The sequence below is a fragment of the Exiguobacterium sp. s183 genome (assembly GCF_018617655.1).
GTDB classification, from domain to species: Bacteria; Bacillota; Bacilli; order Exiguobacteriales; family Exiguobacteriaceae; genus Exiguobacterium; species Exiguobacterium aestuarii_A.
On the sequence record NZ_JACSKN010000003.1, the window covers coordinates 1 to 56,537 of the forward strand.

Below are 56,537 nucleotides of genomic sequence, written 5' to 3' on the forward strand. Positions count from 1 at the left end.
GTGCTGGTTGTTCGTCGTGTAGGAGGCACGCGACCGTCGTCTCGATTTGAAGGCCGGGAAGCCGCCCGTCCCGGCGAAGAACTTCGCGAGACTGTCCGCCTCGGCGAGGAACGGGAACAGGGGCTTGTAGGATGCGGGTGTCGCCGGTTTCCGTCTCGTCACGATCCCCGCTTTCGCCTCATCGCGGATGGCGATGCGGTCCTCGAGCAGCTTGTTGTAGATGAATCGGGCGCAGCCGATCGTCTTGATGAGGAACTCGGCCTGTGCCGGCGTCGGGTGGAGCCTGTATGTGTAACCTTTCAGCATGTCCGTCCCTTCTCCCTCCAGAAGATCGTGATGTGTCCTCCTCATCCGATACCCGCGGAAGGGGAGGGAGAATCTGACGGAATCACGAACTTCTGTTCGTCACATCTGTCACAGGGAAAAAGAGTTTTGGACCGGGCGATTCATCCCCCACCTACGCCAGGATACACCCCGAGACGCTTAGAGGAGGGAGAATTCTCGCCTGATTTAGTTAAAAAAGAGACCTCTTGCGTCAAACCGCCGAGTTGGATCAATCGATTCAACGATCACGGTATCGCTCAAGAGGTCTTTTTTTATTTCGAACGTAACGTCCGTTCAAGTCTGTCTAAATCGGTATCTTTTCCGATGATAATCAAAATATCTTCTGATAAGATCATCTCATCCGCCTGCGGCGAAATGATGACATCATCATCACGACGAATGGCGACAATGTTGACCCCATACTTCGCACGGAAGTCCAAATCGATGAGCGATTTGTTCGATAACTTATCTGACGCTTTAATTTCAACAATCGAATGTTCATTTGATAATTCAAGATAATCTAAAATGCTCTGGCTCATCAAACCGTTTGCGATTCGAACACCCATGTCACGTTCTGGGTGGACGATATTATCTGCACCGATGCGACGGAGAACTTTTTCATGGTAATCGTTTGTCGCTTTGACAGTGATGATTTGGACGCCAAGTTCTTTTAAGATCAACGTCGTTAAAATCGAAGCTTGAATGTTTTCACCGATGGCAACGATGACGTGTTCAAAGTTACGAATCCCCAAACTCTTCAACACGTTTTCATCTGTCGTATCCGCGATCACGGCATGAGTGGCCAAACCCATGAACTCATTGACGCGTTCTTCATCTGAATCGATGGCGAGGACGTCATATCCGTTTGAAGACAACTCACGGACGATTGACCCACCAAACCGCCCTAATCCAATGACTGCAAATTCACCTGTCATGATATTACATCCCTTTCCTACACATGTTCTCTTCTTGATTCTTCGTTCAGTGTAACTGATTCCACTTGAAAACTCTATATAAAAAAACAAGATGGGATCTCCTCCGTATGAAGGAAATCCCATCTTTTCAATCACGCTTTTCCGCTCGAACGTTTCCCACGTACATAATCGTTGTCAAACAGGAACAAACGGAGCAACAAGTAGAGCGCCGGAACGAGAAGGAGCAACCCTAAGATGAATACGATGACGAGTGCCACCGCCATCGACTCGTTGACGACACTTCCATTGATATCGATATACGGATACAAGATATACGGTAAGTGTGAATATCCGTAGCCGAACCATGCCATGAAGAATTGTCCCATGACCATCAAGAAAGCAATCCCGTAATTTCGCTTCATATAAACGAATGAGACGGCAATCACGAAGAAGAGGAAGCTCATTGCGAACCACCACCAGTTTCCTCCTAAGATGCTCTCGTAGTGCCAAGCAGCTTGCGACTTCAAACCGAAGAAGACGAGCCCAGAAGCGATAATCGTCGGAACGCTCCAGAATAGCGCCCATTTTCTGACGAGTTCGACGGCATTTTGATCGCGTGCCTTGTCCGCATAGAACAAGAGGAACATCGCGCTAATATAGAGGACTGAAACAATCGCCAAGATGACGACTGTCCATGAATAAAAATTGGTGAACAACTTCGCGCCGTCAAAGAAGACGCCGTTTTCCGTCTCGGTGATGAATCCACCTTGACTGACCGTCAATACGGTCGACATCGAAGCTGGGATGAGTAATCCTGTGGCTCCGTATAGGAACATATACAGCGTGCTTTCTTTCGACCCATAGTTCGCGAATGCGTAAAAGCTACCGCGAATCGCGAGTAAAATCAACACGACGGATGCCGGAACGAGTAACGCCGTTCCATAGTAATAAGCTGTATCCGGAAAGAATCCGACAATCCCGACGAAGAAGAAGACGAAAAACACGTTCGTCACTTCCCACGTCGGTGACAAATACCGTTTAACGAGACGGTTCACCAAGTGATCCCGTTTTGTATAACGGCTATAGAATGCGAAGAAGCCAGCACCGAAGTCAATCGATGCGACGATGAGATAGCCGTATAGAAACGTCCATAAGACGGCAATCCCTAACTCTTGAATTTGCATGTCATACCCTCCGATCACACTTCATCCGCAAACATCGCTTCACCGCGATGTTCGGATTGATTTAGTTCTTTCCCTACTGGGTTCTCTTTGAACAGACGTGATAGAACGACCACCGTGACTGTCCCGAGTACCGCATAGAGGATCGCGAAAGCGACAAGCATCCAACCGACATTTGCCGACGTCGTAGCTGCTTCACTCGTACGCATCAACTCATAAAGTGCCCACGGTTGACGACCAAATTCAGCGAAGAACCAACCGAATTCAATCGCTGCCATCGCAAGCGGTCCACCGGCTGCGATCGCAAAGAGCATCGGTTTACTGAACTGGTTCAAACGTTTAATATAACGCCCTAATACGAATAGGAAAGAAATGAGCGCTAGAAGCATCCCGATTCCGACCATCGCATCAAACAAGTAGTGAACAAAGAGCGGTGGCTGGTCCTCTTTCGCAAATTCATTGAGACCTGTCACTTCATAATTCGGAACACCACCGGCAAGAATAGAAAGCGCGTAAGGAATCTTCAAGGCGCCTCGGACTTCATATCCGCCTTCACCGTCATCTTCTAACCAACCACCAAGAATCAACTCAGCCTCGGAGGAGGTTTCAAAGTGCCATTCCGCTGCTGCTAATTTATCCGGCTGATATTGTGCCAAATACTTACCTGAGAAGTCTCCGACAAGTGCTGTCGCAATCGCAAAAATCAAAGCGACTGTCATCGTCAAGCGAAGACCTTTTTTGTGATATTCGATTGACATCTTGTCGAGTTGATTACGACGTTGACGTAACAACTGTACAGCTGCAATCGCCGCTAGGATGAACGCAGACGTTAGAATCGCAGACGTCAATACGTGTGCCATCTTCGTCGGCATAGCTGGACTGAACATCGCCTCAAGCGGACTGACGTTTGCCAAACGACCGTCAACGATATCAAATCCTACCGGTTGGTTCATAAAGCTGTTTACCGTTGTAATAAAGAACCCTGAGAACAATGCACCGACTGCGACTGGAATCCCGAGAAGCATATGATGCCACGGATTTTTAAACCGATCCCACGTGTACAAGTAAATTCCGAGGAAAATCGCTTCAAAGAAGAAAGCGAACGTCTCCATGAATAGTGGAAGTGCAATCGTTTGACCCGCAACGCGCATCAAGTTCGGCCATAATAGCGAAAGCTGAAGACCGATTGCTGTACCCGTTACAACCCCAACTGCTACAGTCACGACATAACCGCGTGACCACCGGCGAGCCATGAGGGTATATTTCGGGTCTTTTTTACGAATTCCTAAAAATTCTGCCAATAAGATTAAAAGTGGAACCCCGACGCCGAGTGTGGCAAAAATCACATGAAAACCTAAAGTGAGTGCCGTTAATGCTCGGCTCATCAGGACAGGATCTTGAAACATCTATTGATTACCTCCTATCTCTCTCTATCGCTTCGAACCCATGTATGAAACGACAATCACAGATGAATACCCTTCGATACTTCCATCATAATGATTTTATATTGCGCTGTAATGTCTCAATGCTCGAGTTTGCAAAATGTTCACATTTGAGCAATCGCCACAGAATTGTCGCTTTACATTCATATTTGATTCCCTCTTTGCTCACACTTCACTCTTTTTTGGGCACACTAAAAGCGGTCTCAACAAAGACCGCTTCGTGTTATTGAATCATGACCGTTCGGAAATAGTGGTCAAACAATTCGATGGCTACTTCAATCGCTCGTTCGTCTGGATTGAGCGTCGATTGATGGAGACCTGACCCCATATCGTTCACACCTAGCCAAACCATGAATCCAGGAACTTGTTTCAGCATATATCCGAAGTCTTCCCCTGTCATGGCGGGAACACATGTCTTATACGAATATCCTACCTCTTCGACCGCTTCTTCGAACTGATAAAGATAGCGCTCATCGTTGACGACTTCGTGATAGCGATTGCCGAATTCAAGGTCGATTTGAACGTTGTACGTCATTTCAACACCGGCGATGATTTGACGAATCCGGCTTTCAAGTACAACCATCTCCTTGTCTGATAACGCGCGTACTGTCCCATCTAACTTGGCTGTATCAGCGATGATGTTCTCTTTTGTTCCCGCTGCGACTTTCCCGATGCTGACGACCGCACTTCCCATCGGATCAATGTTCCGTGACACGATGGTTTGCAGTTGCATGATGAGGGCGGCTTGGACGATAACGGCATCAATTCCTGCGTGAGGGAATGCGCCGTGCCCTCCCTTTCCATGAATCGTAATATGGAGTTCACGTGCGCTTGCGAATAATACACCTGGTCTAGAAGCTACCATCCCGACCGGATATTCAGGCGCGACATGTAATCCAAATAGCGCGTCCGGACGGAAGTGATAGAATAATTCGGATTTCGCCATCGGCTCCGCCCCGCCTGGCCCTTCTTCAGCTGGTTGGAAGAAGACGACAAGATGGTGGTTGAACGGGACTTCGACCGCCCGTTTAATCAATCCGAGTGCGATGGACATATGAACATCATGACCGCACGCATGCATCATACCTTCATGAATCGATGCAAACTCCAACCCAGTCTCCTCGGTAATCGGCAACCCATCCATGTCGGCTCGATACCCAATCGTCTTCTCCCCGACGAGACCATCCACACGTACGAAAAGACCCGTTCGCCAGTGCGTGATATGAACACGTGGAGAATCGAGCGAACGGATCAGTTGTTCGAGAGTCGCCTGTGTTTTGAATTCTTCATATCCAGCTTCCGGGATTAAATGCAGTTGTCTTCTTGCTTCGATTGCCCAATTCATGATTCAGTCTCCTTCGTAACTTCTTCAACAATGTTCCAAAATGCTTGTACTTGTGCCAATTCCAACATCGATTCTGTCGACAGCATCCACGTGTCCCGAACAAGCGGGACACCACTCGAGGACGTCAACGGAATCTTGTTCATTTCATTGACATCTTTAATGGTCGACTCCGGTAAAATGGCGAAGCCTATTCCATGTAACGCCATCTGTTTACACGTTTCAATCTGATCGACGACGAGTGTGGTGAGCGGCGGGCTCGAAAATCGTTCCTGCCACCATTCTAATATTTCCTGGTAATATGTCGAATCGCTCTTAAACTGAATAAATGAGCGTTCGTTATTTTTTAGTTGGGAGAGGTCTGTCATTTTTAAATCGACCAAGTGTAAGGAGTCAGAGAACAGCTTCATGCGCTCCCCGCGCCAATCCGGATTCCCTCGAATGATGCCGATATGAAAATTCTCCTCAAGCATGTAACGCATCATTTCACTCGACCATCCGGTGACTAACTTGACACGGACAGACGGATATCGCTCCACGAACGTCTTTAACACTTTCGGGAGCCAATACTGACCCATGATGGAAGCGACAGCAATCTTTAACGTTCCATATACTTCTCCCGGATTTGCCGTCAGCTCGCTTCGTAACTCTTGTTCTTCACTGTACATTTTCTTGGCGAACTCGATGATCTTCTCCCCGTCTGGCGTCAAGGCAAGACCACGTGTCGAACGGACAAAGATTTTTTTTCCCCATTGATGTTCAATCGTCACGAGCCGTTGACTGAGCGCCGGTTGGGAGACGAATAACCGCTCCGCCGCTTTGCGCATGTTCAATTCTTCTGCAAGGATAATCAACACTTCTACTTCCGATACTTGCATGACGTCACCTGTTTCTCTATCGTTTGAAAGATTGTATACTGAATAAGTATTTGTTTCAATGTATCATATCATGTTTATTCATCAATTTGATTGTTAGGAGGAAATCTGATGCAACGTCATCATTTCGCCTTTATCGTTGCGACCGTCGCGACGCTTGGCAGCCTTTACTTCTCTGAAGTCATGCTCTTTTTACCATGTAAACTGTGTTGGTTCCAACGTATTTTTATGTATCCACTCGCCATCTACTACTTGACGATCATGCTGACCGCCCGCGATGTGAATCGATTGTTCGTCGGAATCATGGCCGGCGCCGGCTGGTGTATCAGTCTTTATCACGTCATCCTAGAACGTATTCCGAACGGAGAAGCCTTCTGCACGAACGACTGTCTCATTCGCTGGGTGAATTACTTTGGTTTTGTTACCATCCCACTTCTCAGTTTTATCGCCTTTACATGTATTCTCATCATTCAATTTGTCCCGTTCAAAAAAGCGTAAGACATACAAAGGAGAAGCCGTCATCAAGACAGCTCCTCCTTTCCTTATTGCCACCACTCGTCGTATAGAGAAGCAGGCATGTGATGCTTATGACGTGAACGTTTGAAAATCGTCTCAATCCGCTCCGCAATCACCGGGTCGATGGATTTACCTTCTAAATAATCATCTAATTGGTCATATGTCATGCCGAGCGCCACTTCGTCAGGCAGGCCAGGACGACCGTCTTCGAGATCTGCTGTCGGCACTTTATAAATGACTCGTTCATGCGCCTCTAGTTCGTGAAGCAACGCTTTCCCTTGACGTTTGTTTAAACCAGTCAACGGTGTGAGGTCACACGCCCCGTCTCCGTGTTTCGTATAGAATCCCGTCACATATTCCGCTGCATGGTCCGTACCGACGACAAGTGCACCAAACGTTGCCGCGATGTCATATTGCGCCTTCATCCGTTCACGCGCTTTCGTGTTCCCTTTATGGAAGTCACTCAACTCAAGACCTGTCGCTTGTCGGAACGCTTCTACCGATGCGTCGACGGCAGGTTTGATATTGACGGTGAGTGACTTGTCCGGACGGATGAACTCGAGGGCGAGTTGGGCATCATCTTCATCATGTTGTTCGCCATACGGTAATCTTACCGCATAAAACGTGTAGTCCCCCGCATCTTCCGCTCGTAGTTCTTCCATGGCGAGCTGACACAGTTTCCCTGCCAAACTAGAGTCTTGTCCACCTGAAATTCCAAGGACAAGTCCTTTCGCACCGGCACGTTTCACATACGCTTTCAAGAAATCGATTCGTTGACGAATCTCCGCCTGCGGATCGATGGTCGGTTTGACATGTGTTGATTCGATAATATGTTGTTGCATGAATGACCCTCCCATAATTCTCTCATTTCGTTTTATTGTCTGATAATTCACAAACCCCGTCAACTAGCGACATACAAAAGAAAGACGGAAACAATCGTTTCCGTCTCATGATTATTGAATTTGGAATGACGTAACTTCTCCACCAATCGGTGTCAATTCGAGGAATAATTTTTGACCTTCCGCTGGTGCTTCATCGAGCAACACACCAAATGTGAAGCTTCCGCCTGTTACTTCTGCCGCACCTTGTGCATACAAGTTATGCCCGTCTGACACAGACCATTCAAACTCTACTTCTTCCGTGAAGCCACTGACTTGAATCATCGTATCATTCAAATCAATTTTTACGTCACGGAACGCACCGTCTGTTTGCGGTTCAGATGCAGGTGTTTCTTCTGGCGTTTCTGTTGTGTCCTCTTCTGGCTCTTCTGCTACTCGTTCAACAGTGAAAGACGTCTCATCCGTCACGGCGATCTCCGGTGCCCCATCGACTTGGCCGAGCCCGATCACTTCGACTGAGTATTCACCGGCTGCCAATTCTAACGGGAAGACTTCATCGAATACTTTTTGCGAGTCTGCTTCCCACGTCTCTTCGATAATTGATTCCGTGAACATATATTCGCTACCATAGTCAAACACGGTTTCGTCACCTTGTTTGATGATCAATTGGAAACGTTGTGATGAGTTGAACGTCACCTTCGCCGCCTCTTCATTCGGATTCGTCATCTTGACAGTTGCTGATAATGTATTAGCTGACGCGTCATATGCCATTTCCGTGTCAAGTGTTAATGGAGCTGGTGGTTCAGACGAATCGCTATTCACTTGACTCGGTTTCGCCTCTTCTTTTCCACATCCTGCTACGACTAGTATGATTGCCGTCACGACGGCGAGTAACCAAGTTTTTTTCATGGATCCCACTCTCCTCAACAAAATAAAAAACGTCTATAGCACTAGTGTATACAAAGTGCAGACGTTTGTAATGATTTTCCTTATATTATTTACCTTTTTTACGAAACTTTAGCTTGTTCCATGTACTGTTGCCAACCGGTCATGAACAACGAATCAGCGATATCGAGATCAGACCGGACTTGAGCCGAAATGGAGAACGTCTCACTATGCATCGATTCGAACGTGACGACCATCGTCTCTCCTACCACTTCTTTATAAGCTACAAGTTCAGGCGTTTCTGCAAACAACATCATAAGTATGGCTCCTTTGTTCATCTGTGATAAACCTAGTGTACCAATCTGAAACCAAGATGTAGGTCCTATCGTTCGACAGGGGAACAGTGACATTTTACCTATTGTCGAAACGCTTACATCAAATGTTAGTCAAATGGTGAATTGTGCATATAAGATATCGAAAAAGAGAGGGAATCCGCCTTGCGGACCCCTCTCTTTTCCTGAAAATGTAAATGAAATTGATTCATCTCATGTCGAACGAAACATCACTTCGTACGGTTTGAAATTTGTTGCCACACTGTACCGAGAGCCGTTTCTCCGCTTGTGATGCGTTCTTTCGCGAGTCGTGCCTGCAACGAAACTTCAAATTCGCGGTCTTGTTCAGCAACCGTCAAAGCCGGAACAGCGCGTTCGTCTCCACAATCAAACAAGAAACGAGCCGCACGCCAACGAACGAGTTTATTCTTGTCTTTCAGCGCTTCAATCATCGAAGGTTGAGATTGAGGTAACGCCCAATCTGAGACCGTATCCCCGGCCGTACGTCGCACGATCGGAGATGCATCTACGAGTGCTTGTTCAATATATGTGACATATTCCTCACGACGTTCTTCAAACATCCCGATCATGACGACAGCTTGTCGGCGAATCGCCATCACGGAATCTTCGAGTGCACGGCGGAAATACATCATATTCTCGTCTTGAATGTCCAATTCGTCTAAGAAAGCCATCCGGTCTTTCCAATTGTCAGATTGCAAGTGGTTCGCATTTGCTTCAAAGTCAGCCTCTCGCCCAAACGCTCGAGCCACGGTGCGCTCTACACGTTCTTGTGGATACGCAGCTTCTAACTCTTCTTGAGCGACGACACTGACCTCATCCAATTCACCGTAGCGTGGGGCTTGCTCCACCCAACGGCGGTCTTGAATGACATTCTTCACTTGTGCTTGAACTTCCATGGCCGCGTCGACGAATCGTTTCGACAGTCCGATCCGTTTTTCCTCGTCCCCTTTGACGAGTTTCAACTGCATCGGGACATCGAGCACGAACTGAACGGATACATGGACCGGTTCATAGTCTGTATCCATCTGTGCAGATTCGACTTCCTCGACTTGTTCCCCGAACGCCCGTCGGATTTCATTCATCACGTCATGCCAGTCATGTTTTGGATGACGCTCGACAGCGAGAAAATCAGATACCGCATATACGGATTTGACGCCTCGAAGACCAACGATTTCTTGAATAATCGTTGGGGCATCGGTACTCGCTTTGTCGTATGTGGTACCTCTCCCTTCAAATGGAGGGTCCACAATAATCTTCAAGTTATTCGGACTTGGTGTCGGTTCAATTGCTACTAGTTTCATCCTCATCACCTCACTCTCAATCGTGACGAAAATGACAAAAAAACGCAAGCGAGTCGCTTGCGTTCAAGTCACCCATCTATTCTATTTAGAACAACGCAATAAACTGTTGGAGTGAATACGTCGTACCATCCACAGTAAACGTGTCGTCCTCTGAAATCGGTTCAAGGAAGAAACGTTTTTCACCATTCTCTTTTACGTAACCAAAAATATGATTGGATTGATAGAACAATTCAACAATCGTCATCCGTCCAAACGTCATTCCATCGTTCATTACCGCCCGATCACCTAATTCGCCGCCATTGTACAGTTCGATGTAAGTTTCCATTTTGGTGTCGCTCCTCTTGTGTTTGTTTTCACAATTCCTTTCTATCAAACAAAAAGAACGACTTCAAGTTAATTTTTTGCGTTACGCTTCCAAAATTCAATCCATTTACGATACTCGGATAATGTTTTATTGATTTGATGAATCGATTTCTCATCATGCAATCCAGTGTCATCAATCTTCTCTTTACAATGTGTAATGAAAATTTCATTTCCCGGTAAAACATTTGCACGATTTGTGGCAAATACTTGTCGGAGATGAATTTGACATCTGGCCGTTCCGAGGATGCCTGGTGAGGCACCAGCAATCATGACCGGTTTATCTCGAAGTGGCGTCCCCGGCTCGAGCGATAACCAGTCGATTGCATTCTTTAAGACACCAGGGATGCTATGGTTATATTCAGGTGTAACAATCAATAATCCATCGGCTTCTCGAACGGCTTGCTTCAAAGCGGCCACAACTTCCGGTTCATCCGGATCAATCAAATCGTCGTTGAACAGCGGGAGCTCGATGGAGACGACTTCAATATCAAAATCATCTTTAGCCAGTTCAATAATCGAATGCAAAAGAGCGGTATTAAATGATTTCTTTCGAAGACTCCCTGACATGGCGACTAATTTATATTTTCCCATTCTCTACCTCCTGAATCCACTGATTCACGATTTCCGCTTCCTCTTCAGGACCTTCCATCATCCCCATGTGACTGTATGGGACAATCACTTTCGTATGACTATCAGCACCTAAAAATGCCCGTGTCTCGTCCATATTCGGATCTTTCTCCCCATAAATGAATAAACCAGGGAGTTTAGTCGCCTGAACAGTATCGACTTCGTCTTCACGGTCACGAATTGCTCGTTGTGCGTTTACAACCCCTTCAACCGACATCTCGTATCCAATCTCGATTGCTTGTTCGATGAGTGCAGGATTTGACTCCTTCGAAAAGACATTCGGGATCATCCCGTCGATAAACGGCTTCACCCCTTCTTCAATGACTTTATTGATTGCCCCGTTCCGTTTTTCTTTTGCTTCTTCTGAATCAGAGGCAGCGGTCGAATGCATCAACCCAAAGCCGGATAGTTCTTCAGGATATCGACGAACGAGGTTGGTCGTCACATATCCTCCAAACGAATGTCCGATAACGAGTGGTTGTTCAAGGTTTCGGAGTCGAATCTCTTCCATGACCCAATCTGCGAACTGGTCCATCGTTTCTGGTCCGACTTCCGTTCCTGCATGACCCGGAAGTGTGAATGCATGAACTTCGGCATTCAATAACGGTTCTAGCTGTTCAAAATATGTTGGCGAACCGCACAATCCATGTAACAATACGAGTGCTTTCATATCATTGAGTGCTCCTTTTCTTCCCATTCTGTTTTGAGTAGCCGATACATCGTCAAATCCATGAACCGACCATGGCTGTATGCATAATCATGTAAGAGACCTTCTTCTATAAATCCGAGTTTTTGAACGAGGCGATTCGACCCTTCATTTCCTGGTGCCACCAAGGCGGAGATTCGGTGAAACTTGAACTCTTCGAATCCATGTTGGATGACGGCAGTCGCCGCTTCAAAAGCCACCCCTTGTCTCCAATAATGAGGAGAAACTTCGAATCCGATTTCAGCCCGGTAATACTGGGGTGTCCAATTATGAAAACCGATTGTCCCGATCAACTCGTTTGTCAATCGATCGCAGATGGCCCAGCGAATCGCTTTGCCTTGTTGAAACTGGTCTTTAAAATAGGCGATGACATTTTTCGCCTCATAAACAGCAAGCAACGGGTCCGACCCATAATAACGCATCACTTCTTCAGTGGATAAGATGGTATAAAGTGCTCTAGCATCACGCGGTTCTAGCTCTCGCAGGATAAACCGGGGCGTAGCGAGCTCAGGAAAACTACGTTTCAATCCCCACATGTGGAACCCGCCTTTCCTTTTCGTTTCCTCAAGTATACTTCTATTTTCCCAAATGTATCGAACTCAACCCTCTTGAACCGTCTCAAGATAGCGGAAATCATGTGTTTTTGCTACTATGAACATAGTATGTCAAACTGAGGGGATAACATATGTCAAAACAACTCTTTTATTTAAAACAAGACCGAGATGTCCAGCGCTTTACGCTACATGGCGTGACATTGGCCGACATTACAGAGGCCCTTTCCGTCACGAGACCGATGATCATTTGTCGAACCGATATCAAAGGAATGAGGCAATCTTCTAGGTCGCGTTTCCGATATATCGAAGCGCATGAGCTCTCTTCATTCTCGTCTAAGTATTTAAATAACCAAACGACATTCACTGCAATTGATTTCCCAGACTACAATACGCTTGAGACGCTGTCGGATCACGAAATCGCAGAGATCTTGTTTTTAAGCCATATGGAGCGCGGGATTAAGAAGCCGTTTCTGGATTCACTTGATAACGAGATTGCGTTCTTCAATGAAGCGAACGACCGGCACAGTAGTCTCTACATCCGTGATTGGTCGACGATCAATCGTTTCGTTCAAAACATGTTGCAAAGCAAATTGGACCGAGACATCCGTAACATTAGCTTCGTCCCGATACCGCTCCCTGTCATCGATGAGTTGCTCGACTTGGCACCTCAAGGGCTCATCATCGATTTTGATCACACGAAACGAAGCCTGTTCAATCGTCAAATCGTGATTTCCTTCTATGTGGCCGGTCGCTACGAAGACATGTCCGTCCTCGAAGAAGACTTTGACGCCAAAAAAGAATCAATCGCGCTGAAAGGACAATTGTTGTATCGTCGTCGCACGTGGCACATTGAACGATTATAAGGTCATGGATGTAAGAAATGGAATCGAACCTCTGAAAACGAGGTTCTTTTTTGTTATTTTCAGACCGATTGTTTCAAGTCAATTCCCTTCATGAACGGGTATGAACGCTATTCTTAAAAATTGATAACAAATTGTCTTAATTTTTTGTTAAATTAACACTTTTCTTTTTCGGACGAGGCGTTATACTAGGAATAACCTTCTGGAGGAATGGAAGGCAATATAGAGAAAGCGAGGTGAAAATCTATTCATCACGCGGATGGATAGATACACGAAATGGAACAACTGAAAGTACAAGGAGTCTCTTCGTTCACCAAGTTTGCGACGAATGGAAAAATGCTGAAACTTAAAGATGCTCACGCAGGGGAACAACGCATTTCACTTCAGGATGCGACTGACATTCAAGTCTCTCTGCTCGACGAGGACCATTCGCGCTTCACTATATTTGGTCATGCCCACCCACTCGTGGAACTGACCCTTCCTCACAACTCTTGTGAAGTCCTCTATGCATGGTTACTCCACAAGATGAAACGACAAAAAATTAAACTCGCTTCGAACGCGTAAAAAAATGAGGTCTTGTCTCCAGATGGGAGAAAGACCTCATTTTTCATATTATGAGAACAATGAAACGAGCCAACTAACCAAAATACCGACGAGGGCAAAGTCTGAATCTCCAAATGTCGTACTTTCAAACCCGAGATTCCCCAAAAGCGGTAAGAGGAGAGCCGGTAAGAAACTGATTAATACCCCGTTGGCGATCGATCCAAGAATCGCTCCGCGACGTCCACCGGTAGCGTTCCCGAATACTCCTGCTGTCGCTCCTGTGAAGAAGTGTGGAACCAGTCCTGGTACAATGACAGCCAAACCGAATAAAGGTAGAAGGAACATCGAGAACAGTCCAGCTGCAAAGCTCGCTAAAAATCCGATGATAACCGCGTTCGGTGCAAATGGGAAGACGGTCGGGCAATCTAGCGCAGGTTTTGCGTTCGGTACCATCTTATCGGCAATCCCTTTGAAGGCCGGCACGATTTCTGCAATCAACATCCGTACACCGGCAAGAACGATATATACCCCTGCAGCGAATGTAATCGCTTGGATGATGGAGAAGACGATGTAGTTCGACCCACCTGATAATTCCGTTTCCACAAATGCTGGTCCCGCAAAGATGGCGACGACCACAAATAATAAAGTCATCGTCAACGAGACGGCGACGGATGTGTCTCGTAGAAAGCCAAGTTGCTTTGGTACTTGAATTTGTTCCGTCGAGTGCTCTTTGTTCCCGGCATATTTTCCGATCGTTCCAGAGATAAAGTAACCAAGTGAGCCAAAGTGTCCGACCGCAAAATCATCCGATCCCGTAATCTGTCGAACGAACGGTTGAAGAAGGGCTGGGAATAAGACCATACAAAGTCCAAGCAATACCGATCCAATGATGATCAAGAGTGTACCATCAAGACCAGATACGGAAAGAATGGCTGCAAGTAAGCTCGCCATGAATAACGTATGATGACCCGTCAAGAAAATGTATTTAAATGGCGTGATGCGAGCCAGCACGATATTCATGACCATCCCGAAGACCATGATCATAGCTGTTTCAACGCCAAATGCGTCTTGTGCAACTGCGACAATCGCTTCGTTGTTCGGGATGACTCCCCGAATACTGAACGCCTCGTCGAACATCTGTCCGAAAATATCGAGAGCCGCAATGATGACGCCGGCCCCCGCTCCGATAATCACGAACCCCATAATTGTCTTAAGCGTACCAGAGACGATGGAAGCAATGTCTTTCTTCTGTAAAACGAGCCCGATGAGTGCGAACAAACCGACCAGTATGGCTGGTGTCCCCAATATATCTCGCATAATCAAATCAAGCATAAGCGCTCCCCCTTTACGATGAATTCTTTAGTTATACTTTTCCTTCAAGTTTTGATTTAATTTCCTCAATGTTCATGACATTCTCAAGTGCAACGATTTCTTTCGCCCCATCATCGAGTGTGCCAATGATATCTTGTGCCCCAAGGTAAATGTCAGCAGGTTCAGTTCGCGCTGTCGCAATGTCTGTATGTGAAACATCCGCCTCTTTCCCCATTTGTTCAAGCGCTTTTTTCACGTTCAACTCCATAATGAAGCTTGACCCTAATCCGTTCCCACATACTACTAAAATCTTTTTCATTTTTCTTCCTCCTCTGAATATCGATCGAGTATCTCAACAATTTTCTCTACCGTGTCTGCTTCTAATACGAGGGACACGTCTTGTTCGTTTCCTAATAACTCTGTCAACTGTGCAAGTGCTTTTAAATGAGTAGTTTGATCAATGGCCGCGAGCACAAAGAATGCACGGACTGGTTTATCCCCTGGGAAGAAGACCGGTTCTGTTAGTTTTAGGACACTCATCCCCAGTTGATTCACACCATCCTCTGGTCGCGCATGCGGGATGGCAATCTGAGGCATGAGAACGATGTATGGACCATGTTCTACTACGTTCTCAATCATCGTTTCAACGTAACGTGTGTCGATCGATCCGTTTTGGACAAGTGGTTCGGCCGCGAGACGAATGGACTCCTGCCAATTCGACACATGATCGCGAATTTGAATTTCATCTTTTGTTACGAGTTGATTTAGCACGGGTTGTCCCCCTTTCCATTCATCTGTCGTCGTTTCATCTTGGATGAGATGATTTAATTCTTTTCTCAATTGCGATTCTTGATGGATCGTCGCATATTTTTTCACCACTTCGAGAATGTCAGACACATCTAATCGAGCGAGTCCCCCATTCGCAAGAAAGCGCTGATGAATTTGTCGCTTCAAAGCGAGTTGTTCGAGCCTTGTCGGAAGTGTCGGAACGAGTGTCACATGTGCCTGTTGTTGAACGGCCAACGGCAAGGGGACCGTTGTGAAAATCAAATCGACAAGTGGAGCAAATTCTGACACGTCACGTTGCGAGATTGGTGGTAAAAATACAAAGTCCGGAAATTGATTCTTCAAAATATGGTCGAGCATATGCGACACGCTAATCCCGCTCGGGCATACGACAATCGCTTTCATTTTCTCATCAAGATGTTGCCCTTGTTGATGAAGATGCGCTGCAAAATGCAACGTGAAATACATGACTTCCGTTTTCGGAAGTTCTGCCTGAATTTGTTTTCGGATTGGGTCGAGTGAACGATCGACAATCACATTCAATACCCGGTGCTCTTTCAATACATATCTTTCTAACTCTTCTGGCGGCATGACTTCCGTATGAACACGTTTAAGTGTCGCTTTGGCGTGAAGCACTAATTTCTCACATAATGCCTCCCGTTCAATGACACGTGTACAACTCAATCCCTCGAATCGCTCAATCACCTGAATCATCGTAGCAGCAAGATTTTGTTGAACCGTTTCATCCATCTCTTCCGACACTTTCGGACCACTTTGGATGAGCATCATCAACATATCCCACAGTTGTGGCACATCTTGAAAGTGCGTCCTTACAGACTGTTCAACTTTTTCCGGCAACCAAGAGTCCTCATCACGAACGAATGTATCCGGCGATAATCTCGAACCAATCAGAAGGAAATAGGCCATTTTTTCGCGATGACTTTCCACAAATTGAAACTGTTTGAGGGTTTCAAACTGCTCAATCTGACGGACTCGCTCTTTGAACTCCTCTTGCCAATCGTCAAAGCATAGGTCGAGCAATTGTGAGAACGTCGATTTATCGAGTAATTGTTCAATCGTCCGATACACATACAACGTGATCGTTTGGAAATGACCGTTAAACCGATAGCCTTCTTTTCTCGTATAAGAGAAATCGAGACCGAATTGTGCAGCCTTTTTCTTGATCGTATTTAAACTTTCTTGAACGGTATATTTGGACACATCTAACAAATGTTGAAAGTGAAAACTTGAGAGAAACTCTTCTTGTGTCATGGCATAGAGCGTGATGACAAGCTCACGTTCTTCTTCTGACCAAACTAATTCCGCACGCTCCACTTGCTCAATCAATGCTTCTGTCACTGTCAATTCAATTTTTGCCCCATCTACTTTCAGATTGGATAGACCAGAACCATCAAGCCATTCCTGAATACGCTCTAGTTCATATTCGATTGTCCGACGAGAATATGGGAGCATCATCGTTAACGTTTCGATGGTCATCTGCTTTTCATGCAGGATGACATTTAATATTCGTTTACTTTTTTCATTCAATTGCATGGTAGAGGCCTCCTACACCTGTAGTATAAAACGAATCGATCCTAAAAATGTAAGCGGTTACGACAGACTTTTCGGAGACACTCCCACAAACTTCTGTCTGTACATGAACACAAAGAAAAGAGATGAACGAATCGTTCATCTCTTTTTCGGTTAAGAAGTCGGTGCAACCGGATTGCGGCGATAAATTGTGATTCCGCCATGCTTGGCTTCACCTACAACTTGAAAGAGCCAGCCTTTCTCAATCAAAATCGTACGAGCGTTCAAAAAATCTTCTCGGGGCACTTGGACTTCGTCCACTTCTTGATCAAGCAATTGTTGGAACTTCATTTCCCAATCAGTCATGTCCATTCTCCTTACGTGCGTCTTCTTCTCGAATCCATTCGAACAAACGTGACCCAGAATTCAATCGATTTGTCGCATCCCATAACTCGGTTGGGACGACGTGACCGGCATTGATGGTCTCATCTCCTGCAAAGACGACACGTTCATTCGTCATCTTTTCAAGATAGTCGAGCGCAAACGATAAGATTGACGTCTCTGAGACGTGCCCACTTCCCTGCAAGGCAAAATCGTATGACTCGTCTCGTTGATTATTCACGAGTAACGTTCGTCCCCCGTCAAGTAACGCCATCGGAGGGACGGCATCAACGTGGAAAACTTCATACGAGCGATACGTTTCCTCATCATAAGCTAACAACGGAACGAATTGACGTTGACCCGTCCATTTTTTCAATTGAAATAAAATCTTCATGGAAGTGAACCACGTGGCCCCCTCCATTTTCTTCTCTACTAAAATCGTAGGGACCGACGCTTCATCCGCTTCTTTCTTTTGAACAAATAACCACTTCTCTACATCTACAACGACGATCAAACCGTTTTCCTCCTTATAACCCATTCAGATAAGGCGATCATAGTCAACGCGACGAGCCAGCCTCCAATCACATCACTAAAGTAATGGACGTTCAAGACGACTCGACTGAGCGACACCGCAAGGACGAGGCACACAAGTACAATGATGGCGAATGTTGACTGTCTCTTGCGATATAAGACATAAGCCATTAATCCATATAACGCCAGCGATCCTGATGCATGTCCACTCGGAAAGCTATATGTCGTCGCATCGAGGGACGCATCAATAAGCGGGCGATCAATTCCGTAAACGAGCTTTAGCACTTGTGTGAAAAGAAGCGTCCCAATCCCAACGAGCGCGAGTCTCCATGCCTCGACGCGGTTACCGCGCCACAACCAAAACAATAAACCTAGAATTGAGAGCCCGACTATGACTTGGGCGCTCCCTAATTCTGTGACGTATGCAAATACACGATCGGGTAACGGCTGTAACAACTCATACACGAACGTATTCATAGGGCCAACTGCTCCCAAAACGACAAACACCGACACAATCACATAAGCAATCGTCCCGGTGATGACTACCTGCATCGGTGTCAACTTCATCAATACAACCCTTTTCGTTCACGCATCTCTTCTTCACCGAAGTCGACCATGTCGCGAAGACGATGTGCCAATCGCCCAGACGCGTTCGCTGCAATCGCGCCGACGAGGTCGTCCATGAACGTATGCACTTGCCCGTCATCCATTTTCGTATCGAGCTGTTTGATAATGCCGATCTTAGCCTTGTCTAAGTACCCGAACGTCGTTACGGCAATCGAACCATATGTGTTCACGGCACCAATTGCGATCGTTTCATCCACTCCAAATAAGCCTTCGTCAGATGCAATGATGGATAAGAGTGGTTCAGATAGTTGTCCCTTCTCAGCCAACATATCGAGCTCCGATCCGACGAGAATGGCATGTTGCAATTCGCGTTTATCGAGAACCGCCTCGACGGAATCCATGCAATCTTTCAACGAAAGATGCGGCGAGTAAGGCGCCTGCATCTGATAAACGATTTCGGCAATCGATTCAATCGTGACGCCGCGCTCGAGCAGGCGAGCACGAGCTGCTTCACGGACATCTCGTGAGTGTGGTACGTGTTTCATAATAGGCGCAGGATTAAAATCCCGCTTCACATCCCTTCGTTCAGAGAGTCATCATCTCTCTAGTTAATATAACCATTATACTGAAAAATCGAAAAAAGACGAACCCCGCTTTGACTTCCCTCATTAAATCGGTCATCATAAACATGTAGGTTAAACGATTAAAGGGGGAAGAGGAATGAAGATTGGGGTAGTCTTATTTCCGTCTAAACAAGTGCAAGATTTTGCGAACTCTTATCGAAAACGGTATGACACAAAATATGCGTTGATTTCACCTCACGTGACCATCAAGGAACGGACGGAGGTGTCCGAAGAAGACTTGCCAAAAGTACTGGAGTACTTGCAACAAGTCGCGGATTCGACTAAACCGATTCAGTTGAAAGTCGATGGTGTCCGCTCTTTTGCGCCGACGAACAACGTGCTGTATTTGAAAGTGTTGCCGACACGTGAACTTTCTGCTCTGCAGCAGCGACTTCACGAAGACGTGCTCGGTCAGGCACCAAAATATGAATTCTTGCCACATATCACAATCGGTCAAGATTTGACCGATGCCGAACTGTTCGATGTCCTCGAACGGATGCGGATGGAGCAAGTTCATTTCGAAGAGACGATCACTCGGATGGCTGTCATGTACGAACTCGAAAATGAAACATGGAACGTCTATGAGACGTTCCGTTTCCGAGGCTAATCTTATATGCTCCGGTCGACAAAACGACCGGGGTTTTTTTCTTGCTCTTCTTCTAACCATTCTTCCCGCCGAGGTCGGATACGTTGAACGCGTTTGATGCGCGTCACTGGTTCGATGCTGGCTCGACCTGAAGGCTGGACTTGGCGGTTGACGTACTGAACGACAGTAAAATCAATCTGATAAGGACCCATGATCTGACCTCCTTCATAGGTACTTACCCCATTCAACCGCTAGATAATACAAAAATGGCGCATCACTGCGCCATTTCCCAAACTTATAAAATATGGTATCCGCTATCGACGTGAATGACTTCACCCGTGACGCCGCTTCCCATTCCAGAGAGAAGGAAGAGTCCTGTCGACGCTACTTCTTCTGCAGAGACGTTTCGACGTAACGGCGCTTTTTGTTCAAGCTCCGAGAGGATACTGTTAAAGTCGCCTACCCCTTTAGCCGACAAGGTACGAATCGGACCAGCCGAGATTGCATTGACGCGAACACCGTGCGGACCGTACTCGTTTGCCAAGTACTTGACACTTGAGTCAAGCGCCGCTTTTGCGACACCCATCAAGTTATAGTTCGGAACGACGCGCTCCCCACCGAGGTATGTCAACGTGATCACCGAGGCATCTGATGCAAAATATGGTTTCGCTGCTTTCACGACAGCCGTCAAACTGTACGCCGAGATGTCTAACGCCTGCGCGAATTGTCCACGTGTCATTTCCGAGAATTCGCCGCGAAGTGCTTCTTTATCTGCAAACGCGATTGAGTGGGCGATTCCTTGAATCTCCCCTGCTTGTTCATGGATTGAACGGAATGTCGTTTCAATCGCTTCGTCATTTGTTACGTCACACTCGAGCAAAATTGCTTCTTGTTTCAACTCGCTCGCAAGTGATTCAAGACTTGACTTGAAACGTTCAGCCGCGTACGTTAATACGAGCTTTGCTCCCGCTTCATCAAGCGTTTTAGCAATCGCCCATGCGATGGAACGCTTGTTGGCAATCCCCATGACGACATAAGTTTTATTCGTTAACGTTGGAAAAATTGACATCATAAACTCCCCTTTTTAGTACCTGGTGATAATATCTGTTCTCAGATTACAGAAAGGTTTCTGTTTTGTCAACCGGCTCGTTTCGTATTGCGATTTTTTTAAGTTGCGGTAAGATAAAATACGTATAGAAAGGGTGACTCGACTCCATTATGAACCGTATTCAATCATATTTTAAAAGTTTAGACACGACGCTATTGACCATCGTCTTCCTATTGATGATCATCAGCCTCGGTGCAATCTATACGGCACAACCGATGTTGCCGACCCGACTTCAACATATCAACTTCGCTCTCGAACAGGGTATTCGGTACGTCATCGGCTTTTTCGCGATGTTTGCCATCATGACAATCGAGTATGAACAGCTCCGAAAAATCCATTGGTACTTATATGCATTCGGTCTCCTTTTGCTCGTCGGACTCATCCCGCTCCGCGATACGACACTCGTTCCGAACATTAACGGAGCGTATGGATGGTATAACGTACCTGGATTCAGTTTCCAACCGGCAGAGTTCATGAAGTTGTTCCTTCTCATTTCAATGTCAACGATTGTATATGACCACAACAAGCGATACGGCTCGTCTCAACTCGACACGTGGCTGTTAGTCAAATTGGTGTTAGTCGCCATTCCACCGCTCGGTCTGATTGTGACGCAACCGGACTTAGGTACTGGACTCGTCTTGATGACGATGCTCGGCGCAATCATCATCGTCTCCGGTATCGGCTGGAAATGGTTACTCGGTCTGTTCAGCGCAGCCGCTTTGACCATCGGAACGTTCATGTATTTGTTCTTCTCTCATTTCGAAGTACTACAGGCGTTCGTACCAGGTCACGCCCTGAACCGATTCCAGGCATGGATCTATCCTTATGAGTATTCGGACGACTTGGCGTTCCAGCTGATCAAATCATTGCAGGCGATTGGATCCGGTCAAATGTTCGGAGCCGGATATGGACAAGGACTCGTCTATTTACCGGAATCACAGACGGACTTCATCTTCGCTGTCATCGCCGAGCATTACGGGTTCATCGGCGCAGCGCTCGTGATCATCGTCTTCTTCTTGTTCCTCTATCGCATGATTCATATCGCGCTTGAGTCAAGTAGTGCGTTCGGAAGTTACATCGTCACCGGCGTCATTGCGATGTTCACGTTCCAAGTCTTCCAAAACATCGGGATGACAATTGGTGTATTACCGATTACCGGACTCACCCTTCCGTTCGTCAGTTACGGAGGAACGGGGATCATCATGAACATGATTGCCATCGGTCTTGTGATGAACGTAGCCTCTAAATCAAAAACCTATATGTTTGATGACGATTGAAAAATCCCTTCAAGGCTATAATGACCTTGAAGGGATTTTGTTATAGATATTGAAAGTCTTCCGGGATTGGTGCTTCAATCATCACTTCTTTTCCTGTCAACGGATGAATAAAGCGCGCAGAGGCGCTGTGAAGGGCGTGACGTGACATTCGAGCCGCTCCCCCATACATCGAGTCCCCAATCAGCGGATGACCGATATGACGCAAATGAACGCGAATTTGATGGGTACGTCCCGTCTCGAGTCGAATCGTCAACAATGAGTCGCCACCAAACTGCTGACAATCGAGTATGTGTGTGACGGCTCGCTGTCCGTCTTCAGTAACGATTCGTTCCATGATGGAATTCTCGGCACGCCCAATTGGTGCATCAATCGTTTGGATGGGGACTTCTCCTTCTACAAGGGCTACATAAGAGCGCGTGAGCGCATTGGCTTTCTGGAGTTCGCTAAACCGATGGTGAATGAAGCCATACTTCGCAAACAAGACGACGCCGCTCGTATCGCGATCGAGTCGATTGATCACATGAATCGCAGAGGTCAGACCGATTTGTCGGTAATAACCGAGTACGGCGTTCGCGAGTGTGTCGGTCGGATGCAGTCGTGATGGAATCGTCGCGATTCCGGCTGGTTTATCGACTGCCAGCACCGTCTCATCTTCATACAAAATATGAATCGGTCTATCCGAGATGACCATATCTGTCGAAGGAGACTCGGGCGGGAATCGTACCACCACTTCATCTCCTTGCTCGAGAACGTGCCGAACCGTACGATGGATCCCGTTCACCTCGATTTCTCCTTCATGTTTTACGAGCGTGAGCATCTTCCGAGAAATCCCGAGGTCCTGCATTAAAAAGTCGCGCAGTGGAATAGCCTTCTCCACAACGCGACGAATCATAAATCCTTGCATTCGTTACTTTCCTTCCTCAATGAACGATTCGCGTACACGCCGCCAAAATGGGAACGGGCGGAAACGAGCGAACGTCACTTTTTCTTTTGCGACCGCGCAACGAATCGACACAACGTCTGACCAAGATAACGCTTCTTGATGGTCAAACGCCAATTCGAATTCCGTTTTCGTATGCGGTTTGATTTTCACTTGATGATGCTTCGGCAAGAGGAGCGGCGCCCCAATCGTTCGATAGACCAGATTATTGATAGAAGCCATTTCCGTCACTTGGATTGCTTCAATCGATGGATGAACGATTGCACCACCGAGCGCTTTGTTGTAGGCAGTCGAACCAGAAGGGGTCGAGATACACAGTCCATCACCACGGAACGTTTCAAAATAATCATCGCGGATCGACAAATCACAGACGAGCGTCCGCTTATAGTTTTTAATCGTACAATCGTTCATCGCCAATTGACGATCGGTCTTTCCGTTCTCGTAATCGATCAGTACTTCAACGAGCGGGTATGAGACCGGTTCGAACGACTCACTCGTGATCATTTCCGTCAGCTCATCCAATTCATCCGGTTGCCAATCCGCATAAAAACCGAGGTGTCCGGTATGGATGCCTACGAGAAGCGTTTCATCGAGACGGTCAATATACTTATGGAACGCTTGTAGCATCGTCCCATCCCCACCGACTGACACGACGATGCGTGGTTCTTCCGATAACGTATGCCCAGCGGCTTCAAGTTTTTCAGTCAGTTCCTGGGCGATTTCCGCTGATCGCGCATCTCCCCTCGATACAATCGCAAACTGCATATCGATTCCCCCTAGTCCTCGTCTGTTTTCACATTCATCTCTTTATCCCGAAACACTTGCTGCGCGTCTTGAATCTCGACACGGAGTTGACTCATCTCTGCATCAAGAAGAAATGCCGCCTCAGCTGCCCGTCTCAATCGTTCTTGTACTTCAAGAGGCATATCGCCATCATATTTATAATTTAAAGAATGCTCGATCGTTGCCCAAAAGTTCATCGCAAGGGTACGAATTTGCACTTCGACAAGTGTCGGAATCTCCCCATGAATCGTCTGGACCGGATATTCGATAATGACATGATACGACCGATAGCCCGAATCTTTCTGATGTGTAATATAATTGCGTTCTTCCACTATTTTAAAATCTGTCCGACGATGAAGCAAATCCAAGACGTGAACGATATCATCGACAAACTGGCACATGATTCGTAATCCAGCAATATCTTGCATGTCGGTCGCCAGCTCATGATCCGCAATATTTTTTCGCTTTGCTTTTTCAAGAATGCTCCCGACCGGCTTAACCCGACCTGTGACAAATTCAATCGGAGAATGGTCATTTTGCGACTTGAATTGCTTACGAACGGCTTTTAACTTTACTTTCAACTCGTCTACCGCGATTTGATACGGTACTAAAAACTGATCCCAGTTCACTGATTGCATACGCTGTCACCACTTTCGTTCTTTTCCGGAAAAAACGCGCCCTTTCCGTATGTATCCGTTTGTATGGTATCATAAACGAACAATTGTTCATAGAATGGAGCGATGATTTATGACCCAAGAAGTGGAAATTGAATTTAAATCGATGTTGACAAAAGATGAGTATGAAAAACTAATTCAAGCTTACAAACTAGAAGATCAAGTCCGCTGGCAAGCGAACGATTATTTCGACACGCCTACCTTCCAGCTAAAAAAACAAGGTGCTGCCCTTCGAATTCGTGAGAAGAAACATGGCCAGGTATTGACATTGAAACAACCGAACGAAGTCGGATTACTTGAAACGCATGCCGCAATCACTGAAGAAGAAGCGGAAGACTTATTCAAGTACGGAATCATTCATGATGATCAAATGAAGCAAGCACTCTCCCCGTTTCAACTGAATGCCGCACTCGAACACCTCGGACGCCTCGAGACGAATCGAGCCGAACATCAAACAGAAGATGGTCTTCTCGTTTTAGACGAAAGCCATTATTTGGAGACGACCGACTATGAAATAGAATTTGAAGTCACGAATGAAGAAGCAGGCAAACGTGCATTCGAACGACTGTTAGCAGAGCACGGTCTCCCGTACCGTCCCGCCAAAAATAAAATTGTTCGATTCATGGAATTAAAAATGAGTCGGTCTGAAGGTTGAGCAGATACATTGCCAACCTTTTTTTTTCGTTGCTACAATGAGTTTACAAAGTTAAATGAGTTTTTTGCCGAGAGGAGGCGACACAAATGGAACTTGAACAATGTAATGGGTCATCCTGTTCACTGGAAGAAACTCCTATTCAAGTAACGTATAAGCCATTGGAGTTATTCTATTTCATGGACATCTCGAGTCCTGAAAATTTTCACGTGATGACACTGATCAAAAAGTTAGAGATTGAATACGGACATGTGATTCGTTTCCGAATGGTCTCTACCGTTCCTAGCTGTGTTGGCGGATGTCAGGAAGAAGTTCGCCTTCTCACAATGATCAAAGCGCTAGAATTACAAGGGAAACGTCATGCGATGCGTTTTTTACGTCATTTGCATGTGAATGATTTATTCTCTGGTAAACAGTTAAGCTCAATTGATTTATGGGAAATCGCACGGTCTTTCGAAGAGTACGGTCTTGATTTGGATGAACTTGAAGCCGATCTTCAATCGAACCAGCTCTTGAATGCTTTAGCAGTCGATCATCAAGTGCTGAAAGATTGGGAGATTGAGTCATTGCCCGCTCTTACGTTCGTGACGCGCGATGAAGCATTGAAGATTGAAGGTGTCTATCCGTACGACGTGTATCAATCGGTCATGACCGAGTTGCTCGGTTACGCTCCGAGCCGTTCGACCGACTGGGATGTAGCTAAAGTGTTGGCTCGTTATGACGCGTCGACGATTACTGAACTATCGTATATTCTAGACTTAGATAAAACTGTGATTGAACGGGAACTGAAGAAGCTTTCCTTGCAGCAACGCTGCCGTCCTGTACCGGGATGTAGCGGTGAAGCATGGGCGCAAACGAAATAAAAAAGAACCCCACGGCCGGGGAGCCGTGGGGTTTTTGACGTCTCAAGCGGGGACAAGAGCCGTCGTACCTTGAGGCCCGGGGAAGGCCTACAAGATGGGAGAAAGTTTACGGTCAATAAAGGGGTTTGTGATTGATTTCACACTTATAATATACCTAGTCCCGCTTCATCTGACAACTAGTTTGTGCACATTGTCACATATTGTTCACGAGAACAATAATGATTCCATTTCATCGAGCACTGCTTCGAACTGATCAAGCGCTTTGAGGACTGGTTCTTTCGTCGTCATATCGACACCTGCCGCTTTCAAGACCTCGATTGAATAGTCGCTAGACCCAGCTTTGAGGAAGTTATCGATGTAACGACGTACGGCCGGCTCCCCCTCTTCCATGATCTGTTGCGACAACGCTGCCGATGCTGAGATACCCGTCGCATATTGATAGACATAGTAATTGTAATAGAAGTGCGGGATACGCGCCCATTCATACGAAATCTCTTCATCGATGACGATTTCTTCTCCGAAGTAGCGTTTGTTCAACTCTAAGTACGTCTCATTCAAATACTCAGGTGTGAGCGATACGCCTTCTTGAGCAGCCTTGTGAATCATATGCTCAAACTCAGCGAACATCGTTTGACGGAACAACGTCCCACGGAATGTTTCGAGTTGATTGTTCAACAAGTAGAGACGTTCTTCTTTTGCCGTCCGCGTTTTCAATAAATGGTCGTTCAATAACGCTTCGTTTGTCGTCGACGCGACTTCTGCTACAAAGATTGAATAGTCGCCATACGGATACGGCTGTGACGTACGCGTGTAATGGCTATGCACCGAGTGACCGAACTCATGCGCGAGCGTGAACAAGTTGTTGACGTTGTCCTGCCAGTTCATAAGGATGAACGGTTGTGTATCGTATGCTCCTGATGAATATGCCCCGCTCCGTTTTCCACGTGTCTCGCGTACGTCGACCCAACGTGAATCGAGACCGTCTTTTACGATTTGAACGTACTCTTCTCCGAGTGGTGCCAAACCATCAACCATCAACTGTTTCGCTTCTTCGTACGACACTTTCATCTCTACATCTTTGACGAGTGGTGTATATAAATCATACATATGCAACTCATCTAATCCGAGCGCACGTTTCCGCAATGCGACATATCGATGTAGCAAATCAAGACGCTCGTTGACCGCTTCGACTAAACCGTCGTACACAGACTCTGGAATCGCATTGTGGTGAAGGGCTGCCTGTCGCGCACTCTCAAATTTACGGACACTTGCATAGAAGTTGTCTTTTTTCACACTGCCTGAAAGCGTCGAGGCAAACGTGTTCAAATACTGCCCGTACATCCCGTACATTGCTTTAAAAGCGTTCTCACGGACACTTCGGTCACTCGATTCGAGGAACGTGATGTAACGTCCGTGCGTCAATTCGACCTCTTCCCCTTTTTCGTTCTTCACTTTCGGGAATTTCAAATCCGCGTTATTGAGCATACCGAACGTCGAACTCGATTGTCCGAGCACGTCTCCAGCTTGCGCAAGGATCGCTTCTTCCGCTTCCGTCAGTACGTGTGGACGTTCTTGCGCCAACTCATCGAACGCATGACGATACACGCGAAGTGACTCGTGTTGTTCCATAAAGGCTTCAATTTGAGCTTCATCGATTGAAAGAAGCTCTGGTGTCATGAATGCGAGTTGGGCTGAAATTTGCGAGGCGAGTGAGCCTGCACGGTCATTCAATGCCTGATAATGACTGTTCGCCGTATCTTCGTCGTAACGCATGTGCGCGTACGTATACAGCTTATGTAATTTACGAGAAAGCTCATCACGGAGTTGTAACGCTTCGTATAACGTTTCTGCCGATTCACCGAGTTTTCCTTTAAATCCGATCAATGCCGGCACCTGCTCTTTTAATGCTTCAAAATCTGCTTCCCATGCTTGGTCGTTACTGTAGATCGTCTCTAAGTTCCACGTCTCTTCGACTGGAACTTGTTGTCGTGTCAATACTTCTGACATACGTTCACTCCCTTTTCTGATTGGTTCGTCGATTGTAACATCAATCGCTGAAGTCCTTGATACAATCGTGTATCGTGACGTCTCGCATCTTCATAGGTGATTGGAAGCACCCAAGTCGTGACATCACACGATAGACGACATGCATTCAAGAGTTGTTTCCATTGTACATGAAATGACTGGGAAAAGTCGCTTGTCGGTGTCACTCCGAACTGGCGGCACGTCTTTTGAATGCTCCATTCCACCGAATCATTCGGTGACTCATAGCGATTTAAATAGAGGACGATTTGAAACTCAATCGGATGAACGTGTATTCCCCAAAGTGACGTGAGGGGAAGATAGCAGGCTGTCGGTAACAAGGCGGGGATCAATCCCAAAGGATACAGACGATTTAAAATGAGATGTCGATTCTTTGGGGATGGGTAGATCGGCGACATTCGTTTTCGTCGTATCATCTCCGTCCATTCCAATGCATTGAACCGATAATAAGCTTCATAAGGGGAAGTGGTCACTGAGGACGAGACTTCCCAATTCCCGATTCCATACTTGATTGAAATGGGAAACCCATTGAAACGAACCAACTGTCCATTTTTCACTGTCATCAACCGGTGTCGCCGAGATAGTTCAAGGCGCATCCACGGTTGAAACGATTGGTTCATCTTTAAATCGAGACCACTCGCGATCCAAATCACATCCAGACCTGCTCGTTTGTAATCGTTCGTTCGCGCGACATATTCTTCTACTTTCAATGGAGATGCCTGAATCTCAAAGACGGTTGGCAACTCATCCACATTCGTAAGAATGTCGGCCCGACGATTCCCAATCGTCACTTCTTGATCGACAGGGTACCCGCTTTCTTGTAGCCATTGGCATACTGCCCATTTATCCTGATGGTGTGTAACGGATTCCGCTCTCCCGCACGTATGGATGTGGGCGAAATGTAGACGACGTTTCGCACCTTGCTTTAAGATCAACATTTCCTGGCACGTCGGACATCGAAAAGGAGCAAGCTGCTCCGCCTGCATTCGATTTAGAGTAAAGGAATCAACGATATCCCCTTCTCGACCGATCGCAAACCGCATCTTGCTCCCCCCTTATAGTAGTGGTGAAAACATTCTGGCCAATGATTCTACGAGTTTTATAAAGAATGAGCGCTTCGCAAACTCTTCTAATACAAGTTCGTGAGACCCTTCGAAATCATGATATAAGTCTTGTTTCAACTGATGGACCGAGTTCGTGTTGTACAGGAGAGCATTTACTTCGAAGTTCAAATGGAAGCTACGAAAATCCATGTTCGCCGTCCCAATCGTGGCAAGTCCGTCATCGACGACGATGACTTTTGAATGCATGAATCCTTCTTCGTATAAATAAATCTTTACCCCTGCCAACAGTAACTCCTCATAATAGGAACGACTCGCATAAAAGACAATCTTATGGTCCGGATAGCTCGGTAAGACGATCCGAACATCGATGCCCGATAGAGATGCTGTCTTCAAAGCACTCATAATGTCCTCATCAGGAATCAGATACGGGGAGGAAATATAGACGGACTTTTTCGCAGCATTGATCAACGAGAAATAAATCGATTTCATCGTCTCGTACGGTTCATCAGGTCCGCTGGCAACGATTTGGACGCCTCCACTCGCGCTTCGTACCGTTTCGAGCGGTTCTAAATAGAATGGCGTGAACAGCCGTTCTCCCGTCATGTAGTACCAGTCTTGTAAAAAGATCAACTGTAACTCGGACACCCCTTCTCCTCTGACATACAGATGGGTGTCGCGCCAAAAACCAAATTTAGAGTGTTCGCCTAAATATTCATCCCCTACGTTCAAACCTCCAGTGAATGCTTCTGTTCCGTCGATGACGACAATTTTTCGATGGTTTCGATAGTTCGTCTTACTCGACACGAGCGGAAGGACGACTGGGAAGAACGCCTGCACTTGGACGCCAGCTTGTTTCATCTCCTCGAAAAACGTACTGCTCGTATGAATGGAACCGACGGCATCATATAAGAATCGAACTTCGACCCCTTTTTTGGCTTTCTCGATTAAAATCCGCTGAATTTCCCGAGAAATACGGTCTTCTCGAAAAATGTAATACTCTAAATGGATGTGCCGTGTCGCGCCTTTCAGAGCGGGCAATAACTTCGAGAATTTTTCACGTCCGTTCGTCAAAATCTGCGTGTACGTATTCGAAGAGACGGGCAATTGGTTCAACGAAGAGGTGAGATGCATCAACTTCTCATAATCATCATGCGCAAACATCAGTGACGGAGAGAGCGTCATCGCTTTTTGCCGATAGGCCAAGTACGTCTCTTCGTCGAGCATCGCCTTCTCTTTGAACATCCGCTTGCGACGATAGTTCTGACCGAACACAAAGTACGCAAATAGCCCGATGACAGGAAAGCCAATCATGACAATCGCCCAGATCAACGTCCGTTGCGGGTTGCGATTTTCAAGCAAAATCACAAGCAAAATACTGAACGTTGTCAAAAAGACGAGAATCGAGAAGAGCCCAATCACTTGTGAGCTCCAGTAATACGATAATATCGCAATGAGTCCTGCGAGCAAAATAAGGGAAAAGAGTACTTGTATGCGTCGCAACATATTATAACCTGACCTCGTTTCTGTCATGTATTATCATTAATTATACATCGTAACGCCAATTTTTTGAGGGGAGCGAATGAATTATGGGGACTTTTCTAATCACAGGTGCGACAAGCGGGATTGGGCGCGCCGTCGCCTTGCAGTTAACCGAGAATGGACATCGTGTCATCGGAATCGGTCGTGATGAGACACGGGGGGCTTCTCTCGAATCAGATTCGAACGGATTGGCCGCGTTCATCCGGTGCGATCTCCATTCAGCGGAAGACATCGATCACCTCTTTGGACACTTAAAGGAACAAGGGGTGACGTTACATGGTCTTTTCAACAATGCCGCAACATTTGGTAGACCCGGTACACCGGAGCGTTTGACTCAAGAGTCATACACCGAAGTGTTTGACGTCAATCTCTACGCACTGAACACCGTCACACAACGCGCCATCCCTTTATTTGCTCAAGGAGCGAGTGTCGTCAATAACGCCGCCATCGTCGGACACGTCAAATTCCCTCCTATGCTCGCTCATTACGCCGCCTCGAAGGCCGCTGTCGTTGCCTTGACGAAAACGTTCGCACACCGAATGAAAGGAAAAGTTCGATTTAACGCCGTCTGTTTCGGTCCGGTCGATACACCGCTCAGTCATAAACTATACGGTGGAGAAGCAAAATTCAAAGAGGCAATGACCCATCATTTCCGGGGACATGCCGCCCTACCGGAAGAAGTGGCACCGGTCGTCGAATTTTTATTAACCGATTCCTCAACTTATATAAACGGGCAAGCCATCACGGTCGATGGCGGATATACGCTCTCTTGAACAGAGACCACCTCTTCTTTTGAAAAGGTGGTCTCCTGTCATGTCGTCATCTTTTTAGCTCGCCCTATTTTATTGCGTAAATAGTTCTGTTCTTTTGAATGAAGACTTTCCCAATCAATGACATCTTCAAAATAATCAATCATCTCATCAAACGTCGAATCTAACGTCTCATGCGCCTGAAGACGCGCCATTCGAATCGCCTCGAACACGGACCCCATCACAAAGATGTCTTTACTGGCGTAAGTCTGCATCGGCGATAGTGATTCAAAAAGAATCGTCTCAAGCGTCTTTCGCTTCACATGCCAATCAGATTTCCCGTTCGAGTATAGAAAATCTCCATCCGGTAGTTCACAAAGTTCCCGTAAAATATCTCCGATGTAATGAATCGCGTGAATCGCCGTATTCGGGTCATTGATTCCTGGAGAGATTCCACGTAACGCAATCTCACTCAACTTTTCAATCGCAAATGAAGGGTCTTGCATCGAGGACCGCACTTCGCCGATCTCAAATAGCTCGATGTCCGGGGCATCCTCACCTTTCCAAAATCCGAGTAAATCCCCTTTTGCGACAAATTCACCTACGGCTACGACCGATTCAAAGTCCGTCTCATGATCTCCCTGCTTCTCTCTTAAAAATAAGCGGATATACCCCGTCTGCGGCGCCCGTACCGCTTGACCTTCAAACGAATGAACAGAACGTGGTAAAACGAGATTCACGTCATCTGACTCGACGGCGTCTTTTTGCTCACTGATTACCGATAGTGCTTCTTTATGTAACGCGGATAACAAACGTTCTGCCTGGATCGAGACACTGATGGTCTGAATGAACTTGACGAACGCCCAAATCGAACCAATGACTAAGAGCACACTGATTCCTGAAGATAATACGACACCATCATCTGCCGTTCGGACGAGGAATAAGTTCGAAATCCCGTACACGGTCGTCATAATGAAGAGACCAAGCGTATGCTTAGCCGACGTGTTCGTCAAAAAGTTATTGATTGTCCGTGGAGAAAACTGAGAAGAATATGTCGTCAACACGACAAGGATTGTCGAAAAACTAAACGTCATCATCGTCATAAGACTCGTGAACGTCGAAGACAATACGGATGCTGCCGAGTCCAAGTCCAAATAAATAAAACCTGGTAGTAAATCTCGGAAAAATTCACCGAACAGTTGTGTCAATGCTGTTAACAAGATGCCACCCATCCCATATAAGAATGGAACGAACCATGCACTATCATCAAGTAGTAGTCGAATTCGTCTCACCATACCAACACCTCTTTACCATTGATTTGAAAAAAATCGCCTGTCCGTCTGAACAGGCGATTGATCATTTAGAAGTAATGACGCACTTTCGCGAAGACGTCGCCATCGAGAATGAGTTTACCATACTCTTCAAGCATCGGTTGCGTCTGTGTACTAAATGTTAAATATTCTGCTAGAAGACTGAGTGCGTTCTCTTCGTCTTCAGGCTCCATTTCATCCGGGAAATCAATCCACAAGTAGTAACGGTCTTGATAATGATATAGTTTCAAATCAAGGTCACTGAACGTGTCACCTGCACGCTTACTCAGTGAAATGATCGCCTCGAAATCATCTGTTTCCATTGCGAGTGGCGCCCAAGCATCTGCTTCCGCTTCGAGTTCATCCAACTCACTCAATTGGTCGAGTACCGATTGTTGATCTCGTGCTTCATCAATCGCTGAACGAAGAAGCGAACCGAGTTCAGAATCGTCTTCCGTATCCATCACATTTTTCGCAATTGTCACGGTCACTTCTAGACCTTTTTCAAAAGCTTGGACTTGAATCCACAGTGGACCATCAAACGAGATGTCTTCACGTTCGTGAGCCTCGTCCATCATCTGCCAGAACAGCTGCTCGCCACGTTCTCGGTTGTACCAAATTTCATCACGTGCGAAGCCACGCTTTTCGATGTCCACATATGTGATGAAAAATTTGACGGTATTGTCATTGATGCGCTCAATTTTCACGATTGTCCACTCCCTTCTCACCTCGCTCCCATTTCACATAAGGAGGAGAGGGGAAATTGTCTTGTTATCTTTGTACCCTTTTTGACATCGTTCAATCTAGATGACGGGTTATAACTTTATTTTATAGGAAATAATCGATAATAAAAAGCACACTGCTTAGACAGTATGCTCTCATTCATTCACAAGTCGCTGTGCTTCTTGCAATTGGAACGTTCGAACCTTCCGTGGCAAGAATCGACGAATCTCATCCTCGTTGTATCCGACCTGTAGTCGTTTTTCATCAATCAAAATCGGACGACGTAGTAAGCCTGGATATTCTTGAATCAAATCATACAATTGTTGAAGCGATAACGCATCAACGGATACATCGATTTTTGAAAAGACTTTAGAACGAGTTGAAATAATCTCATCCGTTCCATCTTCTGTCATGCGTAAGATCTGCTTAATCTCATTTAGTGAGAGCGGTTCTGAAAATATGTTTCGTTCTGTAAACGGGATATCGTGTTCTTCGAGCCAAGCTCGTGCCTTTCGGCAAGATGTGCAGCTTGGAGACGTATAAAGTGTGACCATTTTTCTTCCTCCCTGATCGAGTATGCGTCCATCTTTTTAAGTGACTCTATCTGTATACCCAAATTCGCATCCACTTAATTATAATAATTCTTAATTATTAAAACTTCAATGATATTCTTTATCATTCAGATATGAAAAGAGGGCGCATTCGGTGAATGCGACCTTGAATGACCCATCTCAAGATGCCGGGAACCGAGACACTGGTTGAGACACCGTCTCTTTCCCTGGCTTGACTTGCAAGTCTTTCAACTTTTTCTTCAATACTTCTTTCAAAAGTCGTTTTTTCTCTCGTAGAACTTTGTCACGTTCTTTCATGGCCTCTCACCCCCGTACAGCGTAAGCAACCGACCGAGCATTACCGATTCTGAAAATCTTGAACTTGCACTAATCTACAAGTAAATTATAGCACATTTGTTTGTGAAATGTGAATCATTCTTACGAGTTCATCATTTCTTTACACGGATATCATTTGCATTACATACAAAAAACCTGTATAGTTTATAGAAATAACCTTTTTCTATTTAAGGAGGAGAGCGATGATGAGAATCACATTAGAAACCATCATGGGACATCCGGTAACCCAAAAATATTTAACTCGATCAGGCTTAAAACATGCTGTAGACGTTTGTGAACGCGCTCTCGAAATGGCAACGAAACGTGGTCTCGATACAGATTTAGCGACGAAAGCTGCGCTACTTCATGATATCGGTCACTATGAATGGTATACAGAAGGCAAATGGAATTATGACTTATATCGTCAGAACGATATTCATGCGATTAAAGGTGCGGAGCGGGCACATAAATTACTCATTCGTCTCGGGGAAGACCCTGCCCGTGCCAAAGAGATTTCTGTCATGATTCTCTTGCATACCGATTCCTATTTACCACCGAGCCGGATTCAACGGACACCACTTCAACAGCTCGTTCACGACGCAGATACGTTCGTGGAGCAGCCAGGTGGTCTTCACCATTATGAGACAATGGAGATTGAAGATGCACTAGCTCGCGTCCGTCAAATCGATGCCATCGTTGAACGCCTCTCGAATTTGCCGCGTATTTCAAACGGATAACCTGTCACCTATTCCAATAGGTGACTATTTTTTTGCGCTAAAAAAACCCTGACTTCATTTAGAAGTCAGGGCCATCGTATTAAACGAGTTGTGCTTTGTATGCTTCGTACTCTTCGTCCGTGAGCGAGACATAGTGTCCTGGCTCGACTTCGCGAAGTGGTGGGATACTCGAATCTTCATCCGAACGTCCGACTGGACCTTTCGAAGTTGACTCGTATACGATCCGCTTACGTGTACGTTCATGCTCCGGATCCGGAAGCGGAATCGCTGAAAGAAGCGATTTCGTGTACGCATGAATTGGGTTCTCATAAAGGCGATCTGCTGTCGCAAGCTCTACGAGGTGACCTTGATACATAACACCGATACGGTCAGAGATGTATTTAACCATCGACAAGTCGTGGGCGATGAACAAATACGTCAAATCGCGATCGCGTTGCAATTCTTTCATCAAGTTGACGACCTGCGCTTGAATCGAAACGTCAAGTGCAGAAATCGGCTCATCGGCGATGATGAAGTCTGGTTCAACCGCAAGGGCACGGGCAATCCCGATTCGCTGACGTTGTCCACCTGAGAATTCGTGTGGGTAACGACTCGCGTGCTCTTTCGTCAAACCAACCGTTTCAAGAAGGTCATACACGCGGTTCATACGATCTTCTTTCGTCTTCGCAAGACCGTGAATATCAATCCCTTCTGCGATGATATCCGCAACCGTCATACGCGGGTTAAGCGATGCGTATGGATCTTGGAAAATCATTTGCATAGCACGGTTGAATTTCAACTTGTCAGCTTTTGATTTTTTACCGTGGACGTTTTCGCCTTTGAACACAACGTCGCCGTCAGTCGCGTCATAAAGACCGATGATTGTACGTCCTGTCGTAGACTTCCCACAGCCAGACTCTCCTACGAGTCCGAGCACTTCACCTTTGAAAATATCAAACGAGATTCCGTCGACCGCTTTGACAACGCGGCCACGGCCAATTTTAAAGTGCTGCTTCAGGTTTTTTACTTCGAGTAATTTCTCGCGTTCCATTATTCAGCACCACCTTTCGTAAACGATTTTGCGAACGCACTGTCCGGACGATACTTGAGAGCGAGTTCACGAATCGCACGTGGCGGACTAACCACTGGTGCTTGTGGGTGTAATAACCAACTAGAAGCAAAGTGTGTATCACTCACCTGGAACATCGGTGGCTCTTTCTCAAAATCAATCTTCATCGCGTATGGGTTACGCGGTGCGAATGCATCCCCTTTTGGAGGATCGAGCAAGTTTGGAGGCGTACCCGGGATTGCCGGTAACGCTTCGTTACGGTCATCTGTCGGACGTGGCATCGAACCAAGAAGTCCCCATGTATACGGGTGACGTGGCTCATAGAAGATTTCATCGACTGTTCCCTTTTCGACAAGACGACCTGCATACATAACAGCGACACGGTCAGCCATGTTCGCAACAACGCCAAGGTCGTGCGTGATGAAGATAATCGCTGTGCCTGTTTTTTGCTGAATGTCTTTTAAAAGTTCGAGAATTTGCGCTTGAATCGTAACATCAAGTGCTGTTGTCGGTTCATCGGCAATCAACACTTTCGGGTTACATGCGAGTGCGATCGCGATAACGATACGCTGACGCATCCCACCAGAGAGTTGGTGTGGGTACTGTTTCAAACGCGCTTCTGGGTTTGGAATCCCTACAAGTGTCAACAATTCGAGCGTACGTTTCTTCGCATCCTCACCTGTTAACCCTTGGTGTTGTTTCAACCCTTCTGCGATTTGTTTGTAAATCGTCATTGTCGGGTTAAGTGATGTCATCGGGTCTTGGAAAATCATTGCGATATCGCGACCACGAATTTTAAGCATTTCTTTTTCCGAAAGTTTCGCCAAGTCTTTCCCTTCGAACATGATTTCTCCGTTCGTGATTTCACCTGGAGGGTTCGGAATGAGACGCATGATCGCCTTCGAAGTAACGGATTTACCTGAACCCGATTCTCCTACGATAGCGAGCGTCTCGCCTTTTTTCAAATCAAACGATACGCCACGAACGGCTTGAACCGTTCCTGCATATGTGTGGAACGAGACCTCTAAATCTCGGACTGATAAAATCGTTTCCATGCACGAGTCCCCCTCTTTCTTTTTTATTTACGCATTTTCGGATCGAACGCATCACGCAAGCCATCGGCAAGCAAGTTGAAGCTGACCATGAGCAAGACGATGATGACCGACGGGATAATAAGAAGGAACGGGAATGTCCGTAGTTCTTTGTATCCATCGTTGATCAACGTACCAAGTGATGCCTGTGGCGGTTGAAGCCCGATCCCGATAAAGCTGAGGAATGCCTCGAAGAAGATGGCAGATGGAATCGTGAACATGAGCGTGATGATAATCGCACCCAATGTGTTTGGAATCAAGTGTTTGAAAATCAATCGCGTACTAGATGCACCAAGTGTGCGAGCTGCCAAGACAAACTCTTGGTTTTTGAGTTTTAAAATCTGACCACGAACGAGTCGACTCATCCCGATCCAACCTGTGATGGCCATGGCGAGGATGATGGTGAATACACCAGGGTCAAAGATTAAGATGAACAAGATGATTAAGATCAAGTTAGGTACACCTGTCAAGATCTCAACAATACGTTGCATGATGTTATCCGTACGCCCACCGAAGTATGCTGAAATTCCACCATATGCCACACCGATGATTGTATCGATGATGGCCGCAACGAAACCGATGAAGAGGGAAATACGTGTCCCTTCCCAAATACGTGACCAGAGATCACGACCGAGGTAGTCCGTACCGAACCAGAAGTTCTCTTCTACGTTCTTTTGTTCGTAGAAGTCGATATCGCGACCACCGAGTGTCGCCATTCCATCAAAGCCAGCCCATTCAAGACCTGTGACTTTTGGCGGAAGTTTTGCTTGTGAAATGTTTTGTTCGTAGGCATCACGACCCGACAACATCGGTCCGAACAATGCAAGTGCAACGAGAATTAAAATAATTGATAGCGAGATGATGGCCGCTTTGTTTTTCTTTAGGCGCATCCATGCATCTTGCCAGAAGTTTAAACTTTTCCCAGCGATTCGTTCACCAAGCTGTTCATTCATCTCAACAGGTGTGAACATGTCTTGGTCGAACTGTTCGTAATTCTTTTTGTTTTCAATCATCAGTTATTCCCCCCAAGACGAATACGTGGGTCAACAACCCCATAGAGCAAGTCGACAAGCAAAATGATAATAATGAACAATCCTGAGAAGAACAATGTCGTTCCCATGATGACAGAGTAGTCGTTCAACGTGATTGACGTGACGAACAATTCACCAAGTCCTGGAACAGCGAAGATTTTCTCGATAACGAATGTACCCGTTAAGAGTCCAGCTGTCATCGGTCCAAGGATTGTGATGGCAGGAATCATTGCGTTACGAACCATGTGTTTCCACACGATGGCGTTCCCCGTCAATCCTTTCGCTTTCGCAAGCGTGACGTAGTCTTGTCCGGTAACCTCTAACATCTCGGTTCGGACGAAACGGGCAATCGCTGCCGTGACACCGAGTGACAACGAAATTGTTGGTAAAATCGTATGAGCTGGTGTTTCCCAGAATGCGACTGGGAGCAACTGCAATTTAACTCCGACATAGTACTGAAGGAGGGCTGCAAAAACGAACGATGGGACAGAAATCCCGATTACCGATACGAACATTGAACCATAGTCAATGACCGTATTGTGACGAATCGCCGCAACAACACCTAACAATACGCCTACAAGAGTTCCGAGAACTAATGCCTGGAGCCCTAATTGTGCCGAAGGACCAATTCGTTCCATAATCAATTCAGTTACTGGACGGTTAGCCGTACGGAATGAAACGCCAAGGTCACCTTGGAGCATGTTTCCGATGTACGTCGCATAACGGACCGGAAGCGGATCGTTGAGTCCGTAACGGTCATTCAATAATTGAATTTGTGATTCTGTCAGTTTTTCCTGGTTCTGATACGGTGAACCTGGGAGCAGGTCCATCAGGAAGAACGTGAACGTGGCAATCAAGAAGAACGTGATGAGGCCGTAAGTCAGCCGTTGTAGGATATAACGTCCCATGAATAAAAACCCCCTGTTTTTTCTAATTCTTTCTACTACTTGCACCAACAGCTTCACTATGACATATGACCTATTTTTCAAATTCACAAAATGAAAGGAATATTCTGAAAGAATAGCGTATACGTCATCTCAAGGCTCTTAGCACAGCGGCTGAAAACAAAGAATATTCTTTTCAGAGATTATTCTGAATTTTCACTGTTACTACATTATACTTTACCAACAAAACATTTGAACAGTATTTTCTCTAACTTCAGTAGATTTTTTTAGAAAATCGGGGACATGCGGTTCGCATGTCCCCTCATCCCATTACTTGATATCAACGTATTTGTACTGGTAATCAGCACCGAACAGTTGACGGTTAAAGTTTTCGATGTTTGGACGAATCAAGTACGCCACACCAGCTTGATAAATCGGCATGATCGCTTGATCTTGCTCAATCAAGAGAGCCTCAGCTTCTTTGAACAAGTCATAACGTGCATCGATGTTTGTTTCAGCAGACGCTTCGTCAATCAACTGGTCATATTCAGACGACGCATAGTTGATGTCGTTTTGTCCGTTGTCTGATGTGAAGATCCCAAGGTTCGTAAGTGGATCTTGGTAGTCAGGTCCCCAAAGTGCGAATGACATTTGGTAGTCTCCGTTTGCTTCACGCTCAAGTTTGTTGTTGAAAGGTTGTTGAGCGATTTCAACCGTTACGTTCGACAAGTTCGACTCAATTTGACCTTTCATGTACTCAGAAATTTGTTTTGAAACTTCGCTATCGAACGAGAGGAGTTCGATTGTTGTCGCTTCTCCGCCTGTTGCTTCTTCCCAAAGTGAAGCAGCTTCGTCAGCGTTTGTTTGGAAGTACTCAACACCTTCTGTGTAATCCGTTCCGTCTTCATATTTGATGAAGTCTTTTGGAATGAATGATGTTGTTGCAATTGAACCGTTGTTCAAGAGTTGGTCGATAATTCCAGTTGGATCGACCGCACGCGCGATGGCTTTACGTGCATTTACATCGGAGAAGATTTCATCTTCGTGGTTGAATTTGAAATATCCGATGGCAGAACGAAGACCTGTGTTGTAATCTTCATCTTCCTGGAAAGCAGCAACTTGTTCTGATGCAAGACCTGCATAGTCAACATCGCCAGCTTCATACAAGTTTACGACTGTAGATGTTTCTTTGACGACGCGAACATCAACGGCTTCAAGCGCGACGTTGTCTTTATCCCAGTACGTATCGTTCTTTGTTAAGACATAACCTTGTTCACGATCCCACTCTGTCCATGTGAATGGTCCGTTGTAGAGAAGGTTTTCAGGATTCGTTGCGAAATCTTCGCCTTTTTCAGTCGCGAATGCTTCATTGATCGGTGTGAATGTTCCGAATGAAGTAAGTGAAAGGAATGATGGGTCTGGACGCTCGAGTGTGACTTCGAGTGTTTTCTCATCAATTGCTTTAACGCCAAGCTCTTCTTTCGGTGTGTCACCTGTGTTGATCGCTTCAGCGTTTTTAATTGTGTTCATGATGTATGCATACTGTGAACCTGTTGCAGGATCAACAGCGCGTTGCCATGCATAAACGAAATCGTTGGCTGTAACTGGCTCTCCGTTTGACCATTCAGCATCACGAAGTGTGAATGTGTAAACAGTCTCATCTTCATTTACTTCTGGTTCGCCTTCAGCGAGAGCTGGTACGGCATTTCCATCTTTATCAAGACGGTAAAGACCTTCCATTGTGTTAGCGATCAAGTTGAATGCGACCGCGTCTGTAGCAAGAGCCGGATCGGCTGTTGTGATGTCTGACGTATCTGTCAAACGAAGAACTTTTTCTCCGTTTGAAGAAGAACTGCCGCCATCAGAGTCTCCGCCTGTCGAACAAGCCGCGAGTACTGAACCGAGTGCCAAGATGATCGTCATCATGAGCAGAATCGATTTTTTCTTCATTGCGATTTCCCCTTTCGTATTGAAAAGCTAGCCGTTCGTCGAATAAACATCTTACTTTTTCTTTAATTTTCTGAATATTTCATAAAGTATTCGACGAAAGAACGTTAGGGCTATTGTAAGAAATTTTTAATCAAACTGTCAACTACTGAATAAAACGCTATCATTCCGGCTGAGTTTCATACTCGCATTCTGCCCTACCTTCCTAGTATCATAGAAGAAACGCGGAACGGTTGCTCGTTCCCTTTATGGCGTGAAAGGAGATTACATCGTTGAAAAAGTTTCGAAATATATTGATTGTTTGGGGGATTGTCACAATCCTGTACACCGTTTGGTCGATTTTTTCATATTTCCGAAGCGAATCTTTCCTGTTTCATTTGAGCGGCGGTCTATTCGTTTCCGGAATTCTCACGTTTGCGATCGGGATGTTCTCACATATGAGTGCGACAGGATTGTTCGATGGCATTATGTATGGTTTCAAGCGAAGTCGACGTGCAAAACTCAAAGAAATTGATGCGGATTATGAAGAGGATGAAGAAGAAGAAGACCCTGAAGATCGGCAACTCCGTAAGCAATCGGCTTGGAACTGGGTGTTTGTCGGTGTCGGAAGTATCGTTCTTTCGTTTCTCGTTGCGTTGATTTAATCTTTTCGAGAGCATGATCCTATGCTAAACTTAATGCAGAATAAGAACACTTGGATGAAGACAAGTAATTCAAATCACCTTTTCCTCAGAGAGTCTACGGTGCTGCGAGTAGATGAAAAGTTTTTGAATGAATGGACTTCGGAGTGGCTCGCTTGAACAACAGTATGGCGAGACGGTTCACGCCCGTTAACGCGTTCAAGTGGCATAGTTTATGCAAATTTGGGTGGCACCGCGGTTATTCGTCCCGATTTATTCGGGAGGACGACTGCGGTTTTTTATATTCTTCGGAGGTGTATATACATGGCAACGATTTTTTCAGGAATCAAACCGACCGGCGTCGTGACGCTTGGGAACTACCTTGGCGCGATGAAACAATTCGTCGACCTACAAGACGACAACAATGCCTATTATTGTATCGTCGATTTACATTCGATTACCGTTCAACTCGACCGTGTCGAGCTCATGAACAACACTCGAAAACTAGCGGCACTCTACTTGGCTTCTGGTCTCGACCCAGAAAAAGCGACGATTTTTGTTCAGTCTGAAGTGAAAGCACACGCTCAGCTCGGTTGGATGTTAACTTGTATCGCCGGAATGGGTGAGCTCGGCCGGATGACGCAGTATAAAGATAAGTCGCAAGGTAGTGAGAACGTTGGCGCAGGGCTGTTCGTTTACCCGACGCTCATGGCATCTGACATCTTGTTATACAATACGGAACTCGTTCCAGTCGGAGATGACCAAAAGCAACATATCGAATTGACTCGTGATTTGGCGGAGCGCTTCAATAAACGTTACTATGAGACGTTCACGATGCCTGAACCACTTATTCAAAAAGAAGGCGCACGCATCATGTCTCTCACAAATCCCGTGAAAAAAATGTCAAAATCCGACACGAACGCCAAAGGATACATTTCGATGCTCGACGAGCCGAATGTTATCCGTAAAAAAATCAAGAGTGCCGTAACTGATTCAAGTGGTATCATCTCGTTTGACCGTGAGAACAAACCAGGAATTTCGAACTTGTTAGAAATTTATTCGCTTTCGACAGGTACCTCAATCGATGACCTCGTCAAGCAATATGAGAACTCAAATTACGGTACATTTAAACAAGATGTGGCAGAAGCAGTCGTCGCCTTGCTCGAACCGATTCAAGCTCGTTATCACGAACTGATCGATTCTCCAGAACTCGATGAAATTCTTGATGCCGGTCGTGCGAAAGCTGAAGCCATCGCGAACAAGAATCTCGCGAAGATTGAAAAAGCGATGGGTCTCAGTCGTAAGCGCGCCAAAGTGAAAAAATAAGCTTGTTGTGACAGAACTCTCCATGTGAGAGTTCTTTTTTGTATTAAAAAATGTACATAAAAAGAGAGACAGGCGTCCCTGTCTCTCTTCGTAAGATGATTTGATTATTCTTTGCCTTCGATTGAAGCCCACTTGTAAGAGTAGTCCGCACCGAATGCGTGCTCAACGATTCCTTTAACGTAAGGTTTCGTGAGGCGAGCCGATCCACGTTGGTAAACTGGCGAGATCGCGTTCTCTTCAAGAACGATTTTCTCCGCAGCTTGAAGGTCAGCCCAACGCTGTTCAGCATCTGTGCTTGATTTCGCAGATTCAATCAACTTATCGAATTCTTCGTTCGACCACTTACCACGGTTGTATGGTCCGTCAGTTACGAAGAGGTCAACGAATGTCATTGGATCTTGGTAGTCAGGTCCCCATCCAGCGAATGTGAACTCGAACTCACCTTTGTTCTCAAGGTCAAGTTTGTTGTTGAACGGTTGTTGCTTGATTGATACCGAAATGCCTGGAAGGTTCTTCTCAAGTTCACCTTTGATGAACTCACCGATTTGCTTCGCAGACTCTGAGTCATAGTTGAGGAGCTCAAGCTCAACTTTGTCTGTTCCGAGCTCTTTAAGCCCTTCTTCCCAAAGTTTTTGAGCTTCTTCCACATTGTATCCACCGATATCGCCGTTCGCTTCACGGAAATCTTTACCGTCAGGACCTGTTACGAAATCTTTTGGTACGAGGTAGTTCGCAGGAATCGAACCGTTCGCAAGAAGCGTCTCTGAGATTGCTGCTTTATCATACGCTTTGTCAATCGCGTTACGGATTTTTTGGTTGTCAAGTTCTTCCACAGCTGTGTTGAACTGGAGGTAGAAGAGTGTTGGTTCAACGACAGTTGAGAACTCTTCGCTGTCTTGATACTGGGCTACGAGCTCAGAAGTCAAGCCTGTGCGGTCAACGTCACCGTTTTCATACAAGTTAACACCCGTTGAAACTTCTTTAACGACTTTAACGTTGATTTCTTCAAGTTTAACTGTGTCAGCATCCCAATAGTCTTCGTTCTTGACCATCTTCCAGCCTTGCTCGCGCTCCCAGCTGTCGAGTTTGAACGGTCCGTTGTAGAGAGTCGTCTCTGCAGATGTACCGAAGTTCTCACCTTGCTCTGTATCGAATGACTCGAGTTTTGGCATGAATACGCCGAAGCTAGTCAATCCGAGGAAGTAGTCAGCTGGTGCAGTCAATTTAACTTCAAGTGTTTGATCGTCGATTGCTTTAACGCCTACAGCATCGCGCTCGCCTTCACCTGTGTTGTACGCTTCCGCGCCTTCGATGATTGACATAACGTATGCATATTGTGATGCGTTATCTGGGTTGAGTACTTCTTTCCAAGCGTATTCGAAGTCGTTCGCTGTGACAGGCTCCCCGTTTGACCAAGTCGCGCCTTCACGGATTTTGAACGTGTACGTCTTCCCGTCTTCTGAAACGTCGTGGTCTTCAGCCATACCTGGAGTCGGGTTGTCTTCTTCGTCCATGCGGTAAAGACCTTCGTTTACGTTGTTCAATACGTTGAATGAAACAGCGTCCGTTGCGAGTGTCGGGTTAAGTGAAGGAATATCTGAAGAATCGAGCAAGTTGAGGACTTGCGCTTCGTCTGCAGAACCTTCGTTTGTTGATCCTTGTGAAGAATCTGTTTCTTCCCCTGTCGAACATGCAGCTAGGAATGCACTAGATAGAAGTGTAACCGATGATGCTAAAGCAAAACCTTTTTTCTTATTCATTGCGATGACCCCCTGATTTTTTCGTTTTAACGAAGTGAATGATGGTAGAAAATTCAGTCATTTCTTCTGACAGTATTTGTTACCAAAATCCCGTTGATGCAATAATACAATATTCTGATAATTTTGCAAAGTGTTTATTTTGATTTTTCTAAAAAATTTTCTCTATAGTCAAAAAGCCCGCCTAGAGCGGCGGGCCTTTAGCTCAATTTTCATATTTTTTCGAAAAGGTTAGGACATATGAAGGACCGATGACCGGATAACCAATCTGATCGTATCCTTTTTCAACCAAATAAGAACGTCCTGCTTGATAGATTGGCATAACAACCGCCTCTTCTAACAGCTTTGCTTCCGCGTTTCGTAAAATGATATTACGTTCGTCCAAACTTTCAGTTGAGCGGGCCTGATCCATCAGTTGATCGTACGACTCATTTGCATATCGACTTGAATTGAGCACATCGTCAGACTCAAATTGAGTCAAATAGGCAGATAGCATCGGATAGTCCGGTTGCCATCCTGACAACGAAAAGGAATAATCTCCTGAGACTTCTTTCCTAACTTTTTCTCCAAGTGGTAGCTCTACAACCTTGACGGTCAACCCGTCCAATTGTTCCAAATTCTCTTTTAATCTTGTCGAAATTTCACGTGCTTCTTCATCGACAAAGCTAAGCAATTCAATCTCGATCGTTTCTTTTTTTAACCGTTTTTTCACGGTTTCAAATAATTGGTTGGCATCGCCTTCCAACTCTGCAACCAAAGCCTCCTCATCCATGACGAGAAGTCGTTCCGTCGTTCGTTCCGCTCGTGCAAGCGATTCTTCAAGTGTCGTCCGCTCAAGCATCAGTGCGAGGGCTTGTCGAAACGCAACATCATCGAATGGTGCTTTTTCAACGTTTGGTTTTAAATAAAACACGCCACTTCGCGGAACGTCCTCAATATTCATGACTTCCTCATCAATGGTAGAAGTGTCGAAGTCATAAGGAATCAAATGCATTCCTGACGTCTCATTCAAATTTGATTCACTTCGAATGGTGATCGTTTCAAGCGTAACATTGTCAGCCTCACGATACGTTTCGCTTCTATGTAACGAGATGCTTGTATCATTCATTCGATCAAATTCAAACGGACCGTTCGTTTCTAACTCATCCCATGATGTCACGGATGGTTGTGGTAAAAACGCTGGCATGGCAAATATTTCTTCGAACCCTTCCATCGGGCGGATGAGTGTGATTTCTAGCGTTCCTTCATCAATTGCTCGAACGCCTAACGCATCTGGTTCTTGTTGTCCGAGCCCAATTTCTTTTGCCGCTTTGACATCTGCGAGTAAGAAACTAAATGGTGAGTTCGTATCGTCATCGACGAGTTTACGGAAATGATCGACGAACGTTTGTGCCGTTATCGAATTGTCTTCTGTCGTCACACTTTCTTTCAATGTGAACGTATAGACTGTTCCGTCTTCAGATCGTTCTAGCTTCTCGACGAGTCCCGGCTCAATCGCCCCATCTGCGCCGAATCGATAGAGTCCTTCATATAGATGTGACAAAACCGTTTGGGATGCCGGGTCAATCGCGAGCATGACGTCCGGTTGAGTCGGAAGGGATTCCCCATGAATCGTAATGGTTTGTTCTTCTGGTGGTAGTAGTTCACGTGACTGCTCTCGTTGTTCGTTCCAAATAAATAAAAAAAGGATAAGGACTGAACCTAACAAGGCGGCCACGATGAATGATTTCTTGTTCATTCGTTGCACTCCTTTCTGTTAGACCAACCCTTATACCCTAACCTTTTTTGAATGATTTTTCTACCGTCAGTTCGTCACTTTCGCAAATGCGAGTGTCGCATTGTGGCCCCCGAAGCCAAGTGAGTTACTGAGTGCATACTGAATGTCAAGTTCCCGATTTCCTTCACGTACATAGTCAAGGTCGCAATCTGCTGCAGGTGATTCACAGTTGATTGTCGGATGAATCTTCCCTTCATGAATTGAAAGGGCTGTGATGACTGCCTCGACGCCACCTGCTCCTCCGAGAAGATGACCAATCATCGATTTCGACGAGTTGACTGCGAGTTTCTCAGCGTGTTCCCCGAACACACGACGAATCGCTTTCGTCTCAAGCATATCGTTGAGCGGTGTACTCGTCCCGTGTGCGTTGATGTATTGCACGTCTTCCGGCTTGATTCCCGCATCGCGAATCGCCTCACTCATTGCTTTTGACCCGCCTTCTGCTTCTGGTGATGGTGCAGTGATGTGATAGGCGTCTGAACTCATCCCGTATCCGACGACTTCTGCATACATTTTCGCTCCACGTGCCTTCGCATGTTCATACTCTTCTAATACGAGTACGCCAGCGCCTTCACCCATGACAAACCCGTCGCGGTTCTCGTCAAATGGACGGCACGCTGTATTCGGGTCCGGATTCGTTGAAAGTGCTTTGTTCGAACAGAAGCCTGCGAACGAGAGTGGTGTGATTGGCGCTTCCGCTCCACCGGCGAACATGGCAATCGCATCTCCTCGTTGAATGACGCGGAACGCTTCTCCGATTGAGTTCGTCCCTGATGCACATGCTGTCACCGAACAATTACTTGGTCCTTTAGCCCCCAGGTAGATCGACACTTGTCCGCTCGCCATGTTCGGAATCATCATCGGGATGAAGAACGGGCTTACACGACGCGGTCCACGGTCATGAAGGATGGCTGACTGCTTGTCGATGGTTTCGACGCCACCGATTCCGCTCCCAATCCACGTTCCGACTTCATCGGCAATCGCTTTTACATCGAGTCCGCTGTCTTTATGGGCAGCGTCTGCCGCCAAAAGTGAGTATTGAATGAACGAATCCATTTTACGTGCTTCTTTTGGTTCGACCAAGTGTTCGATGTTCCACTCTTTTACTTCCGCTCCGACTTTCGCCGGATATTGGCTAATGTCGATTTTCGTCAACGTATCGATCGCGTTGTCCCCTTTTAAAAGACGGTCCCACATTGTCGACACGTCGTTTCCTAACGGTGATACGACTCCTAATCCTGTCACTACTACTCGTTTCATGAATGATTCCCCTCCGTAATTGTTGCATGATTCCATGTCAGACAGCTTGCACCCCACGTGAGTCCGGCTCCAAACCCTGCGATGACGACCGTTTGTCCATCTTGGATTTTACCAGACTTGACGGCTTCCGCTAAGGCGAGCGGGATTGATGCCGCTGATGTATTCGCATGGTCTTGAATGGTCATGACGACTTTCTCTTCTTCTAAATCTAAACGTTCCATCGCCGCATCGATGATTCGACGATTCGCTTGGTGCGGTACAAGGACGTCGAGGTCGTTCAACGACTTATCGGCCTTGTTTAACGATTCGAGCACAATCTCCGGCATTTTCCGCACGGCGAACTTGAACACTTCGCGACCGTTCATGACAATCTTTCCTTCATCGTTTTCATACAAGTGCTTGCCACCTGTACCGTCACTTCCAAGTACGATGGAGTCGATTGAAGCGATCTCGTCTTCCCCGAGTACGACAGCTCCAGCTCCGTCTCCGAATAGGACAGCTGTCGACCGGTCATCCCAGTCAATCAAACTTCCCATCTTCTCTGCTCCGATGACGAGCGTTTTCTTGAAGCCTTTCGAGTCCATAAGGCTTTTCGCTGTATCCATGGCGAAAATAAATCCGCTACATGCTGCACTGACGTCGAACGCCACAGCGGCTTTCGCGCCAAGATTCGCCTGAACCACGCACGCGGTTGCGGGGAAGGCTGGCGCAGTCGCCGTCGCACAGACAATCGCCTCGATCTCATCGATGCTGACTCCAGCGCTCTGTAACGCCCGCTCTGCGGCACGTGTCGCCATATCCGAGACTGATACGTCACTTTCTGCTAAATGTCGCGCCTCGATGCCTGTACGCGTACGAATCCACTCATCGCTCGTATCCATTCGTTTTTCTAAATCGATATTTGTCACCCGATTGTCCGGTAAGAACGATCCGATGCCGATGATTCCAATATTCATATCGTCGACCCCTATTCTTAGTATCTGGTACTAATATAAGGGAATAAAAAGAGGATGTCAATGCATCCTCTTCATGATCAATCGATTAAGCTTGTTCGAGGCGTTTCGTGACAGCCATGACCATCTTCGCAGAGTTGATCGACGCCGTTTCTAAAAATTCATCAAACGATAAGTTCGCCTCTTCGTCCGCGCTGTCTGAAATCGAGCGTGTGACGACGAACGGAACACCGAACTGGTAACACGTTTGCGCGATTGGAGCAGCTTCCATCTCGACGGCAGCGACGCCATCGAAATGGCCAAGGATGTCCGCTACACGTTTTGAGTCGTTGATGAACGAATCCCCTGTTACGATCAATCCTTGATGCACGTTCACGTCCGGTAAGTTTTCAATCACATCTTTACAGACGCTGACGAGCTTTGGATCGGCTTCATACGCTGGTGGCATCCCTGGTACTTGTCCGTACTCATAGCCGAATGCTGTCACGTCAACATCGTGGTGACGTACTTCTGTTGAGACGACGACGTCACCGACTTTCATCCCTTTTTTAAATCCGCCGGCAGAACCCGTATTGATGACGACGTCCGGTTTGAATTTATCAATCAAGAGTGTAGTCCCAATCGCGGCATTGACTTTCCCGATGCCTGACTTCAAGATGACGACTTGCATGTTTCCAAGATACCCTTCATAAAAATGATAGCTTGCGATTTCTGTATCTTTACGTTCAGTTAGTTCGTTCCGAAGCAAATTCACTTCTTCTTCCATCGCACCGATGATTCCAACTTTCATACCGATTCCTCCTCAGAAAGAGAGCGACTTCCAAAATGGAGGTCGCTCAACAACTTATTTGATTTCTTTGATTTCGACGATCATGTCGCCACCTGGTGTTTGAACCGTGACCACATCTCCGATCGTACGGCCAAGAAGTGCTTTCGCGATTGGTGATTCGTTCGAGATTTTCCCTGTGAACGGGTCTGCCTCGGCACCACCGACGATTGTGTATGTCTCGTCTTCGTTATCTTCTTGGATGAAGAACGTTACAGTTTTCCCGATTGAGACAACCGAGTTATCGCCTGCATCATCTTGAATGATGACTGCGTTGCGGAGCATTTCTTCTAATTGTGCGATTCGTCCTTCGACCATCGCTTGTTCTTCTTTCGCCGCGTCGTATTCCGCGTTTTCTGATAAGTCACCGAAATCACGAGCAATCTTAATATTTTCAACGACTTCTTTACGGCGGACCGTCTTCAGTTCGTTTAATTCATTCTCGATCTTCGCTTTTCCGTCTAACGTCATATAGTGTTGTTTTTCAGCCATTTCTGTCACTCCTTCATTGTCTCCTAGTATATTACAGCTAGGGTAAATTGAAAACGATTTATTTCCTCACGCGCGATTACGCTCAGTGAGCACCCAACGGATCTTCGTCACGAGTAAATCGATTGCGACAAAGTTTTCTCCGCCTTCAGGAACGATGATGTCCGCATACCGCTTCGTCGGCTCACAGAACTGCAAATGCATCGGACGAACGACATTCGTGTACTGTGCCACGACCGAATCGATCGAACGTCCACGTTCATTGATATCCCGCTGCATGCGGCGCAGGATGCGAACGTCAGCATCTGTATCCACGAACACCTTAATATCCATCAATTCACGCAAACGGGCATCTTCAAGTGCTAAAATTCCTTCAACGATGACGACATCGACCGGTTCGATCAAAATCGTCTCATCAGAGCGCGTATGGGCCGCGTAGTCATATACCGGCTTCTCGACAGCCTGATGTTGTTGCAATTGTTGGATATGTTCAATTAGCAAATCGTTATCAAAGGCGAAGGGGTGGTCGTAGTTTGTCTTGTACCGCTCCTCCATCGTCATTTCAGATTGATCTTTATAATACGCGTCTTGTTCAATCATAACGACCGATTGACCTTTAAACGCATCGACGAGCGCACGGGCCACGGTCGTTTTTCCAGATCCGGTACCCCCGGCCACGCCAATAATGACGGGTTTATGTTGCATCAAAGTTAAGTCCTCCTCATCGTAATTTACGACTGATTGCTAGGCCATCACCAAGGGGCAAAATTGCAGTATGATAATCGGTCCGTGCCATCAATTGCTCAGTAAACTGTTTCACGAGACGGACAAGTCGGCGTCGACGTCGGTCAAGTACTGACACGTCCTCGAGTAAGACGTCCCCTCGTAAAAACAAATTATCGCTGTAAATCGTACCACCAATTGGTACTAAAGCGCCATACCCATCAAAAAATTTTTGATATTGTCCTTTTGCCGCATCAATAAACACGGCATCGAACTCACCTTCAATCGAACCAATCAATTCAACGGCGTCACCGTGAATCAATGTGATGCGATCGCGAACATCAGAACGTCCGATAAAACCAGTCGCCTCTTCGAAACGACGAGCATTTCGTTCAATCGTGACGATTTCGGCATCTGGTAACAACTCTGCCATACGGATTGCACTGTAGCCAATTGCCGTCCCCACCTCAAGGATGCGGGTCGGTCGCTGCATCGCCAACAAAGAGAGAAGCACTTCAGAGCCCGTCAAGTCCATGATTGGAACGTGATGTTCTCGCGCAAATGCCTCCATCTCCGTCAGTAGCGGAGAGCGGTCGTTGATCAATTGTTCTACATATCCCTCATAGGATGCATGGTCCACTCGTTCCACCTCTTAACTCTCTTCATTCAAACGACCGGAAGCATCCGCTTCCGGTCGTCCCATCAATTACTGTTCGCTTCTTCAAACGCTTCCCATTCGGAACGGTACTTATTGACGTTTTGTTGATGGTCCTCATAATTGACTTCGAACAAGACCTCCCCATTCGGGAACCCTTCACGTGGAGGGCGTGCATAGAAGTAAATGTTCTCTGTGTCGTTCGGGTTGAGTACCGCCTCAAACGCGTCGCGACTGACAGCCGCGATTGGACCGATCGGAATCCCTTCATAACGATATGTGTTATATAAGGAATCGTTCTCCAAATCTGCGAATGAAGTGAAAATCGATGTCTCCCCCGTGCCGTACCAGACGGTCGGGTCAGACTGTAATTTCATGCCGTCGTTTAGACGATTTTCAAAGACACCGGCAATCTCTTTCCGGTCTTCCGTTGAAACAGCTTCTTTCTCGACTACCGATGCGAGCGCGAGCGTCTCATGGAAGGTGCGTCCTGAATCAGCCAAACGACCTTTGTACTCTTGATACATGCTTTCAGTCGGGAGTAGCATCTCATCGATGATTTCAGTGAGTGTTACCCCTTTGTTGAATTCATATGTTGCCGGGAACAGGTATCCTTCAAGCGGATGATAAATGCCTTCCTGCAATACTTCCTCCGTCAACATCTCATGCTCGTTCACGAGCGAACTGATATATTCACGGTCACTCAATTGTTCGGAAATCTCTTCTTTCGGAATATCGGCCTCTTTCGCAAGTCGCGCGATGACCTGGTCGATTGTGAACCCTTCCGGAATGACGAGCTTGATATCAGGAACCACAATGACTTTACCTGTTTGCAACGTTTCAATCAACTCATCGATTGATTGAGATGGTGACAACGTATACGTCCCCGCTTGGAACGATGACTCGTTTTTAAAGCGTGTATAGAAACGGAAAATCGTGCTACTCCTTACAAGCCCATTCTCTTCTAGTAATTCACCAATATATCCCGAACCGGCACCGAGTGGGACTTCGACCTCAACGGTTTCCGTCGATGTCGGATCAATCGGTTCGACGGAGCGCTTCACAAAGACGTAAGCGAGTGCCGAGCCTGTGGCGATGACGAGAAGGAAGATGGCAAGGATGACAACCGTGATGCGACGAACGATCCGGTTGCGGGCACGTTTCTCATCTGACATAGATGGATGATTCATGCATTTCTCCCCTGTTCATTTTATAAAGAGAGGCGACGAGGGAAATCCCTAGCCGCCCGTCCCCTATTTAGTCTAGACCGACTTCGTCATTGACGATATCGAATGCTTCCATGACCTCTTCGAAGTCTTCATCGTCTTCGACGAGCTTCAAGATGAATTCGCCATCTTCAAGTTCTTCAATTTCAAATGCGTATACTTCGATTGTGTCTTCATCTTCTGTTTCCGGAGCGCCGACTGGTTCGAGTACAACGAATGTTTTCTTCGAACGGTCGCTTGTCATACGGAAAATTTCTGCAAATAAATGCTCGTCTCCATTTTCATCTGGAATACGGTACATTTCTTCTTCACGACGGATTTCTGCCATGAGAGATTCCTCCTTATTTCCCGGAACGGTCCAGGTAGTTTTGTAAAATCATCACGGCCGCCATTTTGTCGATGACCGCTTTTCTCTTTTTGCGGCTGACATCTGCTGAAATGAGCATCCGTTCCGCTTGCATCGTCGTTAATCGCTCATCCACCAACACGCAAGGTAAGCCTGTCTGTTCTGTGAACGCCTCGGCAAACGCCTCTGACGCCTCACCGCGTGGACCGACTGTCCCATTCATGTTTTTCGGGTGACCGACGACGACTTCTTTCACATCGTACTGCTCGATAAACGGACGAAGGAGACGGACGGCTTCGTCAAAGTCAGGTTCGGTCCAGTAGACCGTCTCCACACCTTGTGCCGTCCATCCCATCAGGTCACTCACCGCGACACCAATTGTCTTCGATCCGACATCGAGTCCCATGACTCGCTTCATATTAATCCTCTCTACGATCGTTCAAATACGATTTGACCAACTCTTCGAGAAGTTCATCCCGCTCAATTTTGCGAATCAAGTTTCGCGCATCATTATGACGTGGGATGTAGGCGGGGTCACCTGACAATAAGTATCCCACGATTTGATTGATCGGTTGATAACCTTTTTCCTCGAGTGCTTGATATACCGTAATCAGCGTCTCACGTGTGTTAGCACGTTGATCATCTTCTGGAAAATTGAATTGCATCGTGCGATCCATTTGGCTCACAAGAATCCACCTCTTTCCGTTTGCACTTCACACTCTATTATGCCAGTGATTGGACGTAATGTGAAGCAAACTTCAATGCTTCGTCCAGTTTTGTTGCATCACGGCCACCTGCTTGTGCCATGTCTGGACGACCGCCACCACCGCCACCACAGCGTGTTGCGACTTCTTTAATGAGTTTTCCGGCATGGAAGCCACGATCGTTCAAGTCTTTTGTTACACCGGCGACAAGGTTGACCTTCTCACCGTTTGCCGACCCGAGGATAATCACGGCAGAACCGAGTTTCCCTTTCAAGTCGTCGACCATGCTACGGAGGGCATCCATATCTTGTCCATCGACACGCTTCGCAATCAATTGGACGTCACCAATCGTTTCGATTGCATCCGTCAATGAAGAAGCTTCGATGTTCGCAAGTTTTGCTTTGAGCGATTCTGAAGCACGCTCCACGTCTTTGATTTCAGCCTGGAGTGCTTGAACACGTGCTGGAACCTCGAGTGGTTTCGTCTTCAACAGTTTCGCTGCCGTTTCGAGCGTCTCGATTTGCTGGTTCATTACTTCGTATGCGCCAGCACCTGTGACCGCTTCGATTCGACGCGTTCCTGCTCCAATTCCTGATTCAGACAAGATCTTGAAGAGTCCAATTTCAGCCGTGTTAGATACGTGGCATCCACCACAAAGCTCAACCGAGTAGTCCCCAGCCGATACGACACGAACGACATCGCCGTACTTCTCACCAAAGAGTGCCATCGCACCTTTTGCTTTCGCATCCGCGATATTCATTTCTTCGATGTCGACACCGATCGATGCCCAAATCTTCTCGTTCACTTGACGCTCAATCGATTGAAGCTCTTCAGCCGTCACTTGACCGAAGTGAGAGAAGTCGAAACGAAGACGATCTGGTGTCACGAGTGACCCAGCCTGGTTGACGTGCTCGCCGAGCGTGTCTTTCAAGGCACGGTGAAGGAGGTGCGTCGCCGTATGGTTTTTCACGATCGCTTGACGTGAGTCTTGGTCAACCGTTGCTGTCACTGCCACTTCCGCTTTCGCGACGCCTGACTCGACTGTGACCGTGTGCAAGTTTTGCCCATTCGGTGCTTTCGACACATCTTTTACGCGAAGAAGGAAGTCTTCGCCGACGATTTGACCTTTGTCACCGATTTGACCGCCGCTCTCAGCGTAGAATGGCGTTTGATCGAGGATCACTTGTGCCTCTTCCCCTGCAGCGACGACGTCAACGAGTTCCCCGTCGTGAATCAAGCTGACGATTTTCGCGTTCGTCTCAAGGTTGTTGTATCCGAGGAATGTCGATGGCATCGTGATGTCCGCGAGTACGCCAGACTGGATTTGCATTGATTCAACGTCAGCGCGCGCTTGACGTGCACGTTCGCGTTGCTCATTCATCGCTTCCTTAAAGCCGTCTTCATCGACCGTCATCTGATGGTCTTCAGCGTATTCGATTGTCAATTCGAGCGGGAAACCGTACGTGTCGTAAAGACGGAACGCGTCTTGACCGCTGATCACGTTTGATCCTGCTGCTTTTTGTGCTTTCGCGACTTCGTTCAAGATTGCAAGTCCATCGTTCAACGTTTCATGGAAACGCTCTTCCTCGTTTTTGATGACTTTCTTGATGAAGTCTTTCTTCTCGTTCACTTGTGGATAGAAGTCGACCATGATGTCACCGACAACTTCGACGAGCTCATACATGAACGGACGCTCGATGCCGAGCATCTTCGCATAGCGGACCGCACGGCGGAGAAGACGACGGAGGACATATCCACGTCCTTCGTTCGACGGGAGTGCACCGTCTCCGATCGCGAACGATACGGTACGGATGTGGTCAGCGATGACCTTGAAGGCAACGTCTTTGCTGCTATCTTGACGATATACGTCGCCACTGATTTTTTCTGTTTCACGAATGATTGGCATGAAGAGGTCGGTATCGAAGTTTGTCGGTACGTCTTGAAGGACGCTCGCCATCCGTTCGAGTCCCATCCCTGTATCAATGTTTTTACGTGGAAGCTCTGTGTAGTTCCCGTGCCCGTCATGGTTATATTGGCTGAACACGATGTTCCAGATTTCAAGGTAACGCTCGTTTTCTCCACCCGGATAAAGTTCAGGGTCTGTCGGGTCGTCTCCGAACGCTGGTCCACGGTCGAAGAAGATTTCGGTGTTCGGACCAGATGGGCCTTCGCCGATTTCCCAGAAGTTATCTTCAAGTGGGATGATACGGTCAGCCGGCATGCCGAGGTTCAACCAAATTTGTTTTGATTCTTCATCGTCCGGGTGAATCGTGACAGAGAGGCGATCTGGGTCGAGACCGTACCATTCGTCACTTGTCAACAGTTCCCAGCCCCATGTGATGGCTTCTTCACGGAAGTATTCTCCGACCGAGAAGTTTCCGAGCATTTCGAAGAACGTATGGTGACGTGCTGTCTTCCCGACATTCTCGATATCGTTCGTACGAATCGATTTTTGTGCGTTGACGATTCGTGGGTTCGCTGGGATGACACGTCCATCAAAGTATTTCTTCAATGTCGCAACACCAGAGTTGATCCATAGAAGAGTAGGATCTTCGACTGGTACGAGCGACGCACTCGGCTCAACG

The 56,537-nt window shown here is 46.6% G+C and carries 62 protein-coding genes and 1 other annotated feature (1 of these 63 running past the window's edge); of the genes, 11 read left to right on the forward strand and 51 right to left on the reverse strand.

The window, feature by feature from the left end; translation table 11 throughout:
- The 6 genes from KNP62_RS08340 to KNP62_RS08365 form a co-directional block, all read right to left on the reverse strand.
- Positions 1–306, reverse strand: a 306-nt coding sequence (locus KNP62_RS08340; RefSeq protein ID WP_214785217.1) for a helix-turn-helix domain-containing protein, incomplete at its 3' end; no start/stop codon positions are given.
- A 290-nt stretch (positions 307–596) separates the two neighbouring features.
- Positions 597–1,259, reverse strand: a complete 663-nt coding sequence (locus KNP62_RS08345) for a potassium channel family protein (protein ID WP_074035000.1) — start codon at positions 1,257–1,259, stop codon at positions 597–599.
- Between the two features lie 131 nt (positions 1,260–1,390).
- A complete protein-coding gene (locus tag KNP62_RS08350; protein ID WP_015881251.1) occupies positions 1,391–2,422 on the reverse strand; it encodes a cytochrome d ubiquinol oxidase subunit II in 1,032 nt (343 codons plus the stop codon).
- 14 nt (positions 2,423–2,436) lie between these two features.
- Positions 2,437–3,825 carry a cytochrome ubiquinol oxidase subunit I gene (locus KNP62_RS08355; RefSeq protein WP_214785218.1) on the reverse strand — a complete coding sequence of 463 codons (1,389 nt, stop codon included), beginning with the start codon at positions 3,823–3,825 and terminating at the stop codon, positions 2,437–2,439.
- Positions 3,826–4,084: 259 nt separating this feature from the next.
- Positions 4,085–5,206, reverse strand: coding sequence for an N-acetyldiaminopimelate deacetylase (locus KNP62_RS08360; RefSeq protein WP_074035009.1), 1,122 nt, complete (start codon positions 5,204–5,206; stop codon positions 4,085–4,087).
- Positions 5,203–6,081: a transcriptional regulator CcpC gene (locus KNP62_RS08365; RefSeq protein ID WP_214785219.1), complete on the reverse strand. Its 879-nt coding sequence runs from the start codon at positions 6,079–6,081 to the stop codon at positions 5,203–5,205. The genes KNP62_RS08360 and KNP62_RS08365 overlap by 4 nt, the downstream gene beginning before the upstream one ends.
- A 108-nt stretch (positions 6,082–6,189) precedes the next feature.
- Here KNP62_RS08365 and KNP62_RS08370 point away from each other — a divergent pair, with 108 nt between their 5' ends.
- Positions 6,190–6,576, forward strand: coding sequence for a disulfide bond formation protein B (locus KNP62_RS08370; RefSeq protein WP_214748368.1), 387 nt, complete (start codon positions 6,190–6,192; stop codon positions 6,574–6,576).
- Between the two features lie 44 nt (positions 6,577–6,620).
- Here the strand turns inward: KNP62_RS08370 and nadE are convergent, their stop codons facing one another.
- The 8 genes from nadE to KNP62_RS08410 all read right to left on the reverse strand — a co-directional run bounded on the left by nadE (position 6,621) and on the right by KNP62_RS08410 (position 12,204).
- Entirely contained in the window at positions 6,621–7,436 is an 816-nt protein-coding gene (gene nadE, locus KNP62_RS08375) for an ammonia-dependent NAD(+) synthetase (protein WP_214748371.1), read from the reverse strand.
- A 111-nt stretch (positions 7,437–7,547) separates the two neighbouring features.
- Positions 7,548–8,342, reverse strand: a complete 795-nt coding sequence (locus KNP62_RS08380) for a BsuPI-related putative proteinase inhibitor (protein WP_214785220.1) — start codon at positions 8,340–8,342, stop codon at positions 7,548–7,550.
- A gap of 98 nt (positions 8,343–8,440) precedes the next feature.
- Positions 8,441–8,635 carry a hypothetical protein gene (locus tag KNP62_RS08385; RefSeq protein ID WP_214695545.1) on the reverse strand — a complete coding sequence of 65 codons (195 nt, stop codon included), beginning with the start codon at positions 8,633–8,635 and terminating at the stop codon, positions 8,441–8,443.
- A 245-nt stretch (positions 8,636–8,880) separates the two neighbouring features.
- Positions 8,881–9,972: a virulence factor gene (locus KNP62_RS08390; RefSeq protein WP_214785221.1), complete on the reverse strand. Its 1,092-nt coding sequence runs from the start codon at positions 9,970–9,972 to the stop codon at positions 8,881–8,883.
- An 85-nt stretch (positions 9,973–10,057) separates the two neighbouring features.
- Positions 10,058–10,297 (reverse strand): hypothetical protein, encoded by a 240-nt coding sequence (locus KNP62_RS08395; protein ID WP_074035023.1) that lies wholly within the window; start codon positions 10,295–10,297, stop codon positions 10,058–10,060.
- A gap of 68 nt (positions 10,298–10,365) precedes the next feature.
- Positions 10,366–10,926: an NADPH-dependent FMN reductase gene (locus KNP62_RS08400; RefSeq protein ID WP_214785222.1), complete on the reverse strand. Its 561-nt coding sequence runs from the start codon at positions 10,924–10,926 to the stop codon at positions 10,366–10,368.
- Positions 10,913–11,632: an alpha/beta fold hydrolase gene (locus KNP62_RS08405; protein WP_214785223.1), complete on the reverse strand. Its 720-nt coding sequence runs from the start codon at positions 11,630–11,632 to the stop codon at positions 10,913–10,915. The genes KNP62_RS08400 and KNP62_RS08405 overlap by 14 nt, the downstream gene beginning before the upstream one ends.
- A complete protein-coding gene (locus KNP62_RS08410; RefSeq protein ID WP_214695532.1) occupies positions 11,629–12,204 on the reverse strand; it encodes a GNAT family N-acetyltransferase in 576 nt (191 codons plus the stop codon). Before KNP62_RS08410 ends, KNP62_RS08405 begins: the two co-directional genes overlap by 4 nt.
- 149 nt (positions 12,205–12,353) lie before the next feature.
- Here KNP62_RS08410 and KNP62_RS08415 point away from each other — a divergent pair, with 149 nt between their 5' ends.
- Positions 12,354–13,085 carry a hypothetical protein gene (locus KNP62_RS08415; RefSeq protein ID WP_214748386.1) on the forward strand — a complete coding sequence of 244 codons (732 nt, stop codon included), beginning with the start codon at positions 12,354–12,356 and terminating at the stop codon, positions 13,083–13,085.
- Positions 13,086–13,358: 273 nt separating this feature from the next.
- On the forward strand, positions 13,359–13,646 hold the full coding sequence (locus KNP62_RS08420; RefSeq protein WP_015881237.1) for a hypothetical protein: 288 nt from the start codon (positions 13,359–13,361) through the stop codon (positions 13,644–13,646).
- Positions 13,647–13,694: 48 nt separating this feature from the next.
- On the opposite strand, the gene KNP62_RS08425 is transcribed toward KNP62_RS08420, so the two are convergent.
- From KNP62_RS08425 to KNP62_RS08455, 7 genes are all read right to left on the reverse strand, one after another.
- A complete protein-coding gene (locus KNP62_RS08425) occupies positions 13,695–14,957 on the reverse strand; it encodes a PTS ascorbate transporter subunit IIC (protein ID WP_214748392.1) in 1,263 nt (420 codons plus the stop codon).
- A gap of 31 nt (positions 14,958–14,988) precedes the next feature.
- Positions 14,989–15,255 (reverse strand): PTS sugar transporter subunit IIB, encoded by a 267-nt coding sequence (locus KNP62_RS08430; protein WP_214739852.1) that lies wholly within the window; start codon positions 15,253–15,255, stop codon positions 14,989–14,991.
- Positions 15,252–17,276, reverse strand: a complete 2,025-nt coding sequence (locus KNP62_RS08435; protein WP_214785224.1) for a BglG family transcription antiterminator — start codon at positions 17,274–17,276, stop codon at positions 15,252–15,254. The genes KNP62_RS08430 and KNP62_RS08435 overlap by 4 nt, the downstream gene beginning before the upstream one ends.
- 150 nt (positions 17,277–17,426) lie before the next feature.
- Positions 17,427–17,618 (reverse strand): hypothetical protein, encoded by a 192-nt coding sequence (locus tag KNP62_RS08440; RefSeq protein WP_214785225.1) that lies wholly within the window; start codon positions 17,616–17,618, stop codon positions 17,427–17,429.
- On the reverse strand, positions 17,611–18,147 hold the full coding sequence (locus tag KNP62_RS08445; protein WP_214785226.1) for a hypothetical protein: 537 nt from the start codon (positions 18,145–18,147) through the stop codon (positions 17,611–17,613). The genes KNP62_RS08440 and KNP62_RS08445 overlap by 8 nt, the downstream gene beginning before the upstream one ends.
- On the reverse strand, positions 18,144–18,731 hold the full coding sequence (locus KNP62_RS08450; protein ID WP_214785227.1) for a phosphatase PAP2 family protein: 588 nt from the start codon (positions 18,729–18,731) through the stop codon (positions 18,144–18,146). The genes KNP62_RS08445 and KNP62_RS08450 overlap by 4 nt, the downstream gene beginning before the upstream one ends.
- Positions 18,731–19,276, reverse strand: coding sequence for a phosphatidylglycerophosphatase A family protein (locus KNP62_RS08455; RefSeq protein WP_015881233.1), 546 nt, complete (start codon positions 19,274–19,276; stop codon positions 18,731–18,733). The genes KNP62_RS08450 and KNP62_RS08455 overlap by 1 nt, the downstream gene beginning before the upstream one ends.
- Before the next feature lie 175 nt (positions 19,277–19,451).
- Here KNP62_RS08455 and KNP62_RS08460 point away from each other — a divergent pair, with 175 nt between their 5' ends.
- Positions 19,452–19,961, forward strand: a complete 510-nt coding sequence (locus KNP62_RS08460; RefSeq protein WP_214695523.1) for a YjcG family protein — start codon at positions 19,452–19,454, stop codon at positions 19,959–19,961.
- Positions 19,962–19,963: 2 nt separating this feature from the next.
- On the opposite strand, the gene KNP62_RS08465 is transcribed toward KNP62_RS08460, so the two are convergent.
- Complete coding sequence (locus KNP62_RS08465; protein WP_074035057.1) at positions 19,964–20,152, reverse strand: hypothetical protein; 189 nt, start codon at positions 20,150–20,152, stop codon at positions 19,964–19,966.
- Positions 20,153–20,235: 83 nt separating this feature from the next.
- Entirely contained in the window at positions 20,236–21,009 is a 774-nt protein-coding gene (fabI, locus tag KNP62_RS08470) for an enoyl-ACP reductase FabI (RefSeq protein WP_214695521.1), read from the reverse strand.
- Positions 21,010–21,158: 149 nt separating this feature from the next.
- Between fabI and KNP62_RS08475 the strand changes: the two genes are divergently transcribed.
- Positions 21,159–22,325, forward strand: a complete 1,167-nt coding sequence (locus tag KNP62_RS08475) for an FtsW/RodA/SpoVE family cell cycle protein (protein ID WP_214695514.1) — start codon at positions 21,159–21,161, stop codon at positions 22,323–22,325.
- Between the two features lie 40 nt (positions 22,326–22,365).
- Here the strand turns inward: KNP62_RS08475 and KNP62_RS08480 are convergent, their stop codons facing one another.
- Genes KNP62_RS08480 through yjbM form a run of 3 tightly spaced genes read right to left on the reverse strand, consistent with a single transcriptional unit; the run spans position 22,366 to position 24,686 of the window.
- Positions 22,366–23,229 (reverse strand): RluA family pseudouridine synthase, encoded by an 864-nt coding sequence (locus KNP62_RS08480; protein WP_214785228.1) that lies wholly within the window; start codon positions 23,227–23,229, stop codon positions 22,366–22,368.
- A 3-nt stretch (positions 23,230–23,232) separates the two neighbouring features.
- Positions 23,233–24,030: an NAD kinase gene (locus tag KNP62_RS08485; protein WP_214695497.1), complete on the reverse strand. Its 798-nt coding sequence runs from the start codon at positions 24,028–24,030 to the stop codon at positions 23,233–23,235.
- Between the two features lie 11 nt (positions 24,031–24,041).
- Positions 24,042–24,686 carry a GTP diphosphokinase gene (gene yjbM, locus KNP62_RS08490; protein ID WP_015881226.1) on the reverse strand — a complete coding sequence of 215 codons (645 nt, stop codon included), beginning with the start codon at positions 24,684–24,686 and terminating at the stop codon, positions 24,042–24,044.
- Between the two features lie 109 nt (positions 24,687–24,795).
- Here yjbM and KNP62_RS08495 point away from each other — a divergent pair, with 109 nt between their 5' ends.
- Both KNP62_RS08495 and KNP62_RS08500 read left to right on the forward strand, forming a co-directional pair.
- Positions 24,796–25,377 carry a CYTH domain-containing protein gene (locus KNP62_RS08495; RefSeq protein WP_214785229.1) on the forward strand — a complete coding sequence of 194 codons (582 nt, stop codon included), beginning with the start codon at positions 24,796–24,798 and terminating at the stop codon, positions 25,375–25,377.
- Between the two features lie 86 nt (positions 25,378–25,463).
- A complete protein-coding gene (locus KNP62_RS08500) occupies positions 25,464–26,237 on the forward strand; it encodes a DsbA family protein (protein WP_214785230.1) in 774 nt (257 codons plus the stop codon).
- A gap of 204 nt (positions 26,238–26,441) precedes the next feature.
- On the opposite strand, the gene pepF is transcribed toward KNP62_RS08500, so the two are convergent.
- Genes pepF through cls form a run of 3 tightly spaced genes read right to left on the reverse strand, consistent with a single transcriptional unit; the run spans position 26,442 to position 30,847 of the window.
- A complete protein-coding gene (pepF, locus tag KNP62_RS08505) occupies positions 26,442–28,244 on the reverse strand; it encodes an oligoendopeptidase F (RefSeq protein ID WP_214785231.1) in 1,803 nt (600 codons plus the stop codon).
- Positions 28,229–29,323, reverse strand: coding sequence for a competence protein CoiA (locus KNP62_RS08510; RefSeq protein ID WP_214785232.1), 1,095 nt, complete (start codon positions 29,321–29,323; stop codon positions 28,229–28,231). The genes pepF and KNP62_RS08510 overlap by 16 nt, the downstream gene beginning before the upstream one ends.
- A gap of 12 nt (positions 29,324–29,335) precedes the next feature.
- Entirely contained in the window at positions 29,336–30,847 is a 1,512-nt protein-coding gene (gene cls / locus KNP62_RS08515) for a cardiolipin synthase (RefSeq protein ID WP_214695480.1), read from the reverse strand.
- A gap of 83 nt (positions 30,848–30,930) precedes the next feature.
- Between cls and KNP62_RS08520 the strand changes: the two genes are divergently transcribed.
- A complete protein-coding gene (locus KNP62_RS08520) occupies positions 30,931–31,656 on the forward strand; it encodes an SDR family NAD(P)-dependent oxidoreductase (protein ID WP_214785233.1) in 726 nt (241 codons plus the stop codon).
- Between the two features lie 38 nt (positions 31,657–31,694).
- Here KNP62_RS08520 and KNP62_RS08525 read toward each other — a convergent pair whose 3' ends face one another.
- From KNP62_RS08525 to KNP62_RS08540, 4 genes are all read right to left on the reverse strand, one after another.
- Complete coding sequence (locus KNP62_RS08525) at positions 31,695–32,927, reverse strand: DUF2254 domain-containing protein (protein WP_214785234.1); 1,233 nt, start codon at positions 32,925–32,927, stop codon at positions 31,695–31,697.
- Positions 32,928–32,992: 65 nt separating this feature from the next.
- Positions 32,993–33,649, reverse strand: a complete 657-nt coding sequence (gene mecA, locus KNP62_RS08530; protein WP_214695474.1) for an adaptor protein MecA — start codon at positions 33,647–33,649, stop codon at positions 32,993–32,995.
- 171 nt (positions 33,650–33,820) lie between these two features.
- The gene (gene spxA, locus KNP62_RS08535; RefSeq protein ID WP_015881217.1) at positions 33,821–34,219 is read right to left on the reverse strand and encodes a transcriptional regulator SpxA; all 399 of its coding nucleotides are present in this window, start codon (positions 34,217–34,219) and stop codon (positions 33,821–33,823) included.
- A 177-nt stretch (positions 34,220–34,396) separates the two neighbouring features.
- The gene (locus KNP62_RS08540) at positions 34,397–34,534 is read right to left on the reverse strand and encodes a hypothetical protein (RefSeq protein WP_214695472.1); all 138 of its coding nucleotides are present in this window, start codon (positions 34,532–34,534) and stop codon (positions 34,397–34,399) included.
- Positions 34,535–34,755: 221 nt separating this feature from the next.
- Here KNP62_RS08540 and KNP62_RS08545 point away from each other — a divergent pair, with 221 nt between their 5' ends.
- Complete coding sequence (locus tag KNP62_RS08545) at positions 34,756–35,289, forward strand: HD domain-containing protein (protein ID WP_074035089.1); 534 nt, start codon at positions 34,756–34,758, stop codon at positions 35,287–35,289.
- A 79-nt stretch (positions 35,290–35,368) separates the two neighbouring features.
- On the opposite strand, the gene KNP62_RS08550 is transcribed toward KNP62_RS08545, so the two are convergent.
- The 5 genes from KNP62_RS08550 to KNP62_RS08570 all read right to left on the reverse strand — a co-directional run bounded on the left by KNP62_RS08550 (position 35,369) and on the right by KNP62_RS08570 (position 41,293).
- Positions 35,369–36,319 carry an ABC transporter ATP-binding protein gene (locus KNP62_RS08550; protein WP_074035095.1) on the reverse strand — a complete coding sequence of 317 codons (951 nt, stop codon included), beginning with the start codon at positions 36,317–36,319 and terminating at the stop codon, positions 35,369–35,371.
- The gene (locus KNP62_RS08555) at positions 36,319–37,392 is read right to left on the reverse strand and encodes an ABC transporter ATP-binding protein (RefSeq protein WP_214785235.1); all 1,074 of its coding nucleotides are present in this window, start codon (positions 37,390–37,392) and stop codon (positions 36,319–36,321) included. The genes KNP62_RS08550 and KNP62_RS08555 overlap by 1 nt, the downstream gene beginning before the upstream one ends.
- A gap of 23 nt (positions 37,393–37,415) precedes the next feature.
- Entirely contained in the window at positions 37,416–38,441 is a 1,026-nt protein-coding gene (gene opp3C, locus KNP62_RS08560; protein ID WP_445236740.1) for an oligopeptide ABC transporter permease, read from the reverse strand.
- Positions 38,441–39,367 carry an oligopeptide ABC transporter permease gene (gene opp3b, locus KNP62_RS08565; protein WP_214785236.1) on the reverse strand — a complete coding sequence of 309 codons (927 nt, stop codon included), beginning with the start codon at positions 39,365–39,367 and terminating at the stop codon, positions 38,441–38,443. The genes opp3C and opp3b overlap by 1 nt, the downstream gene beginning before the upstream one ends.
- Positions 39,368–39,673: 306 nt before the next feature.
- A complete protein-coding gene (locus tag KNP62_RS08570) occupies positions 39,674–41,293 on the reverse strand; it encodes a peptide ABC transporter substrate-binding protein (RefSeq protein WP_214785237.1) in 1,620 nt (539 codons plus the stop codon).
- A 269-nt stretch (positions 41,294–41,562) separates the two neighbouring features.
- Between KNP62_RS08570 and KNP62_RS08575 the strand changes: the two genes are divergently transcribed.
- Both KNP62_RS08575 and trpS read left to right on the forward strand, forming a co-directional pair.
- Positions 41,563–41,934 (forward strand): DUF3899 domain-containing protein, encoded by a 372-nt coding sequence (locus KNP62_RS08575; RefSeq protein WP_214785238.1) that lies wholly within the window; start codon positions 41,563–41,565, stop codon positions 41,932–41,934.
- A gap of 42 nt (positions 41,935–41,976) precedes the next feature.
- Positions 41,977–42,184 (forward strand) — a binding site (T-box leader).
- A gap of 50 nt (positions 42,185–42,234) precedes the next feature.
- Positions 42,235–43,236 (forward strand): tryptophan--tRNA ligase, encoded by a 1,002-nt coding sequence (trpS, locus tag KNP62_RS08580; RefSeq protein ID WP_214785239.1) that lies wholly within the window; start codon positions 42,235–42,237, stop codon positions 43,234–43,236.
- A gap of 104 nt (positions 43,237–43,340) precedes the next feature.
- Here the strand turns inward: trpS and KNP62_RS08585 are convergent, their stop codons facing one another.
- The 13 genes from KNP62_RS08585 to alaS all read right to left on the reverse strand — a co-directional run.
- Positions 43,341–44,996 carry a peptide ABC transporter substrate-binding protein gene (locus KNP62_RS08585; protein WP_214737557.1) on the reverse strand — a complete coding sequence of 552 codons (1,656 nt, stop codon included), beginning with the start codon at positions 44,994–44,996 and terminating at the stop codon, positions 43,341–43,343.
- A 202-nt stretch (positions 44,997–45,198) separates the two neighbouring features.
- Positions 45,199–46,731 carry a peptide ABC transporter substrate-binding protein gene (locus tag KNP62_RS08590; protein ID WP_214785240.1) on the reverse strand — a complete coding sequence of 511 codons (1,533 nt, stop codon included), beginning with the start codon at positions 46,729–46,731 and terminating at the stop codon, positions 45,199–45,201.
- 66 nt (positions 46,732–46,797) lie between these two features.
- Positions 46,798–48,030, reverse strand: coding sequence for a beta-ketoacyl-ACP synthase II (fabF, locus tag KNP62_RS08595; RefSeq protein WP_214785241.1), 1,233 nt, complete (start codon positions 48,028–48,030; stop codon positions 46,798–46,800).
- The gene (locus tag KNP62_RS08600; protein WP_214785242.1) at positions 48,027–48,986 is read right to left on the reverse strand and encodes a beta-ketoacyl-ACP synthase III; all 960 of its coding nucleotides are present in this window, start codon (positions 48,984–48,986) and stop codon (positions 48,027–48,029) included. Before KNP62_RS08600 ends, fabF begins: the two co-directional genes overlap by 4 nt.
- An 85-nt stretch (positions 48,987–49,071) precedes the next feature.
- The gene (gene mtnN / locus KNP62_RS08605) at positions 49,072–49,773 is read right to left on the reverse strand and encodes a 5'-methylthioadenosine/S-adenosylhomocysteine nucleosidase (protein WP_214760592.1); all 702 of its coding nucleotides are present in this window, start codon (positions 49,771–49,773) and stop codon (positions 49,072–49,074) included.
- Between the two features lie 54 nt (positions 49,774–49,827).
- Positions 49,828–50,301, reverse strand: a complete 474-nt coding sequence (gene greA, locus KNP62_RS08610; RefSeq protein ID WP_074035127.1) for a transcription elongation factor GreA — start codon at positions 50,299–50,301, stop codon at positions 49,828–49,830.
- A 66-nt stretch (positions 50,302–50,367) separates the two neighbouring features.
- Positions 50,368–51,003 carry a uridine kinase gene (gene udk, locus KNP62_RS08615; RefSeq protein WP_074035132.1) on the reverse strand — a complete coding sequence of 212 codons (636 nt, stop codon included), beginning with the start codon at positions 51,001–51,003 and terminating at the stop codon, positions 50,368–50,370.
- Positions 51,004–51,019: 16 nt separating this feature from the next.
- Positions 51,020–51,661, reverse strand: coding sequence for an O-methyltransferase (locus tag KNP62_RS08620; protein WP_214748553.1), 642 nt, complete (start codon positions 51,659–51,661; stop codon positions 51,020–51,022).
- A gap of 62 nt (positions 51,662–51,723) precedes the next feature.
- Entirely contained in the window at positions 51,724–52,866 is a 1,143-nt protein-coding gene (mltG, locus tag KNP62_RS08625; RefSeq protein ID WP_214785243.1) for an endolytic transglycosylase MltG, read from the reverse strand.
- A gap of 67 nt (positions 52,867–52,933) precedes the next feature.
- On the reverse strand, positions 52,934–53,230 hold the full coding sequence (locus tag KNP62_RS08630; RefSeq protein WP_078146594.1) for a DUF1292 domain-containing protein: 297 nt from the start codon (positions 53,228–53,230) through the stop codon (positions 52,934–52,936).
- A gap of 13 nt (positions 53,231–53,243) precedes the next feature.
- A complete protein-coding gene (gene ruvX, locus KNP62_RS08635) occupies positions 53,244–53,666 on the reverse strand; it encodes a Holliday junction resolvase RuvX (RefSeq protein ID WP_015881197.1) in 423 nt (140 codons plus the stop codon).
- A gap of 1 nt (position 53,667) precedes the next feature.
- Positions 53,668–53,934, reverse strand: a complete 267-nt coding sequence (locus KNP62_RS08640; RefSeq protein ID WP_015881196.1) for an IreB family regulatory phosphoprotein — start codon at positions 53,932–53,934, stop codon at positions 53,668–53,670.
- 37 nt (positions 53,935–53,971) lie between these two features.
- Positions 53,972–56,537, reverse strand: the 3' portion of a protein-coding gene (gene alaS / locus KNP62_RS08645) for an alanine--tRNA ligase (RefSeq protein WP_214785244.1). Its footprint extends 77 nt past the window's final position; the window shows 2,566 of its 2,643 coding nt (coding positions 78–2,643); its start codon lies off the right edge, out of view; it ends in the stop codon at positions 53,972–53,974.

What these genes read in the sequence shown, in the direction of transcription:
- KNP62_RS08345 (WP_074035000.1), bottom strand. Translation starts at nt 1,259, where the DNA reads ATGACAGGTGAATTTGCAGTCATTGGATTAGGGCGGTTTGGTGGGTCA.
- KNP62_RS08350 (WP_015881251.1), bottom strand. Translation starts at nt 2,422, where the DNA reads ATGCAAATTCAAGAGTTAGGGATTGCCGTCTTATGGACGTTTCTATAC.
- KNP62_RS08355 (WP_214785218.1), bottom strand. Translation starts at nt 3,825, where the DNA reads ATGTTTCAAGATCCTGTCCTGATGAGCCGAGCATTAACGGCACTCACT.
- KNP62_RS08360 (WP_074035009.1), bottom strand. Translation starts at nt 5,206, where the DNA reads ATGAATTGGGCAATCGAAGCAAGAAGACAACTGCATTTAATCCCGGAA.
- KNP62_RS08365 (WP_214785219.1), bottom strand. Translation starts at nt 6,081, where the DNA reads ATGCAAGTATCGGAAGTAGAAGTGTTGATTATCCTTGCAGAAGAATTG.
- KNP62_RS08370 (WP_214748368.1), top strand. Translation starts at nt 6,190, where the DNA reads ATGCAACGTCATCATTTCGCCTTTATCGTTGCGACCGTCGCGACGCTT.
- nadE (WP_214748371.1), bottom strand. Translation starts at nt 7,436, where the DNA reads ATGCAACAACATATTATCGAATCAACACATGTCAAACCGACCATCGAT.
- KNP62_RS08380 (WP_214785220.1), bottom strand. Translation starts at nt 8,342, where the DNA reads ATGAAAAAAACTTGGTTACTCGCCGTCGTGACGGCAATCATACTAGTC.
- KNP62_RS08385 (WP_214695545.1), bottom strand. Translation starts at nt 8,635, where the DNA reads ATGATGTTGTTTGCAGAAACGCCTGAACTTGTAGCTTATAAAGAAGTG.
- KNP62_RS08390 (WP_214785221.1), bottom strand. Translation starts at nt 9,972, where the DNA reads ATGAAACTAGTAGCAATTGAACCGACACCAAGTCCGAATAACTTGAAG.
- KNP62_RS08395 (WP_074035023.1), bottom strand. Translation starts at nt 10,297, where the DNA reads ATGGAAACTTACATCGAACTGTACAATGGCGGCGAATTAGGTGATCGG.
- KNP62_RS08400 (WP_214785222.1), bottom strand. Translation starts at nt 10,926, where the DNA reads ATGGGAAAATATAAATTAGTCGCCATGTCAGGGAGTCTTCGAAAGAAA.
- KNP62_RS08405 (WP_214785223.1), bottom strand. Translation starts at nt 11,632, where the DNA reads ATGAAAGCACTCGTATTGTTACATGGATTGTGCGGTTCGCCAACATAT.
- KNP62_RS08410 (WP_214695532.1), bottom strand. Translation starts at nt 12,204, where the DNA reads ATGTGGGGATTGAAACGTAGTTTTCCTGAGCTCGCTACGCCCCGGTTT.
- KNP62_RS08415 (WP_214748386.1), top strand. Translation starts at nt 12,354, where the DNA reads ATGTCAAAACAACTCTTTTATTTAAAACAAGACCGAGATGTCCAGCGC.
- KNP62_RS08420 (WP_015881237.1), top strand. Translation starts at nt 13,359, where the DNA reads ATGGAACAACTGAAAGTACAAGGAGTCTCTTCGTTCACCAAGTTTGCG.
- KNP62_RS08425 (WP_214748392.1), bottom strand. Translation starts at nt 14,957, where the DNA reads ATGCTTGATTTGATTATGCGAGATATATTGGGGACACCAGCCATACTG.
- KNP62_RS08430 (WP_214739852.1), bottom strand. Translation starts at nt 15,255, where the DNA reads ATGAAAAAGATTTTAGTAGTATGTGGGAACGGATTAGGGTCAAGCTTC.
- KNP62_RS08435 (WP_214785224.1), bottom strand. Translation starts at nt 17,276, where the DNA reads ATGCAATTGAATGAAAAAAGTAAACGAATATTAAATGTCATCCTGCAT.
- KNP62_RS08440 (WP_214785225.1), bottom strand. Translation starts at nt 17,618, where the DNA reads ATGACTGATTGGGAAATGAAGTTCCAACAATTGCTTGATCAAGAAGTG.
- KNP62_RS08450 (WP_214785227.1), bottom strand. Translation starts at nt 18,731, where the DNA reads ATGAAGTTGACACCGATGCAGGTAGTCATCACCGGGACGATTGCTTAT.
- KNP62_RS08455 (WP_015881233.1), bottom strand. Translation starts at nt 19,276, where the DNA reads ATGAAACACGTACCACACTCACGAGATGTCCGTGAAGCAGCTCGTGCT.
- KNP62_RS08460 (WP_214695523.1), top strand. Translation starts at nt 19,452, where the DNA reads ATGAAGATTGGGGTAGTCTTATTTCCGTCTAAACAAGTGCAAGATTTT.
- KNP62_RS08465 (WP_074035057.1), bottom strand. Translation starts at nt 20,152, where the DNA reads ATGGGTCCTTATCAGATTGATTTTACTGTCGTTCAGTACGTCAACCGC.
- fabI (WP_214695521.1), bottom strand. Translation starts at nt 21,009, where the DNA reads ATGTCAATTTTTCCAACGTTAACGAATAAAACTTATGTCGTCATGGGG.
- KNP62_RS08475 (WP_214695514.1), top strand. Translation starts at nt 21,159, where the DNA reads ATGAACCGTATTCAATCATATTTTAAAAGTTTAGACACGACGCTATTG.
- KNP62_RS08480 (WP_214785228.1), bottom strand. Translation starts at nt 23,229, where the DNA reads ATGCAAGGATTTATGATTCGTCGCGTTGTGGAGAAGGCTATTCCACTG.
- KNP62_RS08485 (WP_214695497.1), bottom strand. Translation starts at nt 24,030, where the DNA reads ATGCAGTTTGCGATTGTATCGAGGGGAGATGCGCGATCAGCGGAAATC.
- yjbM (WP_015881226.1), bottom strand. Translation starts at nt 24,686, where the DNA reads ATGCAATCAGTGAACTGGGATCAGTTTTTAGTACCGTATCAAATCGCG.
- KNP62_RS08495 (WP_214785229.1), top strand. Translation starts at nt 24,796, where the DNA reads ATGACCCAAGAAGTGGAAATTGAATTTAAATCGATGTTGACAAAAGAT.
- KNP62_RS08500 (WP_214785230.1), top strand. Translation starts at nt 25,464, where the DNA reads ATGGAACTTGAACAATGTAATGGGTCATCCTGTTCACTGGAAGAAACT.
- pepF (WP_214785231.1), bottom strand. Translation starts at nt 28,244, where the DNA reads ATGTCAGAAGTATTGACACGACAACAAGTTCCAGTCGAAGAGACGTGG.
- KNP62_RS08510 (WP_214785232.1), bottom strand. Translation starts at nt 29,323, where the DNA reads ATGCGGTTTGCGATCGGTCGAGAAGGGGATATCGTTGATTCCTTTACT.
- cls (WP_214695480.1), bottom strand. Translation starts at nt 30,847, where the DNA reads ATGTTGCGACGCATACAAGTACTCTTTTCCCTTATTTTGCTCGCAGGA.
- KNP62_RS08520 (WP_214785233.1), top strand. Translation starts at nt 30,931, where the DNA reads ATGGGGACTTTTCTAATCACAGGTGCGACAAGCGGGATTGGGCGCGCC.
- KNP62_RS08525 (WP_214785234.1), bottom strand. Translation starts at nt 32,927, where the DNA reads ATGGTGAGACGAATTCGACTACTACTTGATGATAGTGCATGGTTCGTT.
- spxA (WP_015881217.1), bottom strand. Translation starts at nt 34,219, where the DNA reads ATGGTCACACTTTATACGTCTCCAAGCTGCACATCTTGCCGAAAGGCA.
- KNP62_RS08540 (WP_214695472.1), bottom strand. Translation starts at nt 34,534, where the DNA reads ATGAAAGAACGTGACAAAGTTCTACGAGAGAAAAAACGACTTTTGAAA.
- KNP62_RS08545 (WP_074035089.1), top strand. Translation starts at nt 34,756, where the DNA reads ATGATGAGAATCACATTAGAAACCATCATGGGACATCCGGTAACCCAA.
- KNP62_RS08550 (WP_074035095.1), bottom strand. Translation starts at nt 36,319, where the DNA reads ATGGAACGCGAGAAATTACTCGAAGTAAAAAACCTGAAGCAGCACTTT.
- KNP62_RS08555 (WP_214785235.1), bottom strand. Translation starts at nt 37,392, where the DNA reads ATGGAAACGATTTTATCAGTCCGAGATTTAGAGGTCTCGTTCCACACA.
- opp3C (WP_445236740.1), bottom strand. Translation starts at nt 38,441, where the DNA reads ATGATTGAAAACAAAAAGAATTACGAACAGTTCGACCAAGACATGTTC.
- opp3b (WP_214785236.1), bottom strand. Translation starts at nt 39,367, where the DNA reads ATGGGACGTTATATCCTACAACGGCTGACTTACGGCCTCATCACGTTC.
- KNP62_RS08570 (WP_214785237.1), bottom strand. Translation starts at nt 41,293, where the DNA reads ATGAAGAAAAAATCGATTCTGCTCATGATGACGATCATCTTGGCACTC.
- trpS (WP_214785239.1), top strand. Translation starts at nt 42,235, where the DNA reads ATGGCAACGATTTTTTCAGGAATCAAACCGACCGGCGTCGTGACGCTT.
- KNP62_RS08585 (WP_214737557.1), bottom strand. Translation starts at nt 44,996, where the DNA reads ATGAATAAGAAAAAAGGTTTTGCTTTAGCATCATCGGTTACACTTCTA.
- KNP62_RS08590 (WP_214785240.1), bottom strand. Translation starts at nt 46,731, where the DNA reads ATGAACAAGAAATCATTCATCGTGGCCGCCTTGTTAGGTTCAGTCCTT.
- fabF (WP_214785241.1), bottom strand. Translation starts at nt 48,030, where the DNA reads ATGAAACGAGTAGTAGTGACAGGATTAGGAGTCGTATCACCGTTAGGA.
- KNP62_RS08600 (WP_214785242.1), bottom strand. Translation starts at nt 48,986, where the DNA reads ATGAATATTGGAATCATCGGCATCGGATCGTTCTTACCGGACAATCGG.
- mtnN (WP_214760592.1), bottom strand. Translation starts at nt 49,773, where the DNA reads ATGAAAGTTGGAATCATCGGTGCGATGGAAGAAGAAGTGAATTTGCTT.
- greA (WP_074035127.1), bottom strand. Translation starts at nt 50,301, where the DNA reads ATGGCTGAAAAACAACACTATATGACGTTAGACGGAAAAGCGAAGATC.
- udk (WP_074035132.1), bottom strand. Translation starts at nt 51,003, where the DNA reads ATGCAACATAAACCCGTCATTATTGGCGTGGCCGGGGGTACCGGATCT.
- mltG (WP_214785243.1), bottom strand. Translation starts at nt 52,866, where the DNA reads ATGAATCATCCATCTATGTCAGATGAGAAACGTGCCCGCAACCGGATC.
- KNP62_RS08630 (WP_078146594.1), bottom strand. Translation starts at nt 53,230, where the DNA reads ATGGCAGAAATCCGTCGTGAAGAAGAAATGTACCGTATTCCAGATGAA.
- ruvX (WP_015881197.1), bottom strand. Translation starts at nt 53,666, where the DNA reads ATGAAGCGAGTCATGGGACTCGATGTCGGATCGAAGACAATTGGTGTC.